Source organism: Collinsella sp. TF11-5AC, from assembly GCF_003436775.1.
Taxonomy (GTDB): Bacteria; Actinomycetota; Coriobacteriia; order Coriobacteriales; family Coriobacteriaceae; genus Collinsella.
Map to the genome: position 1 here is coordinate 1 of NZ_QSQO01000017.1, position 43,247 is coordinate 43,247.

The 43,247-nt window shown below is 61.2% G+C and carries 35 protein-coding genes and 1 tRNA gene; 15 read left to right on the forward strand and 21 right to left on the reverse strand.

The genetic code is table 11. The features are described 5' to 3' along the window. Nucleotides 1-74 precede the first annotated feature (74 nt). The 4 genes from DXD16_RS07620 to argS form a co-directional block, all read right to left on the reverse strand. A complete protein-coding gene (locus tag DXD16_RS07620) occupies nucleotides 75-524 on the reverse strand; it encodes a VanZ family protein (RefSeq protein ID WP_117655687.1) in 450 nt (149 codons plus the stop codon). 7 nt (nucleotides 525-531) lie between these two features. Further along, entirely contained in the window at nucleotides 532-1,932 is a 1,401-nt protein-coding gene (locus DXD16_RS07625; RefSeq protein WP_117655688.1) for a hypothetical protein, read from the reverse strand. Between the two features lie 314 nt (nucleotides 1,933-2,246). Next, nucleotides 2,247-4,796 carry a transcription termination factor Rho gene (gene rho, locus DXD16_RS07630; protein WP_233502671.1) on the reverse strand — a complete coding sequence of 850 codons (2,550 nt, stop codon included), beginning with the start codon at nucleotides 4,794-4,796 and terminating at the stop codon, nucleotides 2,247-2,249. A 906-nt stretch (nucleotides 4,797-5,702) separates the two neighbouring features. Continuing rightward, on the reverse strand, nucleotides 5,703-7,556 hold the full coding sequence (argS, locus tag DXD16_RS07635) for an arginine--tRNA ligase (protein WP_117655689.1): 1,854 nt from the start codon (nucleotides 7,554-7,556) through the stop codon (nucleotides 5,703-5,705). A 342-nt stretch (nucleotides 7,557-7,898) separates the two neighbouring features. On the opposite strand from argS, the gene DXD16_RS07640 reads away from it, so the two are divergent. Further along, nucleotides 7,899-8,384: a CarD family transcriptional regulator gene (locus DXD16_RS07640; protein WP_089572030.1), complete on the forward strand. Its 486-nt coding sequence runs from the start codon at nucleotides 7,899-7,901 to the stop codon at nucleotides 8,382-8,384. Between the two features lie 117 nt (nucleotides 8,385-8,501). Further along, nucleotides 8,502-9,101, forward strand: a complete 600-nt coding sequence (locus tag DXD16_RS07645; RefSeq protein ID WP_055252329.1) for an HD domain-containing protein — start codon at nucleotides 8,502-8,504, stop codon at nucleotides 9,099-9,101. Nucleotides 9,102-9,171: 70 nt separating this feature from the next. Here DXD16_RS07645 and DXD16_RS07650 read toward each other — a convergent pair whose 3' ends face one another. Beyond that, the gene (locus DXD16_RS07650; protein WP_117655690.1) at nucleotides 9,172-10,458 is read right to left on the reverse strand and encodes a glutamate-5-semialdehyde dehydrogenase; all 1,287 of its coding nucleotides are present in this window, start codon (nucleotides 10,456-10,458) and stop codon (nucleotides 9,172-9,174) included. A 112-nt stretch (nucleotides 10,459-10,570) separates the two neighbouring features. On the opposite strand from DXD16_RS07650, the gene DXD16_RS07655 reads away from it, so the two are divergent. Continuing rightward, nucleotides 10,571-11,989 (forward strand): alpha/beta fold hydrolase, encoded by a 1,419-nt coding sequence (locus DXD16_RS07655; RefSeq protein WP_117655691.1) that lies wholly within the window; start codon nucleotides 10,571-10,573, stop codon nucleotides 11,987-11,989. 101 nt (nucleotides 11,990-12,090) lie between these two features. On the opposite strand, the gene proB is transcribed toward DXD16_RS07655, so the two are convergent. The 5 genes from proB to DXD16_RS07680 form a co-directional block, all read right to left on the reverse strand. Beyond that, nucleotides 12,091-13,218, reverse strand: a complete 1,128-nt coding sequence (gene proB / locus DXD16_RS07660) for a glutamate 5-kinase (protein WP_089572036.1) — start codon at nucleotides 13,216-13,218, stop codon at nucleotides 12,091-12,093. 79 nt (nucleotides 13,219-13,297) lie between these two features. Further along, nucleotides 13,298-14,803 carry a nicotinate phosphoribosyltransferase gene (locus tag DXD16_RS07665; RefSeq protein ID WP_117655692.1) on the reverse strand — a complete coding sequence of 502 codons (1,506 nt, stop codon included), beginning with the start codon at nucleotides 14,801-14,803 and terminating at the stop codon, nucleotides 13,298-13,300. An 82-nt stretch (nucleotides 14,804-14,885) separates the two neighbouring features. Continuing rightward, nucleotides 14,886-15,344, reverse strand: coding sequence for a hypothetical protein (locus DXD16_RS07670; RefSeq protein WP_117655693.1), 459 nt, complete (start codon nucleotides 15,342-15,344; stop codon nucleotides 14,886-14,888). A 64-nt stretch (nucleotides 15,345-15,408) separates the two neighbouring features. After that, a tRNA-Ala gene (locus DXD16_RS07675) sits at nucleotides 15,409-15,481 on the reverse strand. 151 nt (nucleotides 15,482-15,632) lie between these two features. Beyond that, entirely contained in the window at nucleotides 15,633-16,571 is a 939-nt protein-coding gene (locus DXD16_RS07680; protein ID WP_117655694.1) for a radical SAM protein, read from the reverse strand. Between the two features lie 525 nt (nucleotides 16,572-17,096). Here DXD16_RS07680 and DXD16_RS07685 point away from each other — a divergent pair. Continuing rightward, nucleotides 17,097-18,296 carry an MraY family glycosyltransferase gene (locus DXD16_RS07685; RefSeq protein WP_117655695.1) on the forward strand — a complete coding sequence of 400 codons (1,200 nt, stop codon included), beginning with the start codon at nucleotides 17,097-17,099 and terminating at the stop codon, nucleotides 18,294-18,296. A 161-nt stretch (nucleotides 18,297-18,457) separates the two neighbouring features. Continuing rightward, nucleotides 18,458-19,507: a tryptophan--tRNA ligase gene (gene trpS, locus DXD16_RS07690; protein ID WP_089572045.1), complete on the forward strand. Its 1,050-nt coding sequence runs from the start codon at nucleotides 18,458-18,460 to the stop codon at nucleotides 19,505-19,507. Between the two features lie 331 nt (nucleotides 19,508-19,838). Here trpS and DXD16_RS07695 read toward each other — a convergent pair whose 3' ends face one another. The 5 genes from DXD16_RS07695 to pckA form a co-directional block, all read right to left on the reverse strand. Beyond that, a complete protein-coding gene (locus DXD16_RS07695; RefSeq protein WP_089572047.1) occupies nucleotides 19,839-20,159 on the reverse strand; it encodes an MGMT family protein in 321 nt (106 codons plus the stop codon). 79 nt (nucleotides 20,160-20,238) lie between these two features. Then, the gene (locus DXD16_RS07700) at nucleotides 20,239-21,093 is read right to left on the reverse strand and encodes a DegV family protein (protein ID WP_117641033.1); all 855 of its coding nucleotides are present in this window, start codon (nucleotides 21,091-21,093) and stop codon (nucleotides 20,239-20,241) included. A gap of 119 nt (nucleotides 21,094-21,212) precedes the next feature. Beyond that, the gene (locus DXD16_RS07705; RefSeq protein ID WP_022093866.1) at nucleotides 21,213-21,662 is read right to left on the reverse strand and encodes a MarR family winged helix-turn-helix transcriptional regulator; all 450 of its coding nucleotides are present in this window, start codon (nucleotides 21,660-21,662) and stop codon (nucleotides 21,213-21,215) included. A gap of 173 nt (nucleotides 21,663-21,835) precedes the next feature. Further along, a complete protein-coding gene (locus DXD16_RS07710; protein ID WP_117655696.1) occupies nucleotides 21,836-22,555 on the reverse strand; it encodes a B3/4 domain-containing protein in 720 nt (239 codons plus the stop codon). Between the two features lie 228 nt (nucleotides 22,556-22,783). Next, on the reverse strand, nucleotides 22,784-24,454 hold the full coding sequence (gene pckA / locus DXD16_RS07715) for a phosphoenolpyruvate carboxykinase (ATP) (protein WP_199408167.1): 1,671 nt from the start codon (nucleotides 24,452-24,454) through the stop codon (nucleotides 22,784-22,786). Nucleotides 24,455-24,806: 352 nt separating this feature from the next. Between pckA and DXD16_RS07720 the strand changes: the two genes are divergently transcribed. Further along, entirely contained in the window at nucleotides 24,807-26,381 is a 1,575-nt protein-coding gene (locus tag DXD16_RS07720) for a lipopolysaccharide biosynthesis protein (RefSeq protein WP_369831469.1), read from the forward strand. A 355-nt stretch (nucleotides 26,382-26,736) separates the two neighbouring features. Here the strand turns inward: DXD16_RS07720 and DXD16_RS07725 are convergent, their stop codons facing one another. After that, the gene (locus DXD16_RS07725; RefSeq protein WP_117655697.1) at nucleotides 26,737-27,576 is read right to left on the reverse strand and encodes a metallophosphoesterase family protein; all 840 of its coding nucleotides are present in this window, start codon (nucleotides 27,574-27,576) and stop codon (nucleotides 26,737-26,739) included. A 253-nt stretch (nucleotides 27,577-27,829) separates the two neighbouring features. On the opposite strand from DXD16_RS07725, the gene DXD16_RS07730 reads away from it, so the two are divergent. The 3 genes from DXD16_RS07730 (at nucleotide 27,830) to DXD16_RS07740 (ending at nucleotide 32,016) form a co-directional block, all read left to right on the forward strand. Next, nucleotides 27,830-29,431, forward strand: coding sequence for a potassium/proton antiporter (locus DXD16_RS07730; RefSeq protein ID WP_117655698.1), 1,602 nt, complete (start codon nucleotides 27,830-27,832; stop codon nucleotides 29,429-29,431). Nucleotides 29,432-29,655: 224 nt separating this feature from the next. Then, a complete protein-coding gene (gene serC / locus DXD16_RS07735; protein WP_055252042.1) occupies nucleotides 29,656-30,780 on the forward strand; it encodes a 3-phosphoserine/phosphohydroxythreonine transaminase in 1,125 nt (374 codons plus the stop codon). A 72-nt stretch (nucleotides 30,781-30,852) separates the two neighbouring features. Next, nucleotides 30,853-32,016 carry a phosphoglycerate dehydrogenase gene (locus DXD16_RS07740; RefSeq protein ID WP_117655699.1) on the forward strand — a complete coding sequence of 388 codons (1,164 nt, stop codon included), beginning with the start codon at nucleotides 30,853-30,855 and terminating at the stop codon, nucleotides 32,014-32,016. A 347-nt stretch (nucleotides 32,017-32,363) separates the two neighbouring features. On the opposite strand, the gene DXD16_RS07745 is transcribed toward DXD16_RS07740, so the two are convergent. Beyond that, on the reverse strand, nucleotides 32,364-32,912 hold the full coding sequence (locus tag DXD16_RS07745) for a hypothetical protein (protein WP_199408169.1): 549 nt from the start codon (nucleotides 32,910-32,912) through the stop codon (nucleotides 32,364-32,366). Between the two features lie 643 nt (nucleotides 32,913-33,555). On the opposite strand from DXD16_RS07745, the gene DXD16_RS07750 reads away from it, so the two are divergent. Both DXD16_RS07750 and DXD16_RS07755 read left to right on the forward strand, forming a co-directional pair. Further along, nucleotides 33,556-34,788, forward strand: coding sequence for a M20 family metallopeptidase (locus DXD16_RS07750; RefSeq protein ID WP_233502672.1), 1,233 nt, complete (start codon nucleotides 33,556-33,558; stop codon nucleotides 34,786-34,788). 39 nt (nucleotides 34,789-34,827) lie between these two features. Further along, nucleotides 34,828-35,517, forward strand: coding sequence for a DUF1015 family protein (locus tag DXD16_RS07755; protein ID WP_117655702.1), 690 nt, complete (start codon nucleotides 34,828-34,830; stop codon nucleotides 35,515-35,517). Nucleotides 35,518-35,651: 134 nt separating this feature from the next. Here the strand turns inward: DXD16_RS07755 and DXD16_RS07760 are convergent, their stop codons facing one another. From DXD16_RS07760 to DXD16_RS07770, 3 genes are all read right to left on the reverse strand, one after another. Next, nucleotides 35,652-36,287 (reverse strand): histidine phosphatase family protein, encoded by a 636-nt coding sequence (locus tag DXD16_RS07760; RefSeq protein ID WP_117655703.1) that lies wholly within the window; start codon nucleotides 36,285-36,287, stop codon nucleotides 35,652-35,654. A gap of 17 nt (nucleotides 36,288-36,304) precedes the next feature. Beyond that, on the reverse strand, nucleotides 36,305-36,847 hold the full coding sequence (locus tag DXD16_RS07765) for a histidine phosphatase family protein (protein ID WP_117655704.1): 543 nt from the start codon (nucleotides 36,845-36,847) through the stop codon (nucleotides 36,305-36,307). Nucleotides 36,848-36,930: 83 nt separating this feature from the next. Further along, nucleotides 36,931-37,602: a nitroreductase family protein gene (locus DXD16_RS07770; protein ID WP_158606181.1), complete on the reverse strand. Its 672-nt coding sequence runs from the start codon at nucleotides 37,600-37,602 to the stop codon at nucleotides 36,931-36,933. Nucleotides 37,603-37,837: 235 nt separating this feature from the next. Here DXD16_RS07770 and DXD16_RS07775 point away from each other — a divergent pair, with 235 nt between their 5' ends. Then, nucleotides 37,838-38,440 (forward strand): HdeD family acid-resistance protein, encoded by a 603-nt coding sequence (locus DXD16_RS07775; RefSeq protein WP_117583774.1) that lies wholly within the window; start codon nucleotides 37,838-37,840, stop codon nucleotides 38,438-38,440. Continuing rightward, on the forward strand, nucleotides 38,441-38,923 hold the full coding sequence (locus tag DXD16_RS07780; protein ID WP_117655706.1) for a DUF188 domain-containing protein: 483 nt from the start codon (nucleotides 38,441-38,443) through the stop codon (nucleotides 38,921-38,923). It begins immediately after the preceding gene. A gap of 106 nt (nucleotides 38,924-39,029) precedes the next feature. Here DXD16_RS07780 and DXD16_RS07785 read toward each other — a convergent pair whose 3' ends face one another. After that, nucleotides 39,030-40,118: a putative manganese transporter gene (locus DXD16_RS07785; RefSeq protein WP_117655707.1), complete on the reverse strand. Its 1,089-nt coding sequence runs from the start codon at nucleotides 40,116-40,118 to the stop codon at nucleotides 39,030-39,032. Nucleotides 40,119-40,289: 171 nt separating this feature from the next. Between DXD16_RS07785 and DXD16_RS07790 the strand changes: the two genes are divergently transcribed. After that, entirely contained in the window at nucleotides 40,290-41,258 is a 969-nt protein-coding gene (locus DXD16_RS07790) for a 3'-5' exonuclease (RefSeq protein WP_117655708.1), read from the forward strand. Between the two features lie 639 nt (nucleotides 41,259-41,897). Next, a complete protein-coding gene (locus DXD16_RS07795; RefSeq protein WP_147326472.1) occupies nucleotides 41,898-43,019 on the forward strand; it encodes a hypothetical protein in 1,122 nt (373 codons plus the stop codon). Nucleotides 43,020-43,247: the final 228 nt, after the last annotated feature.

Consider the following 43,247-nt stretch of genomic DNA (forward strand, 5'->3'; position numbering starts at 1 on the left):
GTGACATCGTTTTTATGTCAACCTTGGTCTAACAGAGCCAATAAAAAAGGCCGCCTAGGACCAAACAATACGTCCTAGGCGGCTTTTTTGGCGCGCATCAGCGACCGTAAGAGATATCGGAGCACAACGCCCGTTGCCGCACCACAGCAGTCGATCATCACATCGGTGATCATGCCGGCGCGTCCCGGCACAAAGAGCTGAATCGTCTCGTCGATCGAGGGAATCAGCAGCAGGAACACCGCCGTGGGCAGCAGCACGTCAAAGGTGCGCCGGCCCTCAAAATCAAAGGCGTGCGTTGCCAAGATACCGAGCACCATATACTCGGTAAAATGCGCGCACTTGCGAACAACAAAGTTGGTCACCCATGCATATGGAAGTCCCACGCCGTGCAGGAAACCGCGGATAGCTTCCATGACTGTTAGGCTCAGCGAGCCCGACCCCGAGCCGGGAACCAGCGAATTGCCCCAGATCAAGAGCGCCATCAGGCAGGTCACGACCGCCCATTTTCGATTGATCTTAACCATGCAGAAGTTATGCCTCCGCGCGGAGCGGCGCGAAGCTGGCGGTACCGCCCTCGATAACGCTCAGATAGGCACGGCCCGTACGCTTGGCGGTAGAGGACTGCAGGCGCTCGATCTCTTCCTCGAGGATCTGATTGACGCGCTCGTGACGACGATTTTCCATAATGCCGGCGGCAATAGCCTCGGCTCGTTCGATGCTCTCACGCGAGATGCGGGCAGTATCCTCGGGGAACACAGCGCTGTGACGGCCAACATAGGCGGGGGCAGCAGGCTGAGGGGCAGTGACGGGAGCGGGGGCTGCAACAGGAGCAGGCTCGTCAATCTCATCCAGAATCGCGGTGGCGGCGGCCCACATGTCCTCGTGGCCCGAGTAATCGGCCATGGGGACATCAACCTCGAGCGAGGCGTCCGGAAGGTCGCCGGTGTCGATGCGATCTTGGGCATCAATCGATGCGGTGATGGCTGCAGGCTCATCGAGGTCATCGAGATCGATGTCCGCGGCACCGGAAATGATAGGCATGCTGGCGAGGTTTGCGTTGTACGGCGCAGCCTCAGCCGCCTGCTGCTGGGCAGGAGCGCCCCAAAGCGAGCTTTCGGCGGCACGGCGGGCGGCAACGGCCTCCTCGTCCGCGGTCATGGCTTCATCAACGTACGAATTATCGGCAGAAACGTTCGCGTCCGCCGAGGTAGCGCTGTAGGCGTTATTGGCTGCCGCGTTGGCAACGAGTGCCACAAAAGCCGCCGTGCTGCCCGCAGGGGCGGCCTGGGAGCCCGACACGGCACGCGCCGCGGCGGCGATGTCGTCGCGATTGAAGGAGCCGGTCTGCCCGCCGTTGGTGAGCTCGTCGATGGCGACTTGATAGACGTCGCGCGAGCGCGCAGGGTCGCAGCTAACCGGCGAATCGTCGTCGAGCATGCTGTCGATCATGGACCAAGCCTCGGCCTCGTCCATAGCATCTGCGGCTCGAGCGATGGTAGGGACACCATCATCGGCATGACGGCGCTGGAACGCACCAGTCAGGCCGGAAAGGAATGCCGAGGTAGACTGCTCCGACTGAGCCTGAGAAGCAGAAGCGGCAGCATATGGAGTCGCATCCTGCTGCTGAGCTGGAATCGAGGCGGTCTTGAACTCGCTTTGATGCTGATTGAGATTGGCGGCACCGCCAATGGCATCGGGCTGGAACAGACGCTCTTCACGCTGCGCACGGTACTCGGAGATACCCAGCGAGGCGGCATAGATGCCCACGCCCGCCACCGCACCGACGGCAAAGGGAACAGCGCCCGCGACAACCGTCTCGTTGACCGACGAGAACGGCAGCGTCGCGGCATACATCACCACGGGGGCGGCAAGGCCGATCCCGCAGGAAAGTCCGGCAAGGACTGCTCGTTGTGTTGCATCAGAAGAAGCCATGAGCTCTCCCCATCTTCCAGCACCCAAATCGCATCATTAAGTTGGCTGCGCGAGAGAAGATGAAGCGGGACATGCGTCCCAAAGCAACGGTATATGGTTCGTTTCATCTGCGTTTTCCGTCGCGAAGCTTAAAAGTTATTATGCGAAACCGACCCTCCGATTGCAAGCGGCGATGCCGGATTGTGGCTCGAAAACCGCTGTTTGTCGGTCATAAGGTCAAAAAATGTTGCCGAGTGGCACCATAAAGAAAGGGCCGGGATATAAACCCCGGCCCTATTGCCCATTCTTATGGCAGCTTTGCGCGCAGTTATGGTCTAAAACGTCTGCTCGTAATCACTGTGTTTTTTGGCCGAACGCACCAGGAACTCCTGGTTGGTGTTGGTGCCCTTAAGACCCTTGATAAACGACGCCGCCGCGCGCTCGGTATTGTTCATGCCGGCGAGTATGCGACGCAGGCCAAAGACAAACGGGCGCATCTGCTCGTCGACCAGCAGGTCCTCGTTGCGCGTACCGGAGGCAACGGGATCGATGGCCGGGAAGATGCGACGATCGGCAAGGTCGCGGTCGAGCTTGAGCTCCATGTTACCGGTGCCCTTGAACTCCTCAAAGATGACCTCGTCCATCTTTGAGCCGGTGTCGATGAGGGCGGAGGCAAGAATGGTAAGCGAGCCGCCGTTCTCGATGTTGCGGGCTGCACCCAGGAAGCGCTTGGGCGGATACAGGGCCGCCGAATCGACACCGCCCGAAAGGATACGGCCCGAAGCGGGCGCCGCCAGGTTGTAGGCGCGGGCAAGACGCGTGATGGAGTCGAGCACCACCACGACATCGCCGCCCAGCTCCACGATGCGCTTGGCGCGCTCGATGACGAGCTCGGCCACGCGGGTGTGGTTGTCGGCGGGCATATCGAAGGTCGAGGCCACGACCTCGCCCTTGATGGAGCGCTGCATATCGGTGACCTCTTCGGGGCGCTCGTCGACGAGCAGGCAGATCAGGTGCACCTCGGGGTTATTGATCGAGATGGACTGGCAGATCTTCTTGAGGATCGTGGTCTTGCCGGCCTTGGGCGGCGACACGATCAGGCCGCGCTGGCCCTTGCCGATCGGCGACACGATATCGATGGCGCGACCGGTGATGGAGTCCTTGCCGTGCTCCATACGCAGCGGCTCGTTGGGATAGACCGGGGTCAGATCGCCGAACTTGGGGCGGTTGCGGATCTGCTCGGGATCCAGCCCGTTGACGGTCGTGATCTTGGCGAGGCCGGCGCGCTTGTCGCCGCCGCGCGAGGGGCGCAGGGAGCCCTCAATGACATCGCCCGTGCGCAGGCGCGCGGAGCGGATGAGGTAAGCCGGAACGAAGGCGTCGTCGTTGGACTTCATATAGCCATGGGCATGGATGATGCCGGAGCTGTCCGGACGAATCTGCAGGATACCCTTAATGTCGCGGAAGCCCTCGGCCTTCGCGGCGGTGGTGTAGATCTCCTCGACGAGCTCAGCCTTCTTTTTGCCGGTCGTCTCGATCTCGAACTCTTTTGCCTTCTCGCGCAGCTCGGCGACCTTCATGGCCGCAAGCTCCTCGCGCGAAAGCGTGGGCTCGGTGGGGGCGGCGTTACGCTCCTTGTTGCGCTGCTTGCGGTCGCGCTGGCGGTTGCGGCGGTCGTTGTTGCGATCGTCCTTGCGCTCGTTGCGCTCGTCGTTGCGCTTGTGCTGGCGACGGTTGGGACGAGTGCCGTCTTCGCCCTCGGCGGGCGCGGCGCCATCGGTTGCGACGGCGTCAACATTGGCCGCAGCGGCGTCATTGGCCTCGGCGCCGGTATCGACCTGCGCTTCGACGCCAGCCTGCTGCTCGGCGGCCTTGGCCTTAGCGGACTTCTTACGGCCGCGCTTGGGTTTCTCGGACGCAGGCTGTTCGACGTCCTGGGGCTCGGCGGCATCAGCCGATGCATCGGCGGTCGTCTCGGCGGAATCCTCGGACGCGCCCTTCTTGGAGGCCTTAGCCTTGGACGTGCGCTTAGCAGCGGTGCGACGGCTGCGACCGGGACGGACGTCGGCGGGCTCGGCATCGGCGAGAGCGGCCTCGGAAGTCGTAGCATCCTGGACGGGTGCATCGGCAGCGGTTGCAGACTCGGCGGTCGCCGCAGCATCCCGAGCGGCGGCAGCTGCGGCAGCAGCTTTCTCGGCCTCAACAAACGCCTTGGGCTTGCGACCGCGACGGTGTGGGCGCAAAGCTGGATCGACAACGGGAACTTCGCTGGCCTCGACAGGCGCAGCAGGCTCAGCAGACGATGTGTCCTCCCCTGCCGCGGAACGGACCGAAGCCTCAGTGAGCTCGGGGGCCACCTGTTCGGCAGCCTGCTCGGCCTTAGCAGCCGTGCGGCGGCGTGTGCGCGGTGCCGGCTTCTCGGTCGGCAGGTCGGCGGCAGGGGTCTCGATGGCGGCAGGCGTCTCGGGCACAGACGGAGCTGCAAGCTCGGTCAGAGCCGCGGCCTCGCGCTCGGCAGCACGACGGCGGGCGCGCACCACCTGAGCCTCGCTAATCTGCGCCAACGCACGTGCCTGCGCGACCTCATCGGAAATCGGCGCCGAGGAGTCAGCTGCAACGGTGCGCTTGGCGCGCGTCGTGCGCGTGGTACGGCGCTTGGGCTTGGTGACCTCCTCGCCGTCAGCGGCAGGCTTGGCCGTACGGCGCGTGCGCTTGGGCTTTGCCGGAGCAGCCTCCTCAACAGTTGCAGGCGCAGGCGTCGAAGCAGCCTTAGGCGTCTCAGGAGCCGAGGCTTGCGCGGGCGTCGCGACCTGGTCCGACGCAACCGGTGCAGCGGGAGTGGTCTGCGTCGTCGTTATTTCATTTTCTTGCTGTTGATCAGACACAGTGTTTGCTCAACTTTCTTTTCAAGCCCTGTGATCACATGCTCCCTGCATAAACCTTCAGGGCGGCTAAACAGTCTAGTTCCGTTCAAAACGACGAACATCATTGATCTGTATCGAGATGATTGCGTCAACTACGCAGCGTTAGTGTAACACAACCGCCGTCACCTGCAACTTAGTCATCGGGGACGTTCATAAACGACTAGTCAAAAGGGATACTCTTTACAAAGTTTCGACGTATGCCGCATCACCTCATACGTTGCGGTGACACGGTTCTCAAATCCCGCCCAGTATCTCTCAAACAGGAACCATTCTACCGCAACTCATAAGAAGAAGGCAGATTGGCCCTCAAACCTCGAGAAGCGAATCGGCCGAAGAGCAGGGCGAACATTCCTAAGATCGCTGTGCCACGGATTGCCCCCATCTACTACGTTTGGCCCCGAACCCCCGACCACACCATCCTAATTGCAAAAATCGCAAGTCCTCTACCTGCGGTTTTATTATTGTTGATATCGGCATGGTTCGGGGTATGCGACTAAACGTAGTAGATGACCCCGATTCGTGGCAGCGGCTCTTCCGCCGCGCCCCCGCGGACAATAACGATCCGCTTCCACCGTGCCCAAGGGATCGTTTTCAATACATGGCGGTTTACTACGATGAATTGCTCAACCGCAACCACGCCGAAACTCACATAAGTAAAATCGCAGCTAGAGGGCTTACGGTTTTCGATGAAAAGCCAGTGTGGTCGGCTTCCCTCGATTCATCGTAGTAAACCGGTATAGTTGTGTTTTAGTCTCACTTTGCAACTAACAATAAAGTCTCGCCAAACGCAAAAAGTCCGACCTCCGCATGGGAGATCGGACTTTCGATACTCAGTTAACCAAGCCTACGCAGCCAAACGACCAGCGCTTACATCTGCTCGGGCGCGGAAACGCCAACGAGGGTGAGCACCAGGGCGAGCGTCACACGGACGGCATCGCAAGCGGCCAGACGGGCACGCGAAAGCTCGGGGTCGACGGGACGACCCTCGCTCGGCAGCACCTGGCAGGCAGCGTAGAAGCTGTGGAAGTCACCGGCGAGTTCCTCGGCAAAGTGGGTCAGACGGAACGGAGCGCGATCGCGAGCGCAGCTGGCGATCAGGTCGGTGAGCTCGTTGAGCTTGCGCGAAAGGGCGAGCTCGGTCGGGTCGGTCAGCAACGAGTAATCGACGTTCTCACCGATGGCCTTGGCGGCAACGGCCTTCATGCCCATCTCGTCGGCCTGCTCAGGCGTTACGTCGGCGGCACGGCGCAGGATGGAGCACACGCGGGCATGAGCATACTGCACGTAATAGACCGGGTTGGAGTTGTCGCGCTTCTTGACGGCCTCGATATCGAAGTCGACCATCTGGTTGGAGCTCTTGGAGATGAGCGTGTAGCGAGCGGCATCGGAGCCAACCTCGTCGACGAGCTCCTGAAGGGTCACCATGGTGCCCTTGCGCTTGGACATACGGACGGGCTTGCCGTTACGCAGCAGGTTGACGAGCTGGCCCAGTAGAACCTCGAACTTGCCGGGGTAACCCAGAGCGTCGCAGACGCAGCGGACGCGCTCGATGTAACCGTGGTGGTCGGCGCCCCAGATGTCGATGACGTGATCGACGCGCTGGAACTTATCCCAGTGATAGGCGACGTCGGAGGCGAAGTAGGTGTACTCGCCGTCGGACTTGATCAGGACGCGGTCCTTGTCGTCGCCCAGATCGGTGGAGCGGAACCACAGGGCGCCGTCCTTGGTGTAGAGGTAGCCCATCTTGTCGAGCTTCTCAAAAGCGCGGTCGACGGCGGAGGTGCCGGCGGTCTCGCCCTCGGTGTCCTTCACATACAGCGAGCGCTCGGAGTACCAACGGTCAAAGTCGCAGTTGACGGCGTGGCAGAGGTCGCGCATGTTGTCGACCATCTTCACGTAGCCGCGCTCACGGAAGCTCTCCATGCGCTCCTGCGGATCGGCGTCGACCCACTTGTCGCCGTCGGTGCGCCAGAACTCGGCGGCCTCGTCGATGATGTAGTCGCCGCCGTAAGAGTCCTTGCCCAAGGTCTCGGCAAAGTTGTCCTGATACGGATGGGTCTCGGGATGCTCGTCGTTCTCGTCGGCAACAAAGGCGTCACGGTCGGCGATCAGCAGCTTGTGAGCCTCGTCGATATCAACGCCCTGCTTGGCGATGATGTCGGCAAGCTGCATATAGCGCGTGCTGATGGAGTTGCCGAAGGTGTTCATCTGAGAGCCGTGGTCATTGATGTAGAACTCACGCTGGATGTCGTAACCGGCGTGGTCCATGACGCGGCAAAGGGAGTCGCCCAGAGCGGCCCAGCGGCCGTGACCAATGTGCATGGGGCCGACGGGGTTGGCGGAAACGAACTCGACCTGGGTCTTCAGGCCACCACCGACGTTGGACTTAGCGAAGTCCATGCCCTTCTCGCGAGCCTCGCCAAAGATGGCATTCTTGACGGCAACGGAGAGGTAGAAGTTGATGAAACCGGGGCCTGCGATCTCAACCTTCTCGATCGCGGGATCCTCGGGCATATGGGCAACGATGGCCTCGGCGATCTTGCGCGGGGCGCAGTGGGCCAGCTTGGCGGACTTCAGGGCCATGGTAGAGGTCCACTCGCCATGAGAAGTGTCAGCCGGTCGCTCGATAGCGCAATCGTCAAGTTCAAATGCGGAAAGGTCGCCGGCCTCCTGGGCCGCAGCAAGCGCAGCGCGTACCAGCTCTTCAATCTTCTCGGGCATAGATCCTCCTTGTGTTAAAGCCCCCGAGCTCTTGGTCACTCGTAGGGCAAAAGCCAGAGTTTGTAGCACTCTATCACAAGCGAGGGGCACTGTCGCAGGGTAAAGCCAATCGAAATTGCATATGCACAAAATTGACTACAGCTTGTATGGAGTCACTCAAAGATGCCGGTCTGCCTGCAGATTATGCACGCGTTGAAAATGCATAAAGGTGTGAATGAGCTGTGTCTTTTATCGAATACTCTTACCTATCAGAGTTGTGTGCTTTTCCTGCATAAAGCGAGGATTTGCGCACGTCAGCGTGTTATTCTAGACATACGTAAATTCGTATAAGTTGGAGGTAGCATGTTCTCAATCGGTCAACACGTCATTCATCCGGGTCAGGGAGTCTGCACCGTCGTCGGTTTTAGGGACGACACGCCGCAGCCCATGTTGTTGCTCGAGGCCAAGCAGGGGCATGCGCAGACGATCCTTATGTACCCCGTGGCGCAGGCCGACCGTCTGCATGCCGCCATCTCTCAGCAAGATGCCGAGCATCTGCTGAGCCACTATGACGAGCTGGAGTGCGACACCTTTACCGAGCGCAACAGCTCGCTTGAAGAGACACACTTTAAGCAGCAGCTCAAGCTGGGCGCGCCCGAGACGGTCCGCGTGGCAAAGACCATGATGCACCGCATTCGCCAGGCCGAGGAAGCCGATAAAAAGCCCAGCTCTTACTATATGCGTGTACTCAAGGAAGCCAAGCGCCGCTCCATCGAGGAGTTCGCCGTGGCATTGGGCGTCACCGAGGAGGCCGCCGAAGCCCGCCTAGCCCAAGCCGCCCTCAACTAACCCATCCGCGCCAAAAACCACCACAAAGGGGACAGGCACCTTTGTGGTGGTTTTTTCGTTCTAGTCGTTCTAGTAGTATTCATTCTTAGCGATACCTGCGAGCACAAGGAGTCTTTTATGGCAGAGCCACTTTCCGCCGGAATCACCCGCGACCGTGCGTTCGAATTGCTCAACGAGCACAATAAGGACCCGTTCCACATCACCCACGGCGAAACGGTCGAGGGCACCATGCGCTACTTTGCGCGCGAGTTCGACCCCGAGAACGAGGAGTTTTGGGGCATCGTCGGTCTGCTGCACGACCTAGATTGGGAGGAGCATGAGGACGACCCCATGAACCACACCATCTATGCGGCCGAGATCCTTGAAGGCGAGGGCGCCTCTCCCGATCTCATTCGCGCCATTCAGACGCACACGTCGGACTTCAACACCTCGCTGCCCAAGCCCGAGCTGCAGATGGAAAAGATCCTGTTTGCCTGCGACGAGCTCACCGGCTTGATCGGTGCTGCCGTCATCATGCGTCCGAGTAAGAGCGTCATGGACTTTACGACCAAGTCGCTCAAGAAGAAGTTCAAGGACAAGCGCTTTGCCGCCGGCTGCTCGCGCGACGTGATTACGCAGGGTGCCGAGATGCTGGGCTGGGAGCTCCCCGAGCTCTTCGACCGTACCATCGCGGCCATGCAGTCCTTCGCCCCCGACCGCGATACCTTCCAGGCCTAACCGCCCACGCCACCTAAAACCGCCACAAAGGGGACAGACACCTTTGTGGCGGTTTTCGTTTACGAGGGGTTTAGGGGCGGACCTGACCGGTGCCGCGGAGCTTGTATTTGTAGGTGGTGAGGGCCTCGGCGGCAAAGGGGCCGCGGGCGTGGAGCTTTTGGGTCGAGATGCCAATCTCGGCGCCCAGGCCAAACTCGCCGCCGTCGGTAAAGCGCGTGCTGGCGTTGGCATACACGGCCGAGGCATCGACCTCGTCCAGGAAGCGCTCGCAAGCATCCGTGTCCTCTGCAACGATGGCCTCGGAGTGCATCGTGCCGTAGCGGTTGATGTGCGCGATGGCCTCGTCCTCGTTCGCCACGACCTTCACGCTCATCTCGAGCGCCAGATACTCGCGACCCCAGTCCTCCTCAGTCGCGGCAACGTAGTCATCGCCCTCGGCAAGCCCGGTGTCGGCGCATGCGGCGCACGTGGCCTCGTCGCCGTGAATGAGCACGCCGTGGTCATGCAGCACGGCCACGACCGCAGGCAAAAACGCATCGGCCACGGCACGGTCGACCAGCAGCGACTCGGCGGCATTGCACACGCCCACGCGCTGCGTCTTAGCGTTGACGATAATATTGAGCGCTTTATCGAAGTCGGCGGATTCATGCACGTAGATGTGGCAGTTACCCGTGCCCGTCTCGATCACCGGAACGAGCGACTCGCGCACGCAGCGCTGGATCAGGCCTGCACCGCCGCGCGGAATGAGTACGTCGACAACACCGCGGAGCTTCATGAGCTCGCCAGTGGCCTCGCGGTCGGTGGACTCGATCATCGACACGGCCTCGCGCGGGAAGCCCTTGGCCTCGAGCGCATCGGCCAGCAGCTCAGAAATCATGGCACACGAGTGATAGGCCAGCGAGCCGCCGCGCAGAATGCAGGCGTTGCCGGTACGGATGCAGATGCCCGCGGCGTCGGCCGTCACGTTGGGACGCGCCTCGTAAACCATGGCGACCAGGCCCAGCGGCACACTCACACGGGTCAGGTCCACGCCGCTTGCAAGCACGCGGTGGTCGAGCACGCGGCCCACGGGATCGGGCAGCTCGGCGAGCTTTTCCAGGCCGGCGGCCATGCCCTCGACGCGCTCGGGCGTCAGCAGCAGACGATCGAGCAGTCCGGCCGAGGTACCCGCATCGCGCGCAGCGGACATATCGAGCTCGTTGGCGGCGACGATGGAGTCGACGCCGTCGCGCAGCGCCGCGGCCATGGCGCGCACGGCCTCCTGGCGCTGTTCATCGCTCGCCGTGGCAAGCGAGGCCGACGCTGCCTTGGCGGCAACGGCAAGATCGTGGACATACGTGGCTATATCGACCGACATGGGCGGCCCTTTCTCCTAGAAGTTTGCAACCATGGTAGCCGATTTGCGCATGGCCTCGCCCGCGGCGGTAGAATTGGTCAACCCGAAACACCGCAACGAACGGAAGACTCACATGGCCCTCATCACTTCGTACCACGTCCCCGGCCTGTATGTCGAGGACCACAGCATCGACGTCCCCCTCGACTGGCGCGGCCTGGAGCCGATGCTCCTGGCCGTCGGCAGCACCATGCGCCGCGGCGCTATACCGACACCCATCGCCGGTGCGCCCGAGAGCATCAAGCTCTTCTACCGCGTGGTTTGCGCACCCGACCGCATCAACGACGACCTGCCGCTCCTTCTCTTTTTGCAGGGTGGCCCCGGTGGCGAGAGCCCGCGTCCGCTGTCGCCCACAAGCGATGGCTGGATCGAAGAGGCCGTCAAGCATTTCCGCGTCGTGCTGCCCGACCAGCGCGGCACCGGACGCAGTAGCTGTGTAGACGGGCGCACGATTGCCGCACTGGGCGAGCGCGCCGAGGCGGCAGGCTCCGATGCGGCCCGCTCGCAGGCGGACTTCCTCAAGCGTCACCTCGCCAGCTCCATCGTGCGCGATTTTGAGTACCTGCGCCTGGTGGGCTTTGGCGGCAAGCCCTGGGTCACACTGGGGCAGAGCTACGGCGGCTTTTTGACGTTGAGCTATCTGTCGCTCTTCCCCGAGGGCGTGGCGGCAAGCTTTACCTGCGGCGGCATTCCGCACGTGCCGGCGAGCGCCAGCGAGGTCTACGCGCACACCTTCCCGCGCATTGCCGCCAAGACGCAGCAGTATTACGACCGTTACCCCGCCGATGTCGAGCGCGTGGCAGCCCTGGCCGATGCGCTCGAGGCTCAGAAGCCCGTGCTGCCCGACGGCTCGCCAATGACGGTCGAGCGCCTACAACTCATGGGCAGCGACTTTGGCATGAAGCCGAGCTTTGAGCGCATGCATTGGATTATCGATCACGCGTTTGTTACAGGCGACGGTACGCTGAGCTGCGGCTCCTCGGTATCCGACAGCTTTTTGATGCGCGCCTTCGAGCGCACCAACACGCGCACGAATCCGCTGTACTGGACGCTGCAGGAGTTCATATACGCCGACGGTGACACTATGCCCATTGGCTGGGCCGCAGCTGAAGAGAAGGCACACCACGCCGAGTTCGACACCCTCGCGCGCCCGCTCATGTTTACCGGCGAGGCCATGTTCCCGTGGATGTTCGAGCAGATGCCCGAGCTCAAGCCCTTCAAGCCCGCCATGGACCTGCTGATGGAAGACACCAGCTGGGACAAGATCTATGACCCGCAGCGCCTGGCGTGCAACGAGGTGCCCCTGCAGGCCGCGGTGTACTTCGATGACATGTACGTGGACTCGGGCATGCAGCTCGATACGCTCAGCCGCGTGGGCAACTCGCATGCCTGGGTGACCAACGAGTTCGAGCACGACGGCTTGCACGGCAGCGTGGTGTTCAAGCACCTCTTCGACGAAGCCCTCAACCGCGGAGACCTGCGCCAGATCTTCTAGCAAAGGAGTGTCCCAAAGTGCCGGCACATAAGGAACGTCCCCAAGTGCCGGAAAAGGAGAGGCAGCACTGCTGGCAAAACGAGCCGCAGCGCTGCCTCTCTTTATGCAAACACTATCAAGTTGTCCCTATGGATCGCGGGCTTCTCGGCCAGGTCTGCGAGCAGGCGGTTGCTGGCAATCTGGTCCTGGCGGCGGCCGGCGGCAAGCTCCAGCACGTCCGAATCGGCCTCGGCGATACCACGGGCGACAACCATGCCGCTCGGGTCGCACACGTCGAGCACATCGCCCTCGGCAAACTGGCCATCGACCTCGCGAATACCCACCGCGAGCAGCGACGATCCGCGGCTGACCAGCGCCTTCGCGGCGCCGTCATCGACCGTCACCGAGCCGTGCGCCTTGTCGCCCAGTGCAATCCACAACTTGCGCGGCGCAATGTCCAGGCGCTCCGCCGGCGGATCGAACAGCGTACCCACGCTCTCGCCGCGGGCCAGACGCACGAGCGCATCGGGCTCCTCGCCCGAGCAAATCACGCTTTGAATGCCCGCCGTCATGAGAATGCGGCTCGCGCGAATCTTGGTGATCATGCCGCCCGTACCCACCGATGTGGAAGAATCGCCCGCCGAGGCGATAATCTTGGCATCGATCTTATGCACGACCGGGATAAACTCGGCCGTCGGATCCTCATGCGGATTGGCGGTGTAGAGGCCATCGATGTCCGAGAGCGTCACGCACAGATCGGCAGAAACCAGGCAGCTCACAAGCGCCGCCAGCGTGTCGTTGTCGCCAAACTTGATCTCATCGACGGTGACGGTATCGTTCTCGTTGACGACCGGCACCACGCCGAGCTCCACCAGGCGAAGCAGGGCGTCGCGCGCGTGCAGGTAGGACGTGCGGCGCGCCGTGTCGTGACGCGTGAGCAACACGAGCGAGGTGAGCAGGTCGCGCGCATGGAACTCCTCGTCGTAGGCCGACGAGATGATGCACTGACCGGCCGAGGCGCAGGCCTGCAGGCTCGGCAGGTCGCCGACCGGCTTACGGTCGAAGCCCAGCACGGGATAGCCGCAGGCAATGGCGCCCGAGCTCACCACGATCAGGCGCCAGCCAAGCTCGCGCAGCGCTGCGGCCTGGTCGGCAAGCCCGCCGATAAAGGCGCGGTTGACCTTGCCGTCGGCGCCCACCACCGTGGACGAACCGATCTTTACCACCATCGTTTTATAAGAAGTCGTCATACGTCAAACCAATCAACTGTTCAGCGAACGGCCGAGCTGGCGGCCAAGGAAGCGTGACTCGCCCCTACCGCCCAAGGAATTAGTGAGCCCAGGGAAAGGCAGAAGCCGCGGCCATGTTCTTGCGCACAAGCTCGTCGCGCACCTGTGCCAAGCCCTGCTCCATGCCCACCACATAAGTCTGCGGGTACAGGAAGCGCTTGTAGACCGGATCCAGATGGTCCAGTGCCCAGGTGCAACGCTCGCGTGCGTCCTCAATGCTCTCGCGCGGGGCAACGGCGCTGCCATCGCGCACGATCGGCGCCAGCAGCTCGCGATACTCGAGCTCGGACACATCGGTCACCAGCGCAGCATCGTTCACGGCCACGAGGGTATTACCGCGCGCGGCGCCCTCCCCAGACAGATGATCCTCGTCATAGATCATGTCGCAGATCGGGCCGCCAAAGCCGTCGTAATAACGGCGCACGCGCTGCACACCCGGGATCGTGCGCTTGTAGGGCTGCTCGGAGAGCTTAACCACCGGCGTCCACGGATCCGTCTCGCTCGCACGGCGGGCGGAAAGCTTATACACACCGCCAAGCGCCGGCTGGTCGTAGCAGGTCGCGAGCTTGGTACCCACACCAAAGCTATCGATGGGCGCACCCTGATCGAGCAGCGACTGAATCGTGTACTCGTCCAGATCGTTGGAAACCGAGATCCCTACATAGGGCAGGCCCTCGGCATCAAAACGGCCACGCACATATTTGGAGAGCTTGGCGAGGTCGCCCGAGTCGATGCGAATAGCCGACAGGCGCTCGCCCACCGCCTCCATCTCCTTGGCAACCGTAATGGCATGCTCGCAGCCCTCGCGCACATCGTAGGTGTCGATGAGCAGCGTACAGTTCTTGGGGCTCGACTTGGCAAAGGCACGGAAGGCCTCGAGCTCGGAATCGAAGCTCATCACCCAGCTGTGCGCATGCGTGCCAAAGACGGGAATACCGTAGCGGCGGCCGGCGAGCACATTGGACGTAGAGGAACAGCCGGCAACGTAGCTCGCGCGCGCGACGGCCAGGCCGCCATCGGGACCCTGGGCGCGGCGCAGGCCAAACTCGGCCACGGGACGGCCGTCCGCCGCCAGCACCACGCGCGCCGTCTTGGTGGCGACAAGCGTCTGGAAGCCGACGATGTTGAGCAGCGCCGTCTCGAGCAGCTGGCACTCCAACGCGGGGCCGGTAACGCGCACCATGGGCTCACGCGGAAAGACGAGCTCGCCCTCGGGGACGGCGTCGATGTTTACATGCGCACGAAAATCGCGCAGGTAGTCGAGGAATTCAGGCTTGAACATCGCGCCGCCGGCCGGGGCCTGGAGCGAGGCGAGGTAGTCGATGTCCTCGGGCGTAAAGCGCAGGTTCTCGACCAGCTCGGGCAGCTCGGCGGTACCGCACATGACGGCATAGGCGCTACCAAAGGGATGGTCGCGGTAAAACGCGGTAAAACAACCCTGCTCATTGGCCTTGCCGCTCTCCCACAGGCCCTGGGCCATAGTGAGCTCGTACAGATCGGTGAGCATTGCAATGTCGGTGGGATGAGAGATATCGGTCAAAGCCATGGGGCGACCTTTCGGATGAGTGGCGCAGAAGGTGATGGTTGGACGAGGCGGACGTGCGGGTATGGAGCCCGGCGCGAACAGGTTAGCGCAGGCCCATGCTGCCCGTGATCGTGTAGACCATAAAGACAATAAACGCGATGAGGGCAAGGACAATGATGATTTTTTGAGCCGGCGCCATGCCAGGGATCTCGTTCTCGCCCGTAGGCTCCTTGGAGGTAACCATGCGCTGGGCAAAGGTCATCTCGTCACGGCTCGGCTTGGGCTCGACGGACTTGGAACGAGCGACCTTTTTAGGCTGAGGCTTGGGCGCGGCAGGTGCAGGCTTCGCAGCAGCGGGCTTGGGTGCGGGCGCGGGCTTGGGCTCGGATGCAACCTTCGCGGCGACCTCCTCGGCCTTCGCACGCTCGGCACGCAGGGCAGCCAGCTCCTCACGCTCGCGACGGGCCTCTTCCTGAGCCTCGCGGCGGGTCTTCTCGGCGCGGAGCTCTTCCAACTCGGCGCGCTCCTCGTCGGACAATGGTTGGAACTCAAGCTCGGCCATGGTGCAGCCCTTTCTTTCAAAAAAAGCCGCCGACACAATGTCAGCGGCTTATCAAATCCAAGGGTGGAGACGAAGGGAGTCGAACCCTCGGCCTCTGCCATGCGACGGCAGCGCTCTCCCAACTGAGCTACGTCCCCAGGACAAGTCGATATTTTACCTACGGCTCGCCAACTGTCAACGCCCAATAACCAGTCTTTTTGGGGCGCGGCTATTTTGACAACTTTTCGAGCAGGCGATCCTCTCGATGATTTTTTAATCCCCGTCCCAGAAAAATCATCGACGGACGCACTACTTTGCGCTAGTAAGAACACCGGTGGTATCGAACGCCGGGGTAAAGCTCTCGTCTACCGCGCCGCCTTCTTGCCAAAACATCGTCGTAAAGCCCAGGTCGTCGGCATGGTCGAGCACCTGCTCATACTCCTCGCGCGTCACGGCGCGCGCCAGGTCGCCGCCTTGTTCGCGCATGAGTGCATTGGGCGTGTACTGGTTCATGACCGAGATCGGCACGTCGCCCACCGTCTGCCACACCAGGTCCAACACACGGCACGAATCGTCCGCATGCCCCGGCAGCACCAGATGACGCACGATTATGCCGCGCCTCATGAGCCCGTCCCCGTCTACCAGCTCTCCCCCGCGGCGCTCAATCTCGCGCGCCATCTGGGCCAGACCCGACACAGCCACGCGCGGGTAGTCCTTAATATGAGAAAGCGACTGCGCAAGCCCCGCGTCGGCATACTTAAAGTCGGTAAGCCACACGTCGACCAGATCGCCGAGCGCTGCCACGGCACTCGCCCGCTCATAGCCGCTCGTGTTGTAGACGATCGGGATGTCCAGCCCGCGCTCCCGAGCTGCGGCAATCGCGGCAGGCAACAGGTGCGCATAGTGCGTCGCCGTCACCAGGTTGATGTTATTGGCGCCCTGGTCCTGCAGCTCCAGCATAATCTCGACCAAACGCTCGGGCGAAATCTCAAGCCCAAAATTGCCCGTCGAGATCTCGTGGTTCTGGCAATAGATACATTTGAGCGAGCAGCCGCTAAAGAAGATCGTGCCCGAACCGGCCTCGCCCGAGATAGGCGGCTCCTCCCACATATGAAGCGCCGCGCGGGCCACCTTGAGCGTGTCATCGGCACCGCATACGCCGTGCGCACCCTCGTCGCGCACCGCACCGCAACGGCGCGGACACAAATGGCAGGCGGGCGAAAAAAGTTCGGTCAACGACGTCGGCATAAAAACATGCTCCAAAACAATGATTCAGCAGCTCAAACGTAAAGGGACCAACCGCACAGACGGCTCGAGCCCAAGGCGCCGTAATCGTCCGACACGATTTTTATAATGTCAAGACTGGAATCGACAAAGTGCCGCTTTATGATGTAGGTATTCCGCCCCCCGCGGAGCAACTGGGTGAACCGTCGCGTTTATTTAGGGAGCCCACACAGTCGTACCTAGTACAGGTATCCTTCGTTGTTAAGGACGCTGGAACAGTCGATGAGGGCACCCACCTGTTTTAGGTGGGTTCATTTTCGTAACGTGGGGGGTGGTTTTCATTTGCCGAAAACCACCATTACAGCCCATATGGATCCCCGCCGGTATCCCGACAAGCCATCGACAACATCCCAATATCTGGTAAGCGCGTGATTATCGCTGCATGCAATTCCATGCACCCCCCGTGGTCGAGTATCATGGTTCGGCTATGCCCTTTGCGCATGGCGTTCTTCTGACCTTTTCCTTCGACGCTTGGCGGTTTTTAGATTCATGGCTTCATCCCCGAGCTACATACCGTATCTATGCGTGGCAGCGGCGGCCTTTATCACGACCTTCCTCACGGTGCCCCTGGTCAAGCGCTTGGCAATTAAGCTCGACGCCGTCGACTATCCTTCCAAGCGCCGCATCAACACCAAGCCCATCCCGCGTTTGGGCGGAACGGCGGTGTTTTTGGGCCTGGTCGTTGCCTGCATTGTGCAAATCCTAGGCACCTGGCACCTAGGCTGGCCGCCCGTCCTGGTGCCGCACCCGCGCCTTCACATTAGCTATCCCATGCTGGCGCTCTCCTTTACCGTCATCTTTGCGACCGGCGCTATCGACGACGTCATCCAGCTCAAGCCCAAGCAAAAGCTGGCCGGACAGGTCCTCGCCGCGCTCATCGCCTGTATCGGCGGCCTGCGCATCGGCGTCATCGTCAACCCGTTTGCCCCCGGCGAAATCATGCTCGGATGGCTCACCTACCCCATCACCGTGATCTATCTGGTGGCATTCACCAACATCATTAACCTCATCGACGGCCTCGACGGCTTGGCCACGGGCATCTGCGGCATCGCGTCGTTCACCATGTTTTCGATGGCCGTTCTCTCAGGCCGCATCGACGCCGCCGCGCTCTCCATTGCGCTCTTTGGCGCCTGCCTGGCCTTTTTGCGATACAACTTCAACCCCGCAAGCATCTTCTTGGGCGACTCGGGGTCGCTGCTTCTGGGCTTTGCGCTGGGCTCCATCTCGCTACTCAACGTGAGCCGCACCGCCGCGCTCACCTCGCTTATCATCCCGCTCATCGTTGCCGGCGTGCCCATCATCGACACGTTTAGCGCCATCGTGCGCCGCAAGCGCGCCCACATTAGCATCGGACAGGCCGACAAGGGCCACATCCACCACCGCCTGATCCAAGAGGGCTACAACCAAAAGCAGGCAGTGCTCCTCATCTACGCCTGGTGCATCATGCTTTCGGCCGGCGCCGCCGCGATTAACCAGGTCGAGGTGCCCATGCGCGTGCTCATCTTTACCGTACTCGCCATTGGCTCGGCGGCCTTTGCCAAGCACCTGCACCTGTTTGAGCCCGTGCTGCGCCATCATTACAACAAGCGCACGCACGAGGACGAGCTCGTCACCCCCGACGATCCCGCCTTTAAGCAGGAGGAGCAGGCGGCAGAAGAACGCAAGGAGGAGCGCCACCACAGGCGCTAGGGTAAGCTGCCGAGGATGCGTCCAGACGCCGCCGGCCAAACGCGCAGCCACGCCGCGCCCATCGCACATGCCGCCGCTCTCCCGCCCCTCGCCTACTTACGCCCCGCCCCTCCAATAAACGCGTTATCATCTTGACCCATGAACATACGTTAGGAGCAATCATGCCAAACGAGAACAGCTACGAAGTCGCGCTGCAAAAGAGCAACGCCATTCGCGAGGGCCTGGCCAAGACGCCCGAGAAGTTCACCATGCTTACCGGCGACCGCCCCACCGGCCGCCTGCACCTGGGTCACTACTTCGGCACCCTCAAGGGCCGCGTGGAGCTGCAGAACATGGGTGCCAAGACCAACGTACTCATCGCCGACTACCAGGTCATCACCGACCGCGACACGACCGAGCACATCCAGGACAACGTGTACAACATGGTCATGGACTACCTTGCCTGCGGCATCGACCCCGACAAGACCATGATCTACGCGCACTCCGCCGTGCCCGCCGCCAACCAGCTCATGCTGCCGTTCCTGTCGCTGGTCTCCGAGGCCGAGCTGGCGCGCAACCCCACGGTCAAGGCCGAGATGGAGGCCTCGGGCCACGAGCTCACCGGCCTTCTGCTCACCTACCCGGTGCACCAGGCCTGCGACATCCTGTTCTGCAAGGGCAATGTGGTGCCCGTCGGTCGCGACCAGCTGCCGCACATCGAGCTCACCCGCACCATCGCCCGCCGCTTTAACAACCGCTACGGCAAGGTGTTCCCCGAGGTCGACGCACTGCTGTCCGAGACCCCGCTGCTGCCGGGCCTGGACGGTCGCAAGATGAGCAAGAGCTACGGTAACGCCATCAACATCTCGATGACCGCCGAGGAGACGGCCAAGCGCATCAAGAAGAGCCAGACCGACTCCGAGCGCATGATCACGTTCGATCCCGAGAACCGCCCCGGCGTGTCCGGTCTGCTTTCGACGGCCGCCATCTGCACCGGCCGTTCCGAAGTCGAGATTGCCGAGGAGATTGGCATGGGCGGCTCCGGCCAGCTCAAGAAGTACGTGACCGAGGCCGTCAACGAGTACTTCGCGCCGATCCGCGAGCGTCGCCAGCGCTACGAAAACGACCTGGATTACGTGAAGGACGTGCTGCACGAGGGCAACCGTCGCGCCAATGAGATCGCCGAGCAGACCCTTGCCGAGGTTCAGGACGCCATGGGCATGGTGTACTAGGCAAAGCGCCTTCGCACAACATAGACGGTGAGGCTGAATCCTCACCGAAACAGGAACAGGCCCGCTGGCAGATAGTTGCCAGCGGGCCTGTTCCCGAAGTACACCGTTGAATCGCACAGAGGGGAGGAATGCGAATCAAACTCAACAGGGCAGGCTTTTTCATCGCCTATTGCCTGCTCCGTTGCTGAAAACAATATAGTTCACCGTGGTTTACTTTGCTGCGACAAACCGCGCCGCCATACCTTCTCCATAAGTTAACCTCGGTAAACCTGCCAAAACCACCACAAAGGGGATAGGCACCTTTATGGTGGTTTAAGCCACGGCAGAGCCGCTAGAGCCCTGCAGGCCAGCGACAGGCGGCCAAGTCGACGTGCATGTCGTCCTTAAACGCCACACCCTCCCCTAGCAAAAGCTCACGTTGAGCATCGGGACCGCCAAAAGCAAAACCATCGCATATGCGGCCATCGGCAAACACCACGCGGTGACAGGGAATCTCGCCGGGGCGTGGATTACCATGCAGGGCATACCCCACATACCGCGCACTTCGTGGACGTCCAGCAAGCAGCGCCACCTGACCATACGTGGCGACCATCCCCTCGGGAATCTGCTCGACCACCTCGTACACCCGCTCAAAAAAGCCCTCAGACGCCATTGCTCGCTCCCTTCCACCCGGAATAGCATAAACCACCACAAAGGTGCCTGTCCCCTTTGTGGTGGTTTTGGCAGGCGGACTAGTTAACGGGCTGGAAGAAGGCTACGGCTACGGCGCCGGGGCCTACATGGGTGCCGATGGTGGCGCCGATGGTGTGAACGGGCAGTTCGCCCTCGGTGTGGCCAGCCCACAGTGCCGCGCTGTCCTCGATATACTTCTTGAGCACCGCATCCGAAAGGCCCGTATAGCCGAGCGCCAGCGGCATGGAAAAGTCGATGCCGCCCGCCTTTTCGACCTTCTGGTTGAGCAGGTTACGTCCGTTCTTGGAACCGCGCGCCTTGCCCAGCTGCACGATCAGACCGTCCTCGGCAGCCACCACGGGCTTTACGTTGAGCAGCGTACCCACGGCACCGGCCGCAGCAGACAGGCGACCGCCGCGCACCAGGTACTCCAACGTCTCGAGCAGGCCGATGACGACCACGCGGTCGCGCACGGCCTCGACAGCCGCCGCAACCTGAGCCGCGCCCTGGCCCTCGTCCACCAGGCGCAGCGCATACTCGACCAGCACGCGCTCGCCCAAGGTCACGTTATTGCTGTCCACGACGAACATGTCGCCGCCCGGCGCCTCGGCAAGTGCCGTACGAGCACTCTGGTTGGTGCCCGAGAGCTTGGCACCCACGGTAATAATCACGGCCTCATCGCCGGCCTCACGCGCTTCGGCAATCGCCTGCGAAAAGGCGTACGGGTTGACCTGACCGGTCTTGGGCAGCTCATCGCGCTCCACAAGCATCTCGTAAAAGCGCTGGTGATCGATGTCGACGCCATCCATATACACATCGGTGCCAAAGGTGACGGACAGCGGCAGAACACGCAGAGCGGGGTGCTCCGCCGGCGACATATCGCTTGCGGAATCGGTAATAATGCGGACGGACATAACGAATCCTTTCTTGCGCAGGTCCCGCGCGGGGAATTTTGACAGCAATGCCCCGGCACGGCATACGCGCTCAAACGGGACGATGCAGTTCTTGGCTGAAAGCTAGCGCCAGCGCGGCTCTAGATCTCGCGCAGGGTGTTGAGGATCGTGCGCAGCGATGCATACATCTGCTCGCGCTGCTCCACGCCCATGGCCTTGCCGGTGGTATCGAGCACCTCGCGAATGATGCGGTCCGCCTCGCTCATGCTCTCGCCGCCCAGAGCGGTCAGGCGCACCGGGGCACGATACTTAACGGCCGCATCACCCGAGTCGTCGACCTCGACGTAGCCGCCCTCCTCCAGATGCGCGAGCGTGCGCGAGACGGCGGCACGGGTCACGCCTGCCATGCGAGCCAGGTCAGCGCCAGTCAGGCCGTCCTTGCTGCGCTCAAGATAGTACAGGCACATAACGTCGGAGCCCTTGAGGCCCAGCCTTGCGCCCTCGGATGTCTTAATGCGCTGGATCTCCTTGTAGAGCCCGCTGATCAGTCCGACAAAGTCCTCGAAACGTGTCTCGTCGTTCTGCTGCATGGGAGACGACCGCCTTTCGCTTACATGATGCTAACGGGTAAACATCTTAGCCGCACAAGGCAACACCCATACCCAAATATCCCATTTGTTAACCCATCAACATAAAAACCACCACAAAGAGGACAGGCACCTTTGTGGTGGTTTGGGGCATCGAGTTTGATCCGCAGACTTCGCTACAGCCCCACGCAGGGATTGTCGCGGGTCACAAGCGTCTTAACGACAACCGTCGCTCCCAGATAGCGCTCGAGCAACTCGGCGAGACGATCAACGGCAGCCTGGCAATCCCCCATCCGCTCGGGCTCCACGCACTCAATCGCCAGGAATGCATCGGCCGAATCGTCGGACAGCGCCGTGCGAACGCCATCGCGCCAGTTCCAGCAGCGGCATACGGCGCCCGCATCATCGATGTAGGCGAGCTCGCCGGGCAGCGTCGGGTCATCCGTTTCCTCGCCAAGTGGCAGGAACGCATCGCCGCCGTCAGTCACCTTCAAGCAAAGATCCCCCTCAATCGCATGCAGGTCCTCGCCGCCAACGGGCAGCGCGTAGGTCAGCGACACCGTGTTGTAGATGTCCACCGCGGGCGTAATGTGGCCCACCGGTTTGCCCTTGAGCACGCGCTTGAGCAGGTTCTCAATTGAGCAACGCGCGCCCTTTTTGGTCTTGAACAGCCGATAAGCCTCGCGCCATGCCTTGACCGGTACGTTCTCGCTGATAGTATCGCTGGTCAGATGACGCTCCGCGTCGATATTGGCGCGGTCGAGCAACGCCGCAATCGCGTCCACGTCCTCTTGAGGAATCTGAGCCGCGGGCTTCATGCCCTTTACGACCACAACACCGACAGCCGCCTGCGGAAATAGCTCCCAAAACGAATCCTCGGCAATAAAGCTCTTCATGCGCTCTCCCTTCATCGTGCGCGCCCGAGCGAGGGCGCCTAAACAAAAAGCGCCCTTACGACGGCCACCTTCAAAGTCCTACGGTGCCGCCACAAGAGCGCTTACGCTGCCCCCATCCGGAGAAGGGGGCAATATGTCAGGCGTATTGTAACCCGAGTCATCCGCGCGAGTAAAACCACCACAAAGGTGCCTGTCCCCTTTATGGTGGTTTTTGGGTCTGAAGCAACGCTAGCGTCGGAGTCCCAGCAGGCCGCGGCCGCGATGACGGGCGTCGGCGTGCACCTGAGCGTGCGGACCGGCGGCCTTCACGGACTCGGGCAGGTGCGAGTACTTCTTCTCGAAGTTCTCCTCGAACATCACGGCCAAGTTGTGCGCCGCCTCGTCGTAGCGCGCGGTGCTCTGCCAGTACTGGCGCGGCACCAGGATGCCGTCGGGCACGCCGTGGCACGTGGTGGGAATGTCAACGTTAAAGATATCGTCATGCACGAATTCGCTGTCCTCGATGGTACCGTCGAGGGCGCGGGCCACCAGGGCGCGCGTGTAGGCAAGCTCGATGCGATGGCCCACGCCGTAGCCGCCGCCAATCCAGCCGGTGTTGACCAGGTACACACGCGTGCGGCCGTCGGCGATGCGCTCACCGAGCATCTTGGCATAGACCATGGGGTCGAGCGGCATAAACGGCTCGCCAAACAGCGAAGAGAACGTGGGCGTGGGCTCGGTGACGCCGACCTCGGTGCCGGGGATCTTGGCCGTAAAGCCCGTCACAAAGTGATACATGGCGGCATCGGCCGTCAGGCGTGAGATGGGCGGCAACACGCCAAAGGCGTCGCAGGTCAGGAACAGTACGACGCTTGGAGTGGTGCCCATGCCCTTGGTCCACGCGTTGGGAATGTGCTCCACAGGGTATGCCACGCGCGTGTTGTGCGTGATCGAGATGTCGTCGTAGTTGGGCTTGCGGTTCTCGTCGAGCACCACGTTTTCGCAGATCGCGCCAAAGCGGACAGCGTTGAAGATCTCGGGCTCGTGGAACGCGTCCAGGCCCTCGCATTTGGCGTAGCAGCCACCTTCGATGTTGAAGATGCCCATGTCGGACCAACCGTGCTCGTCGTCGCCGATCAGTAGGCGCGTGGGGTTGGCCGAAAGCGTGGTCTTGCCCGTGCCCGAAAGGCCAAAGAACACGGCGGTCTCGTGCGTGACGGGATCCATGCTGGCCGAGCAGTGCATGGGCAGCACGTCGTCCTCGACGGGCAGCAGGTAATTCATGACGCTGAAGATGGACTTTTTGATTTCGCCGGAGTAGCCGGTGCCGGCGACCAGAATCACGCGTTCCTGGAAGTTGATGACCACGGCAGCGCTGGAGTTGAGGCCCTTGATGGCAGGGTCGCACTGGTAACCGGGCGTTGCGAGTACGCAGAAGTCGGGCTCGCCGGTGCGCGCGATTTCGCGGGCGAGCGGACGGGCGAGCATCTGCTTAATAAAGAGTGCCTGGCTGGCACGCTCGCAGGCAACGAGCAGTCGACGCGTGTGGTTGCGGTCGGCGCCTGCCATGCCACGGGTGACGAACACGTCGCGCTCGTTGAGATAGTCGACGATGCCGGCCTTGATGGCCTCATAGCTCTCGACGGACAGCGGGCGGTTGACGGCGCCCCAGGCAATCTTGTCGTGGACATCGGGGGTGTCGACGATAAAGCGGTCATTGGGGGAACGGCCGGTACGCTCCCCCGTCTCGATCACCAGCGCGCCGTTGGATGCCATGCGGCCTTCTTCGCGGCGGATAGCGTGCTCGACGAGCTCCGCGGCGGGTAGATCGACCAGCAGACGGGGCTGATTCTCGGCGGGATCTTCGACCAGCGTAATACCAAAGTTGGACAAAACATCTGCAGGGGTAACACCAGGCATGGGGCCTCCTTTAAAAACGCGACACGTGGACGCGGCGCGCACTTTACTCACGTAAAGCCCGTTGTACCCGATATGCAAAAACGTTTTTGCGGCAAGGGCGGCAAGCCCGCCCAACGGTCAAAAATCGCACGCAAGCGGCCTAGTCGTTAGGGACACTCTTGAACAGGCAACAACCAAGGAGCGACCCCGGATGCCGGCACTTAGGGACGTTCCCAAAGTGCCGGCACATAAGGAACGTCCCCAAATGCCGTCTACTGAATGGCGCCACCGAAATTATCGAACAACCTGTTCAAAAACACGAACGAACACCGTCGCGTCTATACTAGAGCGCAGCAATAGAAAGGACTCCGCTTTGAGCATCACGCCCATCGATAGCATTCGCCGCGCCATCGCCCGCCGCAACGGCGTCGCCGACCCCACCGTATCGGACGGGGCGCACGGGCAGGGCGGACGCATCGAGAACGGCCTGTTCCCCGCATCGCACACCGCCGAGGAGCTCGCACGAATCCAAGAGCTAAGCCAGCGTAACGCCGGCGGTCCCGACAGCAGCCAGGCCACACGCCGTCGCCGCGAGCGCGATCGCGAGCCCGGCCCCATCCACCGCAGGGTCAATGCCTGGTGGAACCGCCTGCTCGGAGCCGTCTACGGCGGCGGCTTCTCCACGCAAGAAGCCGAGTACGAAGATCACGCCACCCGTCGCGACTACCTTTGGAATACCCTGGGCACCGCCGTGTGGGGCATGGTGTTTCCGTTGCTCACCATCGTGTCCACACAGCTCGTGGGCGCCGAGGAGGCTGGCAAATTCTCCATCGCCTTTGTCACCGGCACGCTCATCATGATCGCGTGCAACTACGGCGTGCGCAATTTCCAGGTCTCGGACATCGACGAAAAGACGTCCTTTGCCTCTTACCAGCTCAACCGCTGGATCTGCGGAGCGCTCGCGCTGGCATGCGGCCTGGTATACAGCAGCGCCCGCGGCTACGATGCGCAGATGGCCACAATCGGCCTGGGCGTCTACCTGTATAAGGTGATCGACGGCATTGCCGACGTGTACGAGGGCCGCCTGCAGCAGGCCGACAAACTCTACCTGGCCGGCATGAGCCAAACGCTACGATCCGTCGGCGTCATCGCGGTCTTTAGCGTGGCACTGTTCCTCACGCGCAGCATGCCCATCGCCGCCATGGCCATGGGTGTTACCGCGATTGCCTCGCTCGTGCTGGTCACCGCCCCGCTCGCCCTGCTCGAAACCGAAAAATCACGCCGTATGAGTCTGCGCGAGGCTGGTCACCTGTTTATCCAGTGCGCCCCGCTCTTTGGTGCGCTGTTCCTGTTCAACCTCATCGAGAGCATGCCCAAGTTCGTGATGGAAGGCACACTGGCCTACAAATACCAGCTGTACTTTAATGCACTGTTCTTTCCAGCGCAGGCTATTTTGTTGAGCATTGGATTTATCTATAAACCGCAGCTCCTACGTCTGTCGAGCATTTGGGCGAATCCGCGCAAGCGTCGCCGCTTTGACTTGATTATTGTTGCCGTTATGGCACTGATCGTGGTCATTACCGGAGCGTGCGCCGCATTTATGGCAGGCCCCGGCATCCCCATCATGAGCTTTATGTACGGCCTCAACTTTGAGCGCTACCGCACGCTGGCACTGCTAATGGTTGTCGCCGGCGGCGTCACCGCGGCAATCGACTTTATCTACGCCATCATCACGGTGTTGCGCCACGCCGGCGATGTCACCAAGATCTACCTGATCTGCTTCGCCGTAAGCGTGGTGCTGCCGGTGATCCTGATTAAGCTGCTGGGTCTGATGGGCGCCGTGGTGAGCTACCTAGCCATCATGGCCCTACTCCTGGTGCTGCTGATTATCGAATACGCCCACATCCGCCAACGCATCGAACGCGACCGCAACCCGTACGGCGCCTAATTGGCGCAATGGGGGGTCTCGTTGCGGACGATTTGCGACACGCAAAACTAAGTGAGTAGACTTTTGCCGAATCCCTGACCACACCGGCAAAACACAAGTCAGTGACCTGCGGTTTTGTTGAGGCAAATTTGCCGGCTGCTCGGCATTTCCAAAAAAGTCTACTCACTTAGCCAGCGGGCAGCCAAAAAAGAACCGTCGCAACGTCGTTTGACTCCGTTGCGACGGTTTTTTGAGCATTTTCGCACTGCCGAGGACGCAGACGCTCCTCATTTCTCGCGCTTACCGAGCAAAAAGGCGCTATTCTCCGAAAGTAGTCAAAAAAGCTCCGTCCCAAATTAGCTACCCTTTGCACCGATTATTCGCCTGGGTTGATGTTCGCATAGAACTCGGCGCCGTCATCAAGGCGCAGGATGCCCACGCGACCGAACTCGGAGCCGGTGGCGGCGGCGCAGTCGATATCGATGCGATCGGGCACGCCGGCGGTATCCTCGCCACCCAGACGCACAATCTGCCCGCGGCCCGACTCCTCATCGAGTCCCGCAAGGCCACCTACCTCGCAATAACGCCCGAGCGACACCGTTGGCGTGTGGCCGCTCACCACGACCGGCCCCTCGCCCTCGGCAGAAAGCAGTCCCGTCGGCGCATCCCAATAGCCGTGACGAATCCACAGCAGGTCATCGAACGACTGCACGGCGAGCATTTGCCGCAGCAGCTCGCTATCGGCATCGACCGCTCCCCTGCCGTCACCGCAATCGACACCATGCTCAAGCAAAAACGCGCGCGCCGCCTCGGTCTGGATGCCGGCATGCACCAGCAGGTACGGGCGCTCCTCGGTCTCGGCCACCGCGTAGAGCGGCAGCGCGGCCATCCATCGCACGAGCTCCTCGTATGCCTCAAATTCCATGTCGTTGAGCTGCTCGCGCGTCGTCCAGCCACCGTTGATATCCCAGGTCTCGGCATCGAGCGGATCCTGGCCAATGATGGCATCGAGCATGATCTGCTCGTGATTGCCCTTGAGCACGTGGGCGTTGGGCAGCGAGCGCACGAGCTTAATAACGCCGACCGGATCGGGCCCGCGATCGATCATGTCGCCCAGCACGTACAGCGTGTCGTCGGACGTCAGCGAGATCTTAGACAGGGCCTCGTCAAGCGCACGCACGTGCCCGTGAGCATCAGATGTCACATAGATTGCCATGGTACGCCTCTCCTTGCATTGCGGCCGAAGCCCGGTGCCGCAACTAAAACTTCAAGTTGAACTTAAACGTTACCCATTGTACTCCGTTGCAATAAAGCTGGAAAGGGTTTCCGAGCAGAGGCAAAGACGGCAGCCGTCTATGACGATATCGCGCACGCCCGCAATCCAACCCCATAAACCCACCATCTTTGGGTACAAACAACCGCAGACAACTGACCGTGCCACGCCAACCACCCAGGAGCGGACACCATCCATGAACCAGATCCTTCTCTTTATCGGCCTCGTTATTATTCTGTGCCTGACCATCAAGCCCGTCGGCAAAAAACTCCCCTTCCCCACCCTGCTCATCTTTATCGCGCTCGGCATGCTGTTGGGCGTCAACGGGCCGGCGCACATCGAATTTAGCGACTACGCGCTCACCGAAACCGTCTGCAGCACGGCGCTGCTGTTCATCATGTTCTACGGCGGCTTTAACACCAATATCGACCGTGCCAAACCCGTTGCCGTGCCCGCGGTATTGCTGAGCACGCTCGGCGTCGTCATCACTGCTGGCATCACCGGCGTGTTCGCCCACTTTGTGCTGGGCTTCGACTGGATCGGCGGCCTGCTGTTGGGATCGGTCGTGGCATCCACCGACGCGGCCAGCGTCTTTAGCGTGCTGCGCGAGCACAGTCTGTCGCTGAGGGGCGGGACCGACTCGCTGCTCGAGGTCGAATCGGGCTCCAACGACCCCGTCGCCTACATGCTCACCGCCGTGCTCGCCACACTCGCGGCCGGCGGCGACATTAACATCCCCGTGCTGCTGGCCAAGCAGATCATCCTAGGCGTGGGGCTGGGCCTTGCCATCGGTTGGGCATCGGGCCGCCTGATTGAGCGCGCACATGCAACAGCCGAGGGTGCGCAGACCATCTTTTTATTCGCCGTGGCGATCGTGGCCTACGCGCTGCCGAGCTATCTGGGCGGCAACGGCTTTTTGGCCGTGTACCTGGCCGGCATTGTGCTGGGCGCGAGCGACATCACCGGCAAGGTCGAGCTGGCGCACTTCTTTGACACCCTTACCGAGATGGCCGAGATGACGATCTTCTTCTTGCTCGGCCTGCTCGTGACGCCCGCCTGCCTGCCGCAAATGCTGCTACCGGGCCTGGCGCTCATGGCGTTTATGCTCTTCGTGAGCCGTCCCATCGCCGTCGGCCTGCTGCTGGCGCCCTTTAAGACGAACCCTCGCCAGGTGGCGCTCGTAAGCTGGGCGGGTCTGCGCGGCGCGGCTTCGGTCGTATTTAGTCTCTTTGCTGTGGTGGCCGGCGTTCCCGGCGGACACGACCTATTTGACCTGGTGTTTGTGATTGCCGTATCGAGCATTGTGGTGCAGGGTTCGCTACTGCCGGCGGTGGCGAAGAAACTCGATATGATCGATGCGGCCGGCGACGTGCGCCGCACCTTTAACGACTACCGCGACGAGGACGGCATGTCGTTTGTAAAGCTCAAGGTGGGCGCTGGCCATCCGTTTGCCGGGCGCTCGCTCGCCGATATCGGCAGCGCCACGGACATGCTCGTGGTCCTGGTGCTGCGCGACGGGGCGCATCCGGTACTGCCCAATGGCGACACCGTGATCCAGGAAGGCGATCTGCTGGTGATGGCAGCCCCAACGTTCGAAGAGCGTGCCGAGGTTACGCTGCGCGAGGTCACCGTGACGCCCCACGGTCGCCTGGCCGGTCAGCGCCTGCGCGACGTGCCGCAGGGCAAGCACCCGTTTATCGTGGTGATGCTCAAGCGCGAAGGCCAAACGATCATCCCCGACGGCGACACCCTAATATACGCCGGCGACGAAGCCGTCATCGCCACACTGGCGTCGTAGCGGCCAGGGGTAGCTAATTTGCGACGAAGAGATCAAGCGCCTGGAAAGCCTGATGCGGTCGCTCGCAGACCTAGACCTGCCGGAGGAGTAAGGCCCCTCCCCCATGTAACCATCCTGTAAATCATAGCGGCGCACTCGAGTTTTACCGTGATGCGGTCGCACCTGGCGCTGCACTGTGCTAAAGTATCCCGAACGTTCAAACGACTACGAGGGGGACCTAGAAGATGGCACGTGTGCACAACTTCTCAGCTGGCCCGGCCGCGCTGCCCACCAGCGTGCTCGCCGAGATCGCCGACGAGATGATGGACTACCGCGGTTGCGGCATGTCCGTGCTCGAGATGAGCCATCGATCTAGTATGTACCAGCAGATCATCGACGACGCCGAGGCAACCCTGCGCCGCCTGCTGAGCATCCCTGACAACTACCGTGTCCTGTTTTTGCAGGGCGGCGCCACGCTGCAGTTTGCGGGCATCCCCATGAACCTCATGCGCCGCGGCCGCGCCGGCTACGTCGTGACCGGCAACTTTGCCAACAAGGCGTACAAGGAGGCCGCCAAGTACGGCGAGGCCGTGCTGCTCGCGAGCTCCGAGGACACCAATTTCGACCGCATACCCACCATAGTCGACATCAACGCGCGCATTGCCGCCGAGGCCGCGGGCGGCGGGCTCGACTACGTCTACATCTGCCAGAACAACACCATCTTTGGCACCATGTACCACGAGCTGCCCGCTTGCGACGACGTGCCGCTGGTCGCCGATGTCTCGAGCTGCTTTCTGTCGCAGCCGCTCGACGTTGAGCGCTACGGGCTCATCTACGCCGGTGCGCAGAAAAACGCCGGCGCCGCGGGCGTGACCGTGGTCATCGTGCGCGACGACCTCATCGCAGATGGCCCCGCTTTTGCGCAGACGCCGCAGTACCTGGACCTTAAGACCCAGGCCGCCAAGGGCTCCATGCTCAACACGCCCAACACCTTTGGTATCTACGTGTGCGGCAAGGTATTCCGCTGGGTTGAGCAGACCGGCGGACTTGCCGCCATGGCCGAGCGCAACTGGGCCAAGGCCAACCTGCTCTATAACCTGCTCGAGCACAGCGTGCTGTTCCATGGCACCACACAGGCCGACAGCCGCTCCATCGCCAACGTCACGTTCCGTACCGGCGATGCCGACCTCGACGCCGCCTTTGTCGCAGGCGCGGCCGAGCACCAGATTCAAAACGTCAAGGGTCATCGCCTGGTGGGTGGCATGCGCGCCAGCGTCTACAACGCCGTAACCATGGAAGACGCGCAGGCACTGGCCTCGTACATGAAGGACTTCGAAGCGCAGCATAGTTTGAGTCCGCGATCTAACTAGCCCGCAACGCGCGGGCTGACCAGCCACCTCAGACCACCCTGTTTAGATCAAAACCTGCTAAGGAGTTTTTCCATGCGTAAGATTAAGACCATCGACGACATCACCAAAGACGGCAAAGTCGAGTTTGGCGAGGGCTACGAGTTTGTGGGCACCGCCGAGGAGGCCGACGCCATCCTGATGCGCTCCACCGACCTGCACGGCTACGAGCTGCCCGAGGGCATCCGCGCCATCGCCCGCTGCGGCGCCGGCGTCAACAACATCCCCGTCGAGGAGTACGCCAAGAAGGGCGTCGTCGTCTTTAACTCCCCCGGTGCCAACAGCAACGCCGTCAAGGAGCTCGTCCTGGGCATGCTGGTGCTCTCGAGCCGCGGAGTAGTGCAGTCGATGAACTGGGTGCGCGACAACGCCGACGACCCCGAGATCCAGGTCGATGCCGAAAAAGCCAAGAAGGCCTTTGTGGGCCGCGAGCTCAAGGGCAAGCGCATCGGCGTCATCGGCCTGGGCAACGTAGGCTCCAAGGTCGCCAACGCCTGTGTCGACCTGGGCATGGACGTTTACGGCTACGATCCGTTCATTTCCGTCGAGCACGCGTGGGTGCTGAGCCGCGAGGTGCAGCGCGTGGGCACGCTCGAGGATCTGTGCCGCGGCTGCGACTACCTCACCGTGCACGTGCCCAGCAAGGCAGACACCATCGGCATGATCAGCACCGAGCAGATTAACCTGCTGGCACCCAACGCCGTGCTCATCAACTACGCGCGCGAAACCATCATTGACGAGGACGCCGTCGACGCCGCCCTGCGCGCGGGCAAGCTGAGCTGGTTTAGCTGTGACTTTGCCACGCCCAAGACCGTCAAGATGCCCAACACGTTTATCACCACGCACTCGGGCGCCGGCACCGGCGAGGCCGAGGCCAACTGCGCCGATATGGCCATCAGCGAGCTCAAGGATTACCTGGAGAATGGTAACATCGCGCACAGCGTCAACTACCCCGCCTGCAGCATGGGCAAGGCGCGCGCCGCGAGCCGCATCGCCTGCCTGCACGCCAACGTGCCCAACATGATCGGTCAGATCACGGCAATCCTTGCCAAGGACAACGCCAACGTGCAGCGTATGACCAACGAATCCGCCGGCGAGAACGCCTACACCATGTTCGACACCGATGAGCACCTGGACGGCAGCACCATCGAGGCGCTCAAGCAGATTCCGTCGATGTATCGCGTGCGCGTGATTAAATAGCGCCGGTGCCAAGCCTGCCAGACAGACCACGAAGCCCATTCGCCCCCCGTTTTCACGAAACGGGGGGCGATTTTGTTGCTCCGGACGACTTTAAAATGATACCCAGAACAAGTTTTTTCAGATAATCGATAGTGAGGCTCCAGTCGCTAAGCACACCCGCTTTGATAAACAGCTTTATCAGGGACTTTAGTAGGTAAAAATCGGTCTCTATGTGCCGAATGTAAGTTGACTGTCTATTTTCCGAAACAACTTATTCTAGATAGCATTTTTAGGGTCCCTCCAAGGCAAAATTGAAGCCTTTTTGCGACCAGAACTCTAGCTCGCGCTACCGTTTACCCACCGCGCGACTACATTCCCGCCCAATCGATAAAAATCTCCTCACGAAGCCGCCGTTCGAGCTCCTGCTGTCGCGGCGTCTTGTCTTTCAGCGGCACATCGAGATAGGACATGATGAGCTCCATCACCACGCGGAAGGCATCGAAGTCGGCCAGCTGACCATAGGTCATCAGAACGACGGGATATCCCATGGCTTGCAAGGCCGTCGTTCGATCGGAGTCCGAGATCTTGGATTCAATGGATCCGTGAATGGCTTTACCTTGGCATTCAACAAGACACTCTCGACTGCCGTCCTTATTTGCCAGCAGGATATCGGCATAGCGCCTATCAAGCCCCGAAATCAGGCGGGCGCTGCGCGTCAAGCGAATCTCGACGTTATTGGTAAGGCGCAGCCCTTCGCCGCCGCGCAACCTCGTAAGGCCAAACAGCATCGAAGCCTGGACCTCGAGCGGCGATGCCGCCACCCCCGTAATGCATTTCGCGGCACGCGTGAACGATTTAGCGCCGCGGAGCCCCGGGATCTTATCGACGTACTCGGTAAGTTCAGAGAGCTCAATCAAGGGAGGTCGTTTCCACAAGTCTGTTGGATTCCCCGAGGTATCCTTTACGTTTTCCCAGCCCGACCGTGCGTCACTCCATCGGCTCCCATATGCCTGCTCAAGTGCCGACTTTACCTGAGGCGCAATCTTGCACACGGCAAAGGTGCCGCACATCTCATACATGCACATGATTAGACGCTCGTTTGAGACCGAGGAAGCCAGGGTCAGCAGGGTAAAGAGTGGGGACGCAACATCGAAGCCAAACTCCGTCTGCCGCACGGAATCAAACGGCCTCTCCCCGTTCCAAACATGCCTGACAATGCGATCGCCCTTACGTCCGCAGCTGCCCTGCGCCAACACGTGTAACGGGGTGCCCAGGAAATGCGTGACGAGCGGATGCTCACATAGGTGCTCCCTGCGCGGATCGTCCGCAGAATCGGGCAGGTCCGGCATTATTGCCAAGACCTGTGGGGGTATCCGGTGATACCGAAAGGCAGATATGTCGCACAGCATGTCGTCCATGAAGGGTACGTACCCACCGCGTCGTTTGCAAACCCGCCTGGACGGCAAACGCGCTGGCTCGGCCTGCGAACGGTAAATACCGCTGCGCGCACGCCGCGGATCTCTCAAGAGGCTTACAATCGGTTTGGAAAGCAGACTGATTGTGAGGTTGCATATGGTTGATGAGGACTTTGCCTGGCGGCTTGCGCAGGAGCTCGTGCGGATCGACAGCTCAGACCCGGGCGCGTATGAGGATGAAATTGAGCGCTTCATTAAGAGGCTCATTGAGCAGCAGCTGGCACAACTTGATAGTTCTGCGCTCGATGCCGTGCAGATTGAGGAGCTCGAAGTGCTGCCCGGGCGCCGCAACCTTAAAGTCACCGTGCCGGGCCAAAGCGACGAGCCGCGGCTGGTCTATATCTGCCACATGGATACCGTCACCTTGGGCGATGGCTGGGACGCAGATATCGCACCGCTTGGGGCGGTTGTGCGCGACGATAAACTCTATGGCCGCGGTGCCTGCGATATGAAGGGTGGCCTGGCCTGCGCCATTGCCGCACTGGTCCATACGCTCGAGCGCGTGGCGTCGGATGGCGCGCTGCCACGCCGCGGCTTTTCGCTCATCTGCTCGGTCGACGAGGAAGACTTCATGCGCGGCTCAGAGGCCGCGATCGATGCTGGCTGGGTCGGCTCGCGCGAATGGGTGCTGGACACCGAACCCACCGACGGACAGATCCAGGTGTCGCACAAGGGGCGTACGTGGTTCGAGATCGAGATGGCCGGCGTCACGGCTCATGCAAGCCAGCCTTGGAAGGGCGCCGACGCCGTCGCCGCCATGGCCGAGGTCGTGTGCTCGCTTCGTCGCACGTTTGCGACGCTACCTTTACATGAGGAGCTGGGGCCATCGACCATCACGTTTGGACAGATCGAGGGTGGCTACCATCCCTATGTCGTGCCCGACCACGCTAAGGTCTGGGTCGATATGCGCCTGACCCCGCCGACTGATACGGCCGCCGCGACGCGCATGGTAGAGCAGGCCATTGTCGCTGCCGAAGCCGCGGTCCCCGGCTGCCATGGAAGCTATACCGCGACAGGCGACCGCCCCGCCATCGAGCGCGATCCAGCCTCTCCCCTTCTAGCTGCACTCAAGCGCGCAGCAGACGATGTGACAGGCGCGGACACGACCGTCGGCTTCTTTACCGGCTACACCGATACCGCCGTCATTGCTGGCAAGACGGGCAACCGCAACTGTATGAGCTACGGCCCCGGATCGCTCGCGCTCGCACACAAGCCCAACGAGTATGTGCCCCACGCCGATATCAATCGTTGTCAGCAGGTGCTAATCGCGCTCGCCGATAACGTGCTCTGGGACGCGAACGGCCAAGTTGGGGCATAATAAGCCGCGAACAAACCGACTCGCGCGTTAGGACCGCCCATGAAAGCACTTCCGTTTCCCTGCATCCGCCCGGCTCAGGACCGCGTGCTCGAGGCGTTGCCTGCAATGGGCAGCATCCTGAGCGGCAACGATGCTCTGCGCGGAGCCATTGCCGATGGGCTCATGCTCAAGGACCCGGGTGCGGCGTATTACGTATACGAATGCTCGGGCGAGCCGGGTCGCGTGACAGGTGTCGTGGCGATTTGCCCGGTTAACGTACTGACAGGTAGCGACGAGGCTGCCGCCGAGAGCATCGACGCACTCGCCGCTGCGCGAGCAATCGCCGACCTCAAGGTACAGCCCCGTCCCGTGTCGCTCGCCTACGAGGCCTCTCCCGTCATGAGCATCATCCTGGGCGCCGCCAAAGAGGGCGCCTCGCTCTACGCCGTCACCGACCCCGCCGGCATTTCACATCGCGTGTGGGAGGTCAAGCGCGAGGACGCTGTTGCCGCCATCCGAGCCATGCTCGACCAGGCACCGGAGCCGACGCCGGCAGACGACCCCACCTACGCTGCCGCGCTGGCTGGGGCATCGCAGATTCTGGCCGACGAGGCCCGCACTGCCGGCGCCTACTCTGGCAAAGAGCCGTTCAACTTTGCTGTAGCCGTGCTGTTCCCCACCGCGCAGGTCAGCGGCGGCGCGCCGCAGATTCCGACGGGTCTGCTCACTCACCAGATCTCACGGTTCTAACAGAGCCTAAACGCCCAGCACAAAGACTCGGCAGCTCAACAAAAAAGGGGGCGGAGATGCAACGCCAGCGCATGCATCTCCGCCCCCTTTCGCATCGAGCAAGTAAGTCGGCGACCCGCACCGCCACGCCCAAACTACCCGCGCTGCGGACCCGCGGCAGCCACGAGCGGCTCAAGCCCCAGCTCGCGCGCGTAGTCTTCCTGCGTAAAAATCTCAACCAGTTCAAACGTATCGGTCGTATCGTCAAACACGAAATGTAGCACCGAGCAGTTGCCCGGCACACGATCGCGCTCGTCGGCCGCCGCACCCTTCACGTGGTCCATGAACTCCTTGATGGCCGATCCGTGGCTCACCGCGAGGACGCACTCGTGGTCCGGGCGTCGCATAAGATCGGTCAACGTCGCCACCATGCGCTCGCGCACCTGCATCTGGCCCTCGCCGCCAAATTGACGATAGAAATCGCGCCACGGGCGCTCGGGCATGAGCATCACGCGCTCGGCCTCAAAGTCGCCAAAGAACCACTCACGCAGGCCGTCCAAGCGCTCGTACGCCAAGCCCGGCCACAAGTTGGCGATAGTCTGCTCGGTGCGATGAAGCGTGGAGGTGTAGGCATGATCGGGCTCAATGCCGCGCGCACGTAAAAACATGCCGGCGCGCGCCGCCTGGTCGCAACCCAACTGCGTAAGCGGCGAATCACTCCACCCCTGAATGATACGCTTAAGGTTGAATATCGTCTGTCCATGACGGACCAGATACAGATCTTTATTCATAGGGGTCCTTTCGTTCGTTACCAACCCAAGAGCGAAAACGCCCCGTCGCAACAGCCAAAATGAAGCACGGCACCGTTGTCGGGCAGCTCTCCCCCGCCAGTCACATACTCAAGAAACTCCTGGCAGGCTGAGCCATGGGAAACCGCCAGCACGCAGTCGTGCTGCGGCCTGGCCATGATGCGGGACAGCGCCGCGACCATGCGCGACTGAAGCTGCACTTCCGACTCGCCGCCAAAGGCCACCGGATAATCGCCCCAGGGCTGCGGCGGCATCTCGCGATTTGATGTGCCCTCCAGCGAGCCAAAATGCCACTCACGCAGGTCATCGACCAGCTCAATGGAACGGCCCTCGCCAACGATAAGCTCGGCCGTATGCCGCGCCCGGCCCAACGGCGAGGAATACACATGATCAAAGGCCACGCCACGCGCCGCAAACGCCGTACGCGCCGTCAGCGCCTGCTCGCGCCCGCGCGCCGTAAGCGGCGAATCGTGCCAGCCCTGCAAAATGCTCTGCACATTGAGCTCAGTCTGCCCATGCCGCACCAAATACAGATCTGCCACACACCCTCCCCTCGTACCACCACAAAGGGGACAGGAGCCTTTGTGGTCATTTTGCCGCCGGATTGCACCGCAACGACGCACAACTACAGCAGCACGTCGGCAAGCGAGCGCTTGGGTACGTGGTGCACCTGCGCCTCGTCGCGCCAATAATTGATGGAGCCGTCGGGGTTGGAATCGATCGCATCGATCACCTGCGTCTCGGCCGGAACGCCAAAAGCCATGATCAGCTTGAGCTCATACTTGTCGTTATCGAGTCCCATGGCATCGATCGCGTGGGGCGTAAAGGCCTTGAACATGCAGGCTGCCACCTCGGGCGTGGCGCTGCGGGCGGCGAGCATCATCGTCTGCGCGGCAATGCCGGTGTCGACCTCGGTGATGGGCGCGGCGGGCTTACCCGGAACAGCGCGCTCGGCAAGAATCGCGATGTAGCCGGTCGGACGCTCGCCCTCGGCAGGACCCGGCCAATCCTTAAGCGCGCCGGCCCATGCAAGCTCATCAAATACACGCGCGCAATCCTCGGCACCGCTCACCACATGAAAACGCAGACGCTGAGCATTGGCACCGCAGGGAGCCAGGTGCGCCAGTTCCGCCAGCTCGAGCAAAAACTCGCGCGGCACGCGCGTAGACTCGTCAAAACGGCGGCACGTACGGGCACGACGGACCAGCGCATCAAACGCTTCCAGACCGAGCTTTTCGCAACCTTGCTTTGCCATCGATTCGACACTCGACGGTGCCTCGGGAACTGCTTCGTTCATAGGGACCCCCAATACAAGCCAATTGTCCTTAGGAAAATCTAACCTAAAACGTAGGCAATAACGAACAGGGCTGCAATGTTCTACACCTGTTGAATAGAAAATCGCGACGTGGGGAACAACGGAAACAATTCGGGAAGATGAGGCTCCCATTCGCCCTTCCCGCCCCACGCGACGGCGCCCTTGGGCGATACTGGTTGCAAGAGCTACGGCTTACGCCGCACGGAAAGGAGACATCATGGGCATCTTTAAGAACGATGACAAGCAATCGAGCGCGTTTGGATTTGACGAGAAAAGCATGGCAGGCAAGGCCGTCAAGGCCGTGCGCTGGATTTACGCCATCACGGGCGTCTTGGCGCTCGTCGCCGGCATCGCACTGCTGTTTGCGCCCGCCAAATCCCTCGTCTTCCTGACGACCGTCTTGGGCATCTACTTTGTGATCACGGCCGCGATCAGGCTGTTTACCGCTGTTTTCGAGCCGCTGCTGCCCACCGGCTGGCGCGTTACGAGCATCATCTCCAACCTGCTCATCATTCTGGGCGGCGTCATAATCCTGCGCAACCAGGCCTTCTCGACCGCGACGCTCACCACGCTCGTGGTGGTCGTCGCCGGCTTTGGCTGGATCGTCGAGGGCGTCATGTCGATTCTGGAATCCGAGCTTTCCGCCAACCGCGCCCTCGCCATCCTGAGCGGCGCGCTCTCCATCATCGCGGGCATGTTCGTGTTTATCTATCCGCTGTGGTCGGCCAAGATGCTCGTCATCTTTAGCGGTGCCGCGCTGCTGGTGTTTGGCGTGACGCTCATTGTTCGCGCCATTCAGTTTGGCAAACTGGTGCGCTAGATGCCAAAGACGCTCTTTATTGATGCCGACGCCTGCCCGGTCACGCGCGAGTCGATTGACTGCGCGCGGCGGGCGGGCGTCGCCGTTGTTATCGCCGGCAACAGCACGCAAAACCCGGAACGGCACATTCGCCGCGACGACCCGCGCGATGCCGAGCACGCGCGACGCGGCTTTTGGGTCACGACGCTCGACGTGAGCGTGGGCGCCGACAGCGCCGACTTTGCCATTGTCGAACGCCTGCAGGCGGGCGACGTGGTCGTGACGCAGGACATTGGCTTGGCGAGCATGGTGCTCGGGCGCGATGCCGCCGCTATCGGTGTGCGCGGGCGCGTCTACGAAAAAGCAACCATCGACATGCAGCTGTTTATTCGCCACGAGGAAAAGAAGGTACGCCGCGCCGGCGGACGCACTCGCGGTCCGGCAGCATTTACCAGCGAAGACCGCGCCCGCTTTAAACGCAACCTCACCGAGTTGCTGCACTAACCAAGGTAGATTTTTGAGACATGCCTAAAAATCTACCTTTTTGTTTTATCGCGCACTCAACGCCCAGGTCATGACGGTGGATTGTAAGGCATGTCCCAAAAACTACTTAGAGACCAAAGGCGGAGAGAACGAGTCCCCAACCGGCGCCGATAACGTACATCATGACCAGAAACAGGGCGTTTTCGCGGGCACTGCGATTGGTGCGGAACAGCACCAGGTAGCCCACGCCAGCGGAAATGAGCGTGCCGGCGAGCATCGGCGCCAGCTGCAGCGCACCTTCGAGGTACAACTGCGTAATAACGACGCTGGCAGAGCAGTTGGGGATCAGACCGACAAGCGCCGAGCCCAGGACGGCGAGCGTCTCATTGCCGCGCAGGAACTGCTCGATTGCCGACTCGCCAAAGGTCTCGAGGACGGCGACCAGAATCAGCGTCACCAGGAAAATAAAAACCGAGACCTGCACAGTGTGCGAAATCGCGCTGCGGATAATCGACAGGATGGGCGCGCCTTCGTGGGAGTGGGAGCGGCCGTGGCCATGATGGTGTTCATGCTCGCCCTCATGACCGTGATCGTGGCCGTGCCCGTGTTCGTGTTCGTCCTCGTCTTCATCACAACCGCAATGGTCGCGCTCGCACAGCTCGTGGATGTGATCGGCGCTCACGCCCGCCTCGGCCACCTCATCAATGATGTCGCCACCGCTGTGGTCATCGTGCGCGCAGTTCACGTGTGCCGGATTGACCGCGGTCCCCAGCACGGTACGACGAATCGCCGTATGCGCGCGGGCATTACGACGAAGGCCGCGGATAGCTGCATCCACGATAAAGCCCGTGACTAGAGCGATCAGCGCCTTCGATGCGAGCAGCATCGCCATAGTCTGCACGGGAACCTGCTCGGCAAGTAGCAGCGGCAGCATCTCGTCGGAGGTCGAAAGGAACACCGCCACCAACGTGCCCAAGGTCACGACACGGCCGGCGTACAGCGTTGCTGCCATGGCCGAAAATCCGCACTGCGGCACCATGCCCAGCAGCGAGCCAACCACGGGACCCGCAGCGCCGGCGCGCTTGATAGCGCCGTTGACGCGGTCGCCCGCAACGTGCTCAAGTGTCTCAAGAGCAAGATACGTCACCAACAAAAACGGCACCAGCGACAGCGTGTCCTTGCCGGCGTCGAGCAGAATATCAATCAGTAAATCCATGACGGATGGAACCTTTCGTGTCTTTCGGCAGCATTGTAAAAGTCCTAGCGGTCAACTAGGGTATTGTAGTTGTCCCGGGCGCGGTGCCAATAGTTGCCCATGGTAAACTATCATCTCGCCACAACTCAGTAACCCCGAGCCGCGCGACGCGGCCCGTCCAAGGAGCAGCCTATGAACGTTTCGCAAGCACTTGAATACGAGCGCCAGCCGTTTATTCCCATGTTTATCTATGGCGACCACGGTGCCATGGAGTCCGAACGCCAGAAGGGCGAAGAGGCCCTCAAGGTGCTCGAGACCGAGTATTTTACTGCCGAGGACGACCCCGGCTTCGACTTTGCCACCGTGCGCGACCTGGCCGACCGCAACCGCGACCTTTGCGACCAGATTGGGGAGGCACGCCTGCGCAATGTGACGCCCGCGACGCTCTCGCGCGGCCTGTCCGACGCCGACACCTGCGCCGCCATCGGCAAAATGCAAAAGCGCACCGCCGCGTCCGTTATGCGCGAGATCCGCGGTGACCGCGACGCGCTCGGCGTGGCCTACGCCCGCAAGCCCATCCAGGGCACCGTGCTCGGTGTCGACATCGAGACCACCGGCCGTGCACCCGAACGCGGTTATATCATCAACGTCGGCTGGGAGATCATGGAACTCACCAGCGACGCCATCCCGCACGACGCCGAGGCGCACTACTGTGGCCTGCCCGACATCTACCGCGGCGAGGATGTACCGCTGTCGAATATCCACCACATCACCTGGAACGACATCGACGGCAAAAAGCCGTTCCGCGAGAACAAGGAACTGCAGAAGCAGCTGCTCAAGCTCATGAAGAAGTACCCGTACATGGCACACAACGCCGCGTTTGAGGACAGCTGGTTCAAGATCCACCTGGACGGCTACGCCGAGGCACGCCGCGCGGGTAAGATCATCGTCATCGACTCGCGCCAGATCTGCCGCAGCCTGGACGCCGACGTGCGCTCGCTCCCCCGCGAGTCCGCCCCCGCCGCGCTCGAGAACTGGGCACGCCGTCGCGGCACCCTCGCGCCCGACGCCAACGAGCAGCATCTGGGTCTGGACGACACCGACCTCATGCTCCGCACGGTACAGGCCGAGTTCAACCTCAAGAACCTATTCGCGAAATAACCGATCCATCTGCGGGAGCGCCTGCCAGGCACAGCGCAATCCGTCTGGGCACACCGGCACGCAGTAAACTAGGGCGCAGCCTTATGGCTGCACCCTAGTTTTCATCAAAACGAGCAAATACGCGTGCTTCACATAGTCGGCAGGTTGGCCCACCTACATTTTTCGAGTTGTTCGGCCAGCTGAACCACTAGTCAAGGCCCCTTGAACCGCAATCGAGCGCTATAGTCGCCCCAATTTCGCAACCAAGCCCTATAAATCTATCTGAATCAATTCGAATAGGACGTTGCGATCGCACCATTCGTATAGGATAAGGCCGAATAACTCAAATTATGTTGGTGAGGCATCTGAGCGGTCGGCAAAAACGCTTAGAAGCTACGAATCCGCAACTAAAGTTCACCAAAATGGGGCAGCCGACAGAAACCTCCCCAGCCGAAGCTGCCCCCCTCAATACGACAGCTCAAAAACCCACCGTTCGCAGAAGATAAGCCGCGCCCCAATACCGTTGCCCGAAGTTTCGAGCGTATATGGCGTCCGCTATGCCATCATGCGCGTATGGGAATCGTTCTGTCACATACCACGGCACGCGCTGTATACCAAACAGTCAACTCGCTCGCAAGCCACGCGACCGATCCCATATCTATGGAAAAGATCAAGGTGTCTGCGCCGACCACGTCCAACCTGGAAGCGGCGCGAGCATGGCTCAACAGAAAGAATGTCGATTCTGAAAGCATCCATGTGCTGACGTTTTCCAATAATGCCAAAAGGCACCGCAAGGGCTGCATCTGCCACTGCACGCGCTATACGTTTGATGCAGAAAGCTACCTAGAACTCGAGCCGAACGTCTACATCGTCGATATCAAGCTGTGCGCGTTAGAAGCAGCAGCCGACCTCAACCTTTCGGAGCTCGTTGAGTATTACTTTGAAATCTGCGGCTCCTACGCGCTTGGAACGTCCGACGAAACTCAATATCGCGAGCGCCCAGCCCTAACCAGCGTTGAAGAGCTCAGAGCCTTCTTTTCAGAGGCATCGGGGTATCGTGGATCTAATAAAGCACTTAAGGCACTTTCTTATGTACGCGAAGGCTGTCGCTCCCCACTCGAAACGGCGTTTGTCATGATGCTGACAATGCCCAAGTCAATGGGTGGCTTAGCCATACGCGCTATCAAAACGGACTATCCGATCCCAGTCCCCAAAAGATACGCCGCCCTAACGCGACGGACGGTTTTCTACCTCGACGCGCTGCTCGAAAATTCGATGACCGATATCGAATACAACGGCTTTTACCACGACGAGCCCGAACAGCAATCAATTGACGAGGAACGCCGAAACACGCTGCGAAACATGGGATATGCCGTTATCACAGTTAGTCGTCATTCGTTTTTCAAGCAGTCCGCTTTTAGGCGGGTCATGGAAGCGATTCGCATTCGCGAGAAGATATGGCCCGGTCGACTCCCGGATAACTTCGCCATCCTGCAAGAAACTCTTCGTCAATTTGTCTTGCGGCGCTACTTCGAATACGGTCGCCGCGTCCTGGAGACACTCAAAGAAGAAGAGGCCGCCAAGCGCGAAATTGCAAGCCAATATCCGCAAGCTGATGATCCGAGCATCAACGATGTGCCAGAACCCGACGACATGCAACACATCGGGGCCCTTGCTGAGGAAATCAATGGGCCTTGGGAATGCGACATGTTCGCAAAAATCGATGAAAACCGCACGGAAGACGACACGATTATTGATCTAATTGAGAATTCGCTCTTCTAAAGGCGATCTCTGCGGATGTCCACGGTGGCGCGCGCAGACGTGGTGTAAGAGCGTCCCGAGGTCCGTCGCTGCAAGTCCCGATGTTACTCCTTCTTGAGACCGCGCCTCTCGACTATCTCGTCCACTATCTCCCTGGCGCGCCGCCCGAGCGCGCGGCGCCTCCCCTCTGTCGGGGCCGGCCTGTCCGCGGGCTCGTGTTAGCGCTACTGTAAAAACAACCATTTTGAC

What these genes read in the sequence shown, in the direction of transcription:
- DXD16_RS07665 (WP_117655692.1), bottom strand. Translation starts at nt 14,803, where the DNA reads ATGGCTTTGACCGATATCTCTCATCCCACCGACATTGCAATGCTCACC.
- DXD16_RS07775 (WP_117583774.1), top strand. Translation starts at nt 37,838, where the DNA reads ATGGGCATCTTTAAGAACGATGACAAGCAATCGAGCGCGTTTGGATTT.
- DXD16_RS07685 (WP_117655695.1), top strand. Translation starts at nt 17,097, where the DNA reads ATGGCTTCATCCCCGAGCTACATACCGTATCTATGCGTGGCAGCGGCG.
- DXD16_RS07655 (WP_117655691.1), top strand. Translation starts at nt 10,571, where the DNA reads ATGGCCCTCATCACTTCGTACCACGTCCCCGGCCTGTATGTCGAGGAC.
- DXD16_RS07650 (WP_117655690.1), bottom strand. Translation starts at nt 10,458, where the DNA reads ATGTCGGTCGATATAGCCACGTATGTCCACGATCTTGCCGTTGCCGCC.
- DXD16_RS07680 (WP_117655694.1), bottom strand. Translation starts at nt 16,571, where the DNA reads ATGCCGACGTCGTTGACCGAACTTTTTTCGCCCGCCTGCCATTTGTGT.
- DXD16_RS07705 (WP_022093866.1), bottom strand. Translation starts at nt 21,662, where the DNA reads ATGCAGCAGAACGACGAGACACGTTTCGAGGACTTTGTCGGACTGATC.
- proB (WP_089572036.1), bottom strand. Translation starts at nt 13,218, where the DNA reads ATGACGACTTCTTATAAAACGATGGTGGTAAAGATCGGTTCGTCCACG.
- DXD16_RS07620 (WP_117655687.1), bottom strand. Translation starts at nt 524, where the DNA reads ATGGTTAAGATCAATCGAAAATGGGCGGTCGTGACCTGCCTGATGGCG.
- pckA (WP_199408167.1), bottom strand. Translation starts at nt 24,454, where the DNA reads ATGCCTGGTGTTACCCCTGCAGATGTTTTGTCCAACTTTGGTATTACG.
- DXD16_RS07670 (WP_117655693.1), bottom strand. Translation starts at nt 15,344, where the DNA reads ATGGCCGAGCTTGAGTTCCAACCATTGTCCGACGAGGAGCGCGCCGAG.
- DXD16_RS07770 (WP_158606181.1), bottom strand. Translation starts at nt 37,602, where the DNA reads ATGAACGAAGCAGTTCCCGAGGCACCGTCGAGTGTCGAATCGATGGCA.
- serC (WP_055252042.1), top strand. Translation starts at nt 29,656, where the DNA reads ATGGCACGTGTGCACAACTTCTCAGCTGGCCCGGCCGCGCTGCCCACC.
- DXD16_RS07790 (WP_117655708.1), top strand. Translation starts at nt 40,290, where the DNA reads ATGAACGTTTCGCAAGCACTTGAATACGAGCGCCAGCCGTTTATTCCC.
- DXD16_RS07760 (WP_117655703.1), bottom strand. Translation starts at nt 36,287, where the DNA reads ATGAATAAAGATCTGTATCTGGTCCGTCATGGACAGACGATATTCAAC.
- DXD16_RS07710 (WP_117655696.1), bottom strand. Translation starts at nt 22,555, where the DNA reads ATGAAGAGCTTTATTGCCGAGGATTCGTTTTGGGAGCTATTTCCGCAG.
- DXD16_RS07725 (WP_117655697.1), bottom strand. Translation starts at nt 27,576, where the DNA reads ATGGCAATCTATGTGACATCTGATGCTCACGGGCACGTGCGTGCGCTT.
- DXD16_RS07785 (WP_117655707.1), bottom strand. Translation starts at nt 40,118, where the DNA reads ATGGATTTACTGATTGATATTCTGCTCGACGCCGGCAAGGACACGCTG.
- trpS (WP_089572045.1), top strand. Translation starts at nt 18,458, where the DNA reads ATGCCAAACGAGAACAGCTACGAAGTCGCGCTGCAAAAGAGCAACGCC.
- argS (WP_117655689.1), bottom strand. Translation starts at nt 7,556, where the DNA reads ATGCCCGAGAAGATTGAAGAGCTGGTACGCGCTGCGCTTGCTGCGGCC.
- DXD16_RS07740 (WP_117655699.1), top strand. Translation starts at nt 30,853, where the DNA reads ATGCGTAAGATTAAGACCATCGACGACATCACCAAAGACGGCAAAGTC.
- DXD16_RS07700 (WP_117641033.1), bottom strand. Translation starts at nt 21,093, where the DNA reads ATGTCCGTCCGCATTATTACCGATTCCGCAAGCGATATGTCGCCGGCG.
- DXD16_RS07730 (WP_117655698.1), top strand. Translation starts at nt 27,830, where the DNA reads ATGAACCAGATCCTTCTCTTTATCGGCCTCGTTATTATTCTGTGCCTG.
- DXD16_RS07695 (WP_089572047.1), bottom strand. Translation starts at nt 20,159, where the DNA reads ATGGCGTCTGAGGGCTTTTTTGAGCGGGTGTACGAGGTGGTCGAGCAG.
- DXD16_RS07780 (WP_117655706.1), top strand. Translation starts at nt 38,441, where the DNA reads ATGCCAAAGACGCTCTTTATTGATGCCGACGCCTGCCCGGTCACGCGC.
- DXD16_RS07640 (WP_089572030.1), top strand. Translation starts at nt 7,899, where the DNA reads ATGTTCTCAATCGGTCAACACGTCATTCATCCGGGTCAGGGAGTCTGC.
- DXD16_RS07645 (WP_055252329.1), top strand. Translation starts at nt 8,502, where the DNA reads ATGGCAGAGCCACTTTCCGCCGGAATCACCCGCGACCGTGCGTTCGAA.
- DXD16_RS07625 (WP_117655688.1), bottom strand. Translation starts at nt 1,932, where the DNA reads ATGGCTTCTTCTGATGCAACACAACGAGCAGTCCTTGCCGGACTTTCC.
- DXD16_RS07795 (WP_147326472.1), top strand. Translation starts at nt 41,898, where the DNA reads ATGGAAAAGATCAAGGTGTCTGCGCCGACCACGTCCAACCTGGAAGCG.
- DXD16_RS07755 (WP_117655702.1), top strand. Translation starts at nt 34,828, where the DNA reads ATGAAAGCACTTCCGTTTCCCTGCATCCGCCCGGCTCAGGACCGCGTG.